56 protein-coding genes and 1 pseudogene (1 of these 57 running past the window's edge) are annotated in these 57,671 nt (G+C 62.1%); 47 read left to right on the top strand and 10 right to left on the bottom strand.

Translation table 11 applies throughout. The annotated features are described in order from the left end of the window. On the bottom strand, positions 1-14 hold the 5' portion of the coding sequence (locus GX444_16155; GenBank protein NLH50112.1) for a hypothetical protein. It extends 421 nt beyond the left edge of the window; the window shows 14 of its 435 coding nt (coding positions 1-14); it begins with the start codon at positions 12-14; the stop codon falls past the left edge of the window. A gap of 135 nt (positions 15-149) precedes the next feature. Between GX444_16155 and GX444_16150 the strand changes: the two genes are divergently transcribed. Then, positions 150-425: a hypothetical protein gene (locus GX444_16150; GenBank protein ID NLH50111.1), complete on the top strand. Its 276-nt coding sequence runs from the start codon at positions 150-152 to the stop codon at positions 423-425. A 79-nt stretch (positions 426-504) separates the two neighbouring features. On the opposite strand, the gene GX444_16145 is transcribed toward GX444_16150, so the two are convergent. Further along, complete coding sequence (locus tag GX444_16145; protein NLH50110.1) at positions 505-672, bottom strand: 4Fe-4S binding protein; 168 nt, start codon at positions 670-672, stop codon at positions 505-507. Positions 673-736: 64 nt separating this feature from the next. Further along, the gene (locus GX444_16140) at positions 737-961 is read right to left on the bottom strand and encodes a NifU family protein (GenBank protein ID NLH50109.1); all 225 of its coding nucleotides are present in this window, start codon (positions 959-961) and stop codon (positions 737-739) included. A gap of 159 nt (positions 962-1,120) precedes the next feature. Between GX444_16140 and GX444_16135 the strand changes: the two genes are divergently transcribed. From GX444_16135 to GX444_16125, 3 genes are read left to right on the top strand one after another with little or no spacing between them, the layout of a single operon-like run. Next, positions 1,121-1,648 carry a hypothetical protein gene (locus GX444_16135; GenBank protein NLH50108.1) on the top strand — a complete coding sequence of 176 codons (528 nt, stop codon included), beginning with the start codon at positions 1,121-1,123 and terminating at the stop codon, positions 1,646-1,648. Further along, the gene (locus GX444_16130) at positions 1,645-2,124 is read left to right on the top strand and encodes a DoxX family membrane protein (protein ID NLH50107.1); all 480 of its coding nucleotides are present in this window, start codon (positions 1,645-1,647) and stop codon (positions 2,122-2,124) included. The genes GX444_16135 and GX444_16130 overlap by 4 nt, the downstream gene beginning before the upstream one ends. Beyond that, a complete protein-coding gene (locus tag GX444_16125; GenBank protein ID NLH50106.1) occupies positions 2,121-2,513 on the top strand; it encodes a hypothetical protein in 393 nt (130 codons plus the stop codon). Before GX444_16130 ends, GX444_16125 begins: the two co-directional genes overlap by 4 nt. A 1-nt stretch (position 2,514) precedes the next feature. On the opposite strand, the gene GX444_16120 is transcribed toward GX444_16125, so the two are convergent. Next, positions 2,515-4,023, bottom strand: a complete 1,509-nt coding sequence (locus GX444_16120; GenBank protein NLH50105.1) for a hypothetical protein — start codon at positions 4,021-4,023, stop codon at positions 2,515-2,517. Continuing rightward, positions 4,020-5,006 carry a flippase-like domain-containing protein gene (locus GX444_16115; protein NLH50104.1) on the bottom strand — a complete coding sequence of 329 codons (987 nt, stop codon included), beginning with the start codon at positions 5,004-5,006 and terminating at the stop codon, positions 4,020-4,022. Before GX444_16115 ends, GX444_16120 begins: the two co-directional genes overlap by 4 nt. A 202-nt stretch (positions 5,007-5,208) precedes the next feature. On the opposite strand from GX444_16115, the gene GX444_16110 reads away from it, so the two are divergent. The 25 genes and pseudogenes from GX444_16110 to GX444_15990 all read left to right on the top strand — a co-directional run bounded on the left by GX444_16110 (position 5,209) and on the right by GX444_15990 (position 31,164). Further along, positions 5,209-5,799, top strand: a complete 591-nt coding sequence (locus tag GX444_16110; GenBank protein ID NLH50103.1) for a hypothetical protein — start codon at positions 5,209-5,211, stop codon at positions 5,797-5,799. 55 nt (positions 5,800-5,854) lie between these two features. Then, positions 5,855-7,373, top strand: a pseudogene (gene tldD, locus GX444_16105) (metalloprotease TldD). Between the two features lie 166 nt (positions 7,374-7,539). Beyond that, positions 7,540-8,157 carry a hypothetical protein gene (locus GX444_16100; protein ID NLH50102.1) on the top strand — a complete coding sequence of 206 codons (618 nt, stop codon included), beginning with the start codon at positions 7,540-7,542 and terminating at the stop codon, positions 8,155-8,157. Then, complete coding sequence (locus GX444_16095) at positions 8,070-8,888, top strand: TldD/PmbA family protein (protein ID NLH50101.1); 819 nt, start codon at positions 8,070-8,072, stop codon at positions 8,886-8,888. Before GX444_16100 ends, GX444_16095 begins: the two co-directional genes overlap by 88 nt. Positions 8,889-9,084: 196 nt before the next feature. Next, on the top strand, positions 9,085-9,444 hold the full coding sequence (locus GX444_16090; protein NLH50100.1) for a hypothetical protein: 360 nt from the start codon (positions 9,085-9,087) through the stop codon (positions 9,442-9,444). Between the two features lie 70 nt (positions 9,445-9,514). Beyond that, on the top strand, positions 9,515-9,877 hold the full coding sequence (locus GX444_16085; GenBank protein NLH50099.1) for a hypothetical protein: 363 nt from the start codon (positions 9,515-9,517) through the stop codon (positions 9,875-9,877). 53 nt (positions 9,878-9,930) lie between these two features. Continuing rightward, complete coding sequence (locus GX444_16080; GenBank protein NLH50098.1) at positions 9,931-10,428, top strand: hypothetical protein; 498 nt, start codon at positions 9,931-9,933, stop codon at positions 10,426-10,428. A 375-nt stretch (positions 10,429-10,803) separates the two neighbouring features. After that, positions 10,804-13,785: a phosphoribosylformylglycinamidine synthase gene (locus tag GX444_16075; protein NLH50097.1), complete on the top strand. Its 2,982-nt coding sequence runs from the start codon at positions 10,804-10,806 to the stop codon at positions 13,783-13,785. Between the two features lie 15 nt (positions 13,786-13,800). Next, positions 13,801-14,619 (top strand): phosphoribosylformylglycinamidine synthase subunit PurQ, encoded by an 819-nt coding sequence (locus GX444_16070; GenBank protein ID NLH50096.1) that lies wholly within the window; start codon positions 13,801-13,803, stop codon positions 14,617-14,619. 9 nt (positions 14,620-14,628) lie between these two features. Beyond that, complete coding sequence (locus GX444_16065; protein ID NLH50095.1) at positions 14,629-15,483, top strand: peptidoglycan-binding protein; 855 nt, start codon at positions 14,629-14,631, stop codon at positions 15,481-15,483. A 287-nt stretch (positions 15,484-15,770) separates the two neighbouring features. Further along, the gene (locus GX444_16060; protein NLH50094.1) at positions 15,771-17,651 is read left to right on the top strand and encodes a 30S ribosomal protein S1; all 1,881 of its coding nucleotides are present in this window, start codon (positions 15,771-15,773) and stop codon (positions 17,649-17,651) included. Between the two features lie 93 nt (positions 17,652-17,744). Then, the gene (gene sppA, locus GX444_16055) at positions 17,745-18,653 is read left to right on the top strand and encodes a signal peptide peptidase SppA (protein ID NLH50093.1); all 909 of its coding nucleotides are present in this window, start codon (positions 17,745-17,747) and stop codon (positions 18,651-18,653) included. Between the two features lie 15 nt (positions 18,654-18,668). After that, positions 18,669-18,956: an integration host factor subunit beta gene (locus GX444_16050; GenBank protein NLH50092.1), complete on the top strand. Its 288-nt coding sequence runs from the start codon at positions 18,669-18,671 to the stop codon at positions 18,954-18,956. Beyond that, on the top strand, positions 18,953-19,486 hold the full coding sequence (locus GX444_16045) for a YfcE family phosphodiesterase (GenBank protein NLH50091.1): 534 nt from the start codon (positions 18,953-18,955) through the stop codon (positions 19,484-19,486). Before GX444_16050 ends, GX444_16045 begins: the two co-directional genes overlap by 4 nt. A gap of 4 nt (positions 19,487-19,490) precedes the next feature. Continuing rightward, entirely contained in the window at positions 19,491-19,988 is a 498-nt protein-coding gene (locus tag GX444_16040) for an HIT domain-containing protein (protein NLH50090.1), read from the top strand. Positions 19,989-19,997: 9 nt separating this feature from the next. Next, the gene (locus GX444_16035) at positions 19,998-20,360 is read left to right on the top strand and encodes a LapA family protein (protein NLH50089.1); all 363 of its coding nucleotides are present in this window, start codon (positions 19,998-20,000) and stop codon (positions 20,358-20,360) included. A 65-nt stretch (positions 20,361-20,425) separates the two neighbouring features. Continuing rightward, positions 20,426-21,451: a tetratricopeptide repeat protein gene (locus GX444_16030; GenBank protein NLH50088.1), complete on the top strand. Its 1,026-nt coding sequence runs from the start codon at positions 20,426-20,428 to the stop codon at positions 21,449-21,451. Positions 21,452-21,480: 29 nt separating this feature from the next. Continuing rightward, positions 21,481-22,476 carry a glutamate formimidoyltransferase gene (ftcD, locus tag GX444_16025; GenBank protein ID NLH50087.1) on the top strand — a complete coding sequence of 332 codons (996 nt, stop codon included), beginning with the start codon at positions 21,481-21,483 and terminating at the stop codon, positions 22,474-22,476. A gap of 14 nt (positions 22,477-22,490) precedes the next feature. Beyond that, a complete protein-coding gene (locus GX444_16020) occupies positions 22,491-23,132 on the top strand; it encodes a cyclodeaminase/cyclohydrolase family protein (GenBank protein ID NLH50086.1) in 642 nt (213 codons plus the stop codon). 35 nt (positions 23,133-23,167) lie between these two features. After that, a complete protein-coding gene (locus GX444_16015) occupies positions 23,168-24,610 on the top strand; it encodes a HAMP domain-containing histidine kinase (GenBank protein NLH50085.1) in 1,443 nt (480 codons plus the stop codon). Between the two features lie 5 nt (positions 24,611-24,615). Continuing rightward, positions 24,616-26,967: a DEAD/DEAH box helicase gene (locus tag GX444_16010; GenBank protein ID NLH50084.1), complete on the top strand. Its 2,352-nt coding sequence runs from the start codon at positions 24,616-24,618 to the stop codon at positions 26,965-26,967. After that, positions 26,964-28,280: a ribonuclease H-like domain-containing protein gene (locus GX444_16005; GenBank protein ID NLH50083.1), complete on the top strand. Its 1,317-nt coding sequence runs from the start codon at positions 26,964-26,966 to the stop codon at positions 28,278-28,280. Before GX444_16010 ends, GX444_16005 begins: the two co-directional genes overlap by 4 nt. A 67-nt stretch (positions 28,281-28,347) precedes the next feature. Then, entirely contained in the window at positions 28,348-28,704 is a 357-nt protein-coding gene (locus GX444_16000; protein ID NLH50082.1) for a PilZ domain-containing protein, read from the top strand. A gap of 80 nt (positions 28,705-28,784) precedes the next feature. Then, positions 28,785-30,074 carry a serine--tRNA ligase gene (gene serS / locus GX444_15995; protein ID NLH50081.1) on the top strand — a complete coding sequence of 430 codons (1,290 nt, stop codon included), beginning with the start codon at positions 28,785-28,787 and terminating at the stop codon, positions 30,072-30,074. A 22-nt stretch (positions 30,075-30,096) separates the two neighbouring features. After that, on the top strand, positions 30,097-31,164 hold the full coding sequence (locus tag GX444_15990; protein NLH50080.1) for a hypothetical protein: 1,068 nt from the start codon (positions 30,097-30,099) through the stop codon (positions 31,162-31,164). Here the strand turns inward: GX444_15990 and GX444_15985 are convergent. Both GX444_15985 and lepB read right to left on the bottom strand, forming a co-directional pair. Next, a complete protein-coding gene (locus tag GX444_15985) occupies positions 31,161-33,068 on the bottom strand; it encodes a hypothetical protein (GenBank protein ID NLH50079.1) in 1,908 nt (635 codons plus the stop codon). The two genes, GX444_15990 and GX444_15985, sit on opposite strands and share 4 nt — an antisense overlap. Further along, on the bottom strand, positions 33,065-33,724 hold the full coding sequence (gene lepB / locus GX444_15980; GenBank protein NLH50078.1) for a signal peptidase I: 660 nt from the start codon (positions 33,722-33,724) through the stop codon (positions 33,065-33,067). The genes GX444_15985 and lepB overlap by 4 nt, the downstream gene beginning before the upstream one ends. Positions 33,725-34,157: 433 nt before the next feature. Here lepB and GX444_15975 point away from each other — a divergent pair, with 433 nt between their 5' ends. The 5 genes from GX444_15975 (at position 34,158) to GX444_15955 (ending at position 40,690) form a co-directional block, all read left to right on the top strand. Further along, positions 34,158-36,185 (top strand): HAMP domain-containing protein, encoded by a 2,028-nt coding sequence (locus GX444_15975; GenBank protein ID NLH50077.1) that lies wholly within the window; start codon positions 34,158-34,160, stop codon positions 36,183-36,185. Beyond that, positions 36,185-36,553, top strand: coding sequence for a response regulator (locus GX444_15970; protein ID NLH50076.1), 369 nt, complete (start codon positions 36,185-36,187; stop codon positions 36,551-36,553). The genes GX444_15975 and GX444_15970 overlap by 1 nt, the downstream gene beginning before the upstream one ends. Then, entirely contained in the window at positions 36,550-37,476 is a 927-nt protein-coding gene (locus GX444_15965) for a diguanylate cyclase (protein ID NLH50075.1), read from the top strand. The genes GX444_15970 and GX444_15965 overlap by 4 nt, the downstream gene beginning before the upstream one ends. Positions 37,477-37,495: 19 nt before the next feature. Then, on the top strand, positions 37,496-38,782 hold the full coding sequence (locus GX444_15960) for a response regulator (GenBank protein NLH50074.1): 1,287 nt from the start codon (positions 37,496-37,498) through the stop codon (positions 38,780-38,782). A 165-nt stretch (positions 38,783-38,947) separates the two neighbouring features. Beyond that, a complete protein-coding gene (locus GX444_15955; protein ID NLH50073.1) occupies positions 38,948-40,690 on the top strand; it encodes a long-chain fatty acid--CoA ligase in 1,743 nt (580 codons plus the stop codon). A gap of 368 nt (positions 40,691-41,058) precedes the next feature. Here GX444_15955 and GX444_15950 read toward each other — a convergent pair whose 3' ends face one another. From GX444_15950 to GX444_15940, 3 genes are read right to left on the bottom strand one after another with little or no spacing between them, the layout of a single operon-like run. Next, the gene (locus GX444_15950; protein ID NLH50072.1) at positions 41,059-41,841 is read right to left on the bottom strand and encodes a crotonase/enoyl-CoA hydratase family protein; all 783 of its coding nucleotides are present in this window, start codon (positions 41,839-41,841) and stop codon (positions 41,059-41,061) included. 42 nt (positions 41,842-41,883) lie between these two features. Then, positions 41,884-43,764, bottom strand: a complete 1,881-nt coding sequence (locus tag GX444_15945; protein ID NLH50071.1) for a hypothetical protein — start codon at positions 43,762-43,764, stop codon at positions 41,884-41,886. Further along, the gene (locus tag GX444_15940) at positions 43,761-46,646 is read right to left on the bottom strand and encodes a hypothetical protein (GenBank protein ID NLH50070.1); all 2,886 of its coding nucleotides are present in this window, start codon (positions 46,644-46,646) and stop codon (positions 43,761-43,763) included. The genes GX444_15945 and GX444_15940 overlap by 4 nt, the downstream gene beginning before the upstream one ends. Positions 46,647-46,994: 348 nt before the next feature. On the opposite strand from GX444_15940, the gene GX444_15935 reads away from it, so the two are divergent. The 13 genes from GX444_15935 to flhA form a co-directional block, all read left to right on the top strand. Further along, on the top strand, positions 46,995-48,056 hold the full coding sequence (locus GX444_15935) for an HDOD domain-containing protein (protein NLH50069.1): 1,062 nt from the start codon (positions 46,995-46,997) through the stop codon (positions 48,054-48,056). A gap of 21 nt (positions 48,057-48,077) precedes the next feature. Beyond that, positions 48,078-49,058 (top strand): hypothetical protein, encoded by a 981-nt coding sequence (locus GX444_15930; protein ID NLH50068.1) that lies wholly within the window; start codon positions 48,078-48,080, stop codon positions 49,056-49,058. A gap of 11 nt (positions 49,059-49,069) precedes the next feature. Further along, positions 49,070-50,068, top strand: coding sequence for a hypothetical protein (locus tag GX444_15925; GenBank protein NLH50067.1), 999 nt, complete (start codon positions 49,070-49,072; stop codon positions 50,066-50,068). A gap of 369 nt (positions 50,069-50,437) precedes the next feature. Then, positions 50,438-50,614: a hypothetical protein gene (locus GX444_15920; protein ID NLH50066.1), complete on the top strand. Its 177-nt coding sequence runs from the start codon at positions 50,438-50,440 to the stop codon at positions 50,612-50,614. Between the two features lie 5 nt (positions 50,615-50,619). Next, positions 50,620-51,147 carry a flagellar basal body-associated FliL family protein gene (locus GX444_15915; GenBank protein NLH50065.1) on the top strand — a complete coding sequence of 176 codons (528 nt, stop codon included), beginning with the start codon at positions 50,620-50,622 and terminating at the stop codon, positions 51,145-51,147. Between the two features lie 12 nt (positions 51,148-51,159). Further along, a complete protein-coding gene (fliM, locus tag GX444_15910) occupies positions 51,160-52,155 on the top strand; it encodes a flagellar motor switch protein FliM (GenBank protein NLH50064.1) in 996 nt (331 codons plus the stop codon). A gap of 68 nt (positions 52,156-52,223) precedes the next feature. Then, positions 52,224-52,697: a flagellar motor switch protein FliN gene (fliN, locus tag GX444_15905; GenBank protein NLH50063.1), complete on the top strand. Its 474-nt coding sequence runs from the start codon at positions 52,224-52,226 to the stop codon at positions 52,695-52,697. A gap of 11 nt (positions 52,698-52,708) precedes the next feature. After that, a complete protein-coding gene (locus GX444_15900) occupies positions 52,709-53,851 on the top strand; it encodes a flagellar biosynthetic protein FliO (GenBank protein ID NLH50062.1) in 1,143 nt (380 codons plus the stop codon). 24 nt (positions 53,852-53,875) lie between these two features. Beyond that, complete coding sequence (gene fliP, locus GX444_15895; GenBank protein NLH50061.1) at positions 53,876-54,643, top strand: flagellar type III secretion system pore protein FliP; 768 nt, start codon at positions 53,876-53,878, stop codon at positions 54,641-54,643. Positions 54,644-54,653: 10 nt separating this feature from the next. Further along, positions 54,654-54,923, top strand: coding sequence for a hypothetical protein (locus GX444_15890; protein NLH50060.1), 270 nt, complete (start codon positions 54,654-54,656; stop codon positions 54,921-54,923). Beyond that, on the top strand, positions 54,923-55,705 hold the full coding sequence (locus GX444_15885) for a flagellar biosynthetic protein FliR (protein ID NLH50059.1): 783 nt from the start codon (positions 54,923-54,925) through the stop codon (positions 55,703-55,705). Before GX444_15890 ends, GX444_15885 begins: the two co-directional genes overlap by 1 nt. 12 nt (positions 55,706-55,717) lie before the next feature. After that, positions 55,718-56,800, top strand: coding sequence for a flagellar biosynthesis protein FlhB (gene flhB, locus GX444_15880; protein ID NLH50058.1), 1,083 nt, complete (start codon positions 55,718-55,720; stop codon positions 56,798-56,800). Beyond that, on the top strand, positions 56,793-57,671 hold an 879-nt coding region (gene flhA / locus GX444_15875; protein ID NLH50057.1), incomplete at its 3' end, for an EscV/YscV/HrcV family type III secretion system export apparatus protein. The genes flhB and flhA, both read left to right, overlap by 8 nt.

The following is a 57,671-nucleotide window of genomic DNA, read 5'->3' as shown; positions in this document are numbered from 1 at the left end:
GATCGGGTGCGCATGAAATTCCCTCCTGTTTCCGGGTTGTCACGATACGATAAGGCGCCGGTCGAGGCAAGATGCCGCCGCGCGATTGTTTTGTCCGCGGGCCTATGTTAGTTCGATTCTTGAAACCGAAACGAGTTGGAGGAATACCGATGGAAAGCAAGACCTTGCGGACGCTCTTGGTCGTGATGATCGCGCTGTTGTGCGCCAATCTGGTTTTCATGGCGATGGACCGGTTGGCGCCGCCGCGTGAAGCCCGGGCCGATATCGTCGCCGGGAAAAACTTCTTCAGCACGTCCAGTCCGGACGGTCGGGTCGTCTATCTGTGGCAGTATTGGACTTCCTCGGAGGTCGGCGTGTCGGCCAGCGCGCAGATCAAATACTACGGAATGATTTCCGCCGGCGGTCCGTGGGAGCCGGCGCGGTAGTCATTAAATGAAAAGCGGCGGTACGGGTTGGCCGCGCCGCCGCGTCATTCATCTGCCAAGCGGTATTTCGTACCGCGGCTCACGCCGGGGAGATGGCTTCCACCGGGCAAACCTCGGCGCAAGCGCCGCAATCGGTGCATTTGGCCGGGTCGATTTTATAGGGCTCGCCCTCGGTGATGGCGTCGACCGGGCATTCGGCGGCGCAGGAGCCGCAGGAAATGCATTCGTCGGAAATCTTGTGAGGCATGCAAATCTCCTTCGTTTCGTTTAGCGTGTAATCGTCGGATCGTTCGACCCGTCGCGGGTCAGCGTTACACGGTGATGACTTGGATCTGGTCGTCGACTTCCTCGCGCAACGTCCGCTCGACGCCGAGTTTCAGCGTCATCTGTGCGCCAGGGCAACCGTGGCAAGCGCCCTGGAGGCGCACTTTGGCCACTTTATCCGTCGGATTGAAATCAACCAACTCAATGTCGCCGCCGTCGCGTTGCAGGTAGGGGCGAATCTTGTTGATGGTGGCTTCGACTTTTTCTTTCATTCCCGTATCCTCGCAATAGGTTATCCGGTCACGGCGAAAGGTTATTACCGACCGCCGTCCGCCTGTCAAGGCCGCTTATTCTGGCGGTTCACCGCCGCGCTTGTCAACCTTGTTTTACCCCGCCGGCTGGTTATACTTTTTCGCAACAAGGATGGCGAAATGAGTCCGTTGCCGGCCGATCACAAGCTGCTTCGTTTGCTCTACACCGCCGCGATCATCGTCGCGGTGTCGGCCGCGTTCGCCTTCACCGTCAACGCCCTGCGCGGTTCGAGCCTGCCGCTCATCCGGCCGTCGACCGTTCCCCCCGAGGAGGGCGGCAACGACCCCTGGGCGGTCGGTCTGGCCAAGGCCCGGCAGTTGTACGACCAGGGGGTGCTGTTCATCGACTCGCGCACGCCGGAGGAATACGGGGAAGGTCACATTCTGGGCGCGCGGTTACTCTACTACGATCACGCCGACGCCGAATGGGAAACCGTCCTGCAAGGCGTGGACGACATGGAAACCCCGCTCGTCGTCTACTGCAGCGGCGAGGGTTGCAACAGTTCGCAGCTCGTCGCCGATTTGCTGCGCAAAGTGGGGTACACTCGGGTTTACCTGTTCCATGCCGGCTGGCCCGCCTGGTCGGCGGCCGGTTACCCGATCGAGGGGAAACGGCTGGAGGTCAAATTGTACGAGTTCGGCCAATGAAGCGGTTGTCGGGCTGGATCGCCTCTCCGTGGGTGATGCTGACTTTGCGCCTCTTGCTGGGCGCGCTGTTCCTCGTCGCCGCGACGCCGAAGATCCTCGATCCGGCCGCGTTCGCGCTAGCCGTCGACAATTATCATTTCCTGCCCACACCGCTGGTCAACCTGTGGGCGCTGGTGTTGCCCTGGACGGAATTGTCGGTCGGCCTGCTCCTGGTCATGGGCCTGGGTGGGGCGCGGCCCGTCGATCAACTGACCGAAGCGGCCGCCCTGCTTTCGGCGCTGATGTATCTCTCGTTTCTCATCGCGCTGTCGTGGGCGCTGTGGCAACAACTCGATATCGACTGCGGCTGCTTCAATCCGCGGGGCGCCGATACCATCACCAAAGCGTATCTCCTGCGCGACGGCTCGCTCTTGATCGCCAGCGTCCTGGTGCTGTTGTTCCATCACCGCCTGGAGGAAAGGAAGGTAACTGGATGAAACGTCTGATCCTGTGGGCCCTGTTGGGCGCGGTTTTGTCGTTGGCGCTGGTTTTCATCGCGGCGTGCGCCGGCGACGACGATGACGACGACAACGACGATTTCGATCTCGACGACGACCAGTCGGGCGACGACGACGATGACGACAACGACGCGCCGCCGGGGCCTTGCCGCGATTACGCCAATGCGTTTTTCGGTTCGACCGGCTGTTTTCCCAACGACGCGGTTTACGAAAGCACGCTGGAACTTTGCAAGCAGCTTTTCGCGGACGACAATCCTTACCAGGCCGGTTTTTTCGCCTGTCTGGCCGAGATCGACTGCGCGCAGTACGAGGACATGGTGGCGTTGTGGGAGGCGATCGACGCCTGTCTGGCGCTGTTGCCGGATTGATCTACGGCAGTTTTTCCGGACTCAATCGATAAACGACGATCGTATGCCGTTCGCCGCGCGGCCCGTAGGGACCGCTTTCGCGGGCGACTTCCGGCAGCGCTCGTAGCTCGTCTTCCCACCGGGGGTGTTTGGCCAGTTGTTCGTCCTCCAGGCAGGCGACCAGCCACTTGGCGCCGCGTTTCGCGTATAGCGCCGCGGTGTGTTGATCGATCGCGCCGATGTGCCAGCCGCGCCGATGGGCGGCGTAGATCAACTGATTCTTCCGCGTGACGCCGGGATCGAAGGAGACGATCAAATCCTCCGGTCGACTTAGGCTCTTGACCAGTTCGCCCGCGCGGACCGACGACCAATCCAGGTAAAAAGCCGTGCGCACGTACAGCGCCGACCAGACCAGAAAGCCCGCCAGCAGCAGCGCGATCCAGGCCGGATGGGCGCGTTTCGCCAGCCACCCCAGCCCGATGCCCGCCGTCAGCGCGATCAACGGCAGAAACGGCAGTTGGTAATAATCGTGCATGTAATTGCCGTCGCGGACCACCAACAGGTAGGCCAGCACCGCGACGAGCCAGGCGCCGGCGAGCCGCAGTTGCCGCCGCGATTCGCCGCCGAGCAGCGCGACCAGCGCCAGCGCGGTGGCGAGCGGTGTCGCCAACTGATCGAAAATCCGGCCTTGCAGGCGATTCCAAAAGCCGCCCGACAGCAGCAGGCTCCATTTGCCCCAGAGCCGCGTCGCCGTCAGCCAGCTTTCGTCGGTCGTCACCACGTCGCCGAGCGACCCGACGCGCGCGGCGTAAACGACCCAGGCTACCGGCACGGCGACCGTCACGACGGCGAACGCGACCAGGCGCCAATCGAGCAGCGACCGCCAGCCGCGGCGGGCAAGCTGCAGCAACAGCATTGCCAGGCCGATGTGCAGGGCGAACGGTTTGAGCAGCCCGGCCAGCAGGGTGGCCAGCGCCGCCTCGCACAGGTGACGGCCGCGCGAATCCTCGAGCCAAAGCGCGAATCGTTCGAGCCCGAGGACGATCATCGCCAGCATCCAGACGTCGGACATGACCGTCCGGCTGAAAAACCAGCCGAAGGGCGCGAACAGGAAGATGGCGGCGGCGAACCAGGCGGCCGCCCCGTCGGCTTCGCGGCGCGCCAGGCGGAACAGGAAGAGGGCCGTCAGCAGTGAAGCGGCGATGTTCAGCAGCCGGCCGGTCGCTTCGGCGTGGCCCCAGATTTTCGCGAGCAACGCGACGGCGACGTGGTAAAGCGGCGCTTCCTGCTGCTCGATCCGCGGGCCGGTGCGGTCGCCGATCAGCACGTCCCACTGGGTGCGCCAGGGGTCGATGCCGTCCTCGACGAAATGGCGGATCACCGTCGCCGCGCTGACCTGATTCCAGGACTGGCGATCGGCGAGCGGCGCGTTGAGGTGATACAGCCGCGCCAGCGCCGCGAGGATCAGCAACGCCGCGAAGGCGCGCCTTAAAAACGCCGGATCGTCGCGCAGGCGGGTTGTCCAATTCATGACGGCGTTTCCTTCGCCGCGCCCGCCGCCTCGCCGGGCAGGGGCGCCGGGCGATCGCGCACGGTCAGCGCCGCGCCCACCATTTCCATGCCGGTCCATTGCAGGCGGGACAACGCGGCGGCGACGGCCGAAAGGCCCAGCGGAACGTTCCACAGGGCCAGCATGCCGGTGAGAATCGCCTCGCGTACGCCGATGCCTCCCGGCGTAACGAACGAAAGAAACCCGATGACCCAGGCGAGGAGGAAAACGCCCGCCACGCCGACGGCGTTGCCCGGCTCGGCGAACCCGAGGGAAAGCATCAGCAGCCAGCAGGAACCGGCGTAGACGATCCAACCGGCGATGTAGGCGAGCCACAAGAGCAGCAGGCGCGAATAGGGCAGACGAAACGCCACCGGCTCTTTTTTCAACAACCGCAAGCCCAGGTTGATGACCCCCGAAAGCAACCGCGGATGGATGGCGATCAGCATGGCCGGTAAAGTCAACAAAATCAGGTAACGCAAGGCGACCGCCCCGCCGGACCACCGCAACTTGCCGGCCAACAACCGCCAGGCGTCGTCGCTCCAGCCGAAGGTCGAAAGCAGGAAAACGGCGATCGCGCTGCCGGTCATCAGGGCCAGTTCGAGGTAGATCGAGACCGTGGTGCGGCCGATGTCGATGCCCCGCCGCCGGCACAGGCTGAAGCGGATCAGCGGCAGCATCACCTTGCCGGGGACGTACTTGGCCACCTGGCTGGCGAACCAGACGGCCATGGCTTCGCGAGCGGGGACGGGTTTGGCGATCGCGCCCAGGAGCAGCCCCCAGCAGTTCGATTGCTGGGCGTAGAGAACGAGCACCAGCACGGTGGAAATCAGGAACGGCAGCGGCCGAAAGGCGAACGGCGTCCTGCTCAGCTCGGACCAGTTGCGGTACACGTACAAGCCGAGAAAAAAGAGGATCGCGCCCACGACCGCGGCGCGCAACAATCGCAGTAAAAGCCGTTTCATGTGGCTTTTCGCTTATCATGAACGGGGGGAAAAAGCAAAAGTTCGCGCGGGCGGCGTGAAGGGCCGGCGACGTCACAAGCCGCGCGGATATTGAAGAATCGCCCGCCGCCCGGCGAGAAAAGAGGTTTGACGGCGGAAATTATGGTTGAATCGCCGCCGTAAACCATCTACACTTAGTTAATTCAATACCGTGGGGGGTTGCATGCTTCCGCAGGTGAAACTCGGCGAATTGTTGATGCAACGCGGCTTGATTACCGCCGAACAATTGCATACCGGTTTGGCGAAACAGGAGAAACTCGGCTGTCGCATCGGGTCGATCCTGGTCAAACTGGGTTACATCAACGAGGAAACCCTCCTACATTTTTTAAGCATGTATTACGACGTGCCCCAGGTCGACCTGCGTTACACCGAAATCCATCCGAACGCCGTGCGGATGCTCGACGCCGAAATCGCCCAATTTTACATGGTGTTGCCCATCCGCTTCATGGAACGGCCACCCGATGAGCCGGTGCTGATCGTCGCCACCCCCGATCCGACCAACGTCGACGCGATCGACAAGGTCCGCCAGGTGACCGGCTGCATGGTCGAACCGTACGTCTGCAGCTTCGGCATGTTCGAAGTGTATTTTGAAGAAGCCTATCGGGACTACGTGAATCCGCAAAACCTGGCGAACCTGATCGCCGTCACCGACCCGGAAATCCTGATCAAGGCGCTGACCGCGATCCTGGTCGGTAAAAAAGTCATCACCTGCACCGATCTGAAAGGCGCGATCGCCGAAATCGAAAAAGAATAACCCGACTCTCAACCGCTTATGAAAGTGAAACGACCATGACAGACAGCCATGCTGCATGGGCCCTCAGCCGTCGCGAATTTCTGCAAACCCTCGCCGTTACCGGCCTCGCGGCCGGGCTGGCGCCGGGCGCCACGCTCCAGGCCTTGGCCGCCGCCGAAACGCCGTTCGGCGGCCTGCCGCTCGACGCGGCGCTGATCGGCAAATTGTTGTCGGTCGCCATGTCGCGCGGCGGCGAGTTCGCCGAGGTTTACGTGGAAGACACGCTGGGCGCCGACGCGGCCCTCGACGAGGACAAGATTCGCAGCGCGACGGTCGGCGCCTCCCGCGGCGTCGGCATCCGCGTGCTCAAGGGGATCAAAATCGGCTACGCCTATTCCGACGACTTCGCCCCCGAAGCCCTGTTGCGCACCGCCGAAACGGCGGCGTTGATCGCCGGCGGGCAGGGCTCCTGGCGGCCCGTCCCGCTGCAACCGGAAATGGCGCGGCCGCTGTCGCCGATCGTGCTGAACCTCAACGACACCCCGTTTGAAAAACGGGCCGCGGCCCTTTTGGCCATGAACGCGGCGGCCCGCGGGTTCGACCGGCGCGTGATCCAGGTGATGGGCCGGCTGGCCCACGCCGCCACCTACCGGCTGGTCGCCAACACCGACGGCCTGCTGCGCGAGGATCGCGACGTGATGGCCCGCCTGTCGGCCATGGTCGTGTCCAGCGACGGCAAGGACCGGCGGACCGGTTTCTACGGCGCGGGCGGGCGGATCGGCAGTGAATTTTACGACCGCGTCACCCCGGAGTTCATCGGGCGCTACGCCGCCGAATCCGCCGTGGCGACGCTGGGCGCCATCGACGTCAAGGCCGGCGAACAAACCGTCGTGCTCAGCAACGGCTGGAGCGGCGTACTGTTGCACGAGGCGATCGGCCACGGCCTGGAAGCGGATTTCAACCGCAAGGGCACCAGCCTCTACAGCGGCCGCCTCGGCCAGAAGGTCGCCAGCGAACTGTGCACCGTCATCGACGACGCCACGCTGCCCAACCGGCGCGGCAGTTACAACATGGACGACGAGGGCAACGAGCCGCAGCGCAAGGTGCTGATCGAAAAAGGCGTGCTGCGGGGCTATCTCTTCGACCGGCTTAACGCTCAATTGATGGGCGCCGATTTCGCGTCGACCGGCAACGGCCGGCGGGAAAGTTTCCGCCACATTCCGATTCCCCGCATGTCCAACACGTTCCTGGCGCCCGGCGCGCCCACGAAGGAAGACGTCATCGCCTCGGTGAAACAGGGTTTGTACTGCAAGATGTTCGCCGGCGGGCAGGTGGATATCGCCAACGGCCAGTTCGTGTTCGAGGTGTCCGAGGCTTACCTCATCGAAAACGGCAAGATTACCGCGCCGGTCAAAGGGGCGATGCTGGTCGGCATCGGTCCGAAGGCGCTGGAAAACGTGACGCTGGTGGCGAACGACGCCGAACTGGACCCGGGCATCGGCACCTGCGGCAAGGACGGGCAGAGCGTGCCGGTCGGCGTCGGCCTGCCGCACGTTCGCCTGGACAACATGACCGTCGGCGCGGCGAAAGCGTAGCCGGGTGTTGAAAAACACCCGGCGTGCGATCCATGGATGGATCGCCATTTTCGGCGACTTCCGAAGTTGACGAAAATGAAGCGAAATAAAAACCACGCTTTTTAGTGAGCGTGGTTGAAAAAGGCCAGGACGGTCTTTTTCAACAGCCTGATAGGGAGTGGCAGCGATGGACAAGCACGATCTCGAACGGCTTCACCGGTTGGTGGAAACGACCGTCCGCGGCGGCGCCGAGCAGGCGGACGCCTATTACGAATGGGGCCGGGAAACCGAAATCACCGCCCGCGAGGGCGCGGTCGAAAAATTGAAACAGGCCGTGAGCAAAGGCGTCGGCTTGCGCGTTTTCAAAGGCGGCCGGCTGGGCTTTGGTTACACTTCCGACCTGTCCGAGCGCGGCCTGACCACGCTGCGCGAACAGGTGCTGGCCGTGGCCGCGGCGACCGCGGTCGATCCGCATAACGGACTGCCGGCGCGCGAATGGTTCGCGCCGATCGACCAGCGGGCGCAAATCTTCGATCCGCAGATCGAAACGCTGTCGAGCGACAAGCTGGCTGATTGGGCGATCGCCCTGGAAAAAGTCGCGCTAGCCGTCGATCCGCGCATTAAGACGGTGCAGGAAGCGGGCAGCGGCAGCTACGTCCAGCGCGTCGCCCTGGTCAATAGCGCCGGTTTTTCCGGTGTCTTCGAAAAAACCTACGCCTGGCTGGGCGTCGAGGTCGTCGCCGAGAGAAGGGCGACAAGCAGTCGGAATGGTATTTCGATCAGACGACCTTTTTACAGGAATTGAGCGACGCCGAAGCGGTGGCGCGCGAGGCGGCGCGGCGGGCGCTGCGAATGCTCGGCGCCCGGAAGATCGATTCCGGGATCATGCCGGTGATTCTGACGCCGGAGATGACCAAAAGCTTCATCCGCGGGCTGCTCGGCGCCCTCAACGGCGACATGATCTATAAAAAAAGCAGTTTCCTGCTCGACCAGCTCGGCGAGAAAATCGCGGCGCCCCGGTTTACGCTCATCGACGACGGGACGCTGGACCGGCGGTCCGGCAGCCGGCCGTTCGACGGCGAAGGGCTGAAGACCCGGCGGCAGGCGCTGATCGAGGACGGCGTTCTCAAGCAATACTTGTACGACACTTACACCGCGAACAAGGCCGGCGCCAAACCGACCGGCACGGCGTCGCGCGGTTACAATTCGTTACCGGGTATCGGTACGACCAACCTGTATCTGGAGCCGGGCCAGGCGACGCCCGCGGATCTCTATCGCGGGGTCGAACGCGGCTTGCTGGTGACCGGGATGATGGGATCGGGCGTCAATACGGTCAACGGTGAATATTCGCGCGGCGCTCGCGGCCTCCTGATCGAGCACGGCGAACCGACCGCCCCGGTGCAGGAAATCACCGTCGCCGGCAATCTGCTCGACATGTTGAAAGACATCGATCTGATCGCCGACGATCTGGATTGGCGAGGCGGCACCGGCGCGCCGTCGATTCGCTTTGCCAAGCTGACCGTCGCCGGAAAATAGGCCGTGGCTGGCGTCGGCCGCAAGAGCCGATTCTTATTGATATTGAAGGTTTTTTTGATCTGTCCGCCGCCGGGAAATTTTTTTCGGGCTCCGGCGAATGAGACTTGTTTGGTTTAAAAAACGGATTACAATTCAACAACCCTGCTGAGGGCTGAGAACCAAAAAAAAGAAATCGAGAAAGTGGAGGAATCCGAGAATGAAGTTGAACAAATTGTTCCTGTTGATGATTGCGGCGATTCTGAGCATCGGCCTGGTCGCGATCGCTTGCGGCGACGATGACGACGATGACGACAACGACGACAACGACGATGCCACCGGCGACGACGACGACAACGGCTCGGGCGACCCGGTGACCGAATGCCAGAATTGGTACGATGATTGCGGTATCGATGATGCCGGTTATTGCGACGGCCTGAACGGCCTCGACCTGACCGACTCTTGCATCTCCGATGCGATCACCAACCTGTTCGATTGCCTCAGCGGCACCGATTGCGATGCTGTTGGCGTTTCCGACTGCCTCATCACCTACGGCACGGAAATTCAGAACTGCTACTGATTTTGTTCCAGCGGTCAAAGCGCGGCGCGGTCGATTGCGCCGCGCTTTTTTTTTGTGGTAGATAAAGAGCATGAAGACAAAAACATCGCTGGTTATCTTGATCGGTTTGCTGGTGTTGTCGCTTGGCGTCGCCTGTGAAAACGAGTCCAACAAGGCCACCAAGTACACCCAGGTGGATGCCACCGAATATGCCCAGGTCTGCCGGACGTTTCTCACCGATTGCCTGGGTTTTCCGGCGGCCGACGCCAAGGATTCCTGCTCCTGGATCGACGACGCCACCGAGGTGCCCGAGTGTGGCCGTAACGCCATCAAGCACCTGTTCGACTGCTTCGCGGCGGACGTGTCTTGCGACGGCGAGTACACGACCGAGGATCAGGACCTGCTGAACGCCTGCCAGGACGCGTACGAGATCGAAATCGACGATTGTCTGTAAATGAGCGAACCCCCGGGCCGCGCGGCTGGTCGCCGGGGAGGGAGGATGTCGAGATGTTGCGCCAGGTTTCCCTTTGGTGGTGGGTGGCGATTTTGTGCGGTGTCATGCTGGCCTATGGCCTGGCCTGCGGTGACGACGACGATGACGACGATAACGATGACGATCAAACCGTCGACGACGATACCGCCGACGACGATGCTGCCGACGACGACGCGGCCGACGACGACGCGGCCGATGACGACGCGGCCGACGACGACGCGGCCGACGACGACGACACCGTGCCGCCTTACACGGGCGACGACGACTTCGCCTCGCAGTGTCGCGCCTACTACCGCGACTGCTGGGGGGCTTCGCCGGCCCAGCAGAATTCGCTCTGCGGTTGGCTCGACGGCCAGCAGGACGATTTCAACGATTGCCTCAAATGGGCGATGGCGCATTGGTTCCAGTGCCTGGACACGAACGTCACCTGCGGCGATGGAACAGCGGAGAATCAAGCCCGCTTCAACGCCTGCCAAAAGGCGTATATTGCGGAGCGCGACGCCTGCTTCTAATGGAGCCCGCACATACGCGACGATGAAATATTAAAAGCCGATTTTGGTCCCGGCGGGTACGTTGGGACACAAAATTGGTTTTTTCGCGAGATGTGTCAAGCCCCCTTTTTATACGTTATGTATTTAATGCATAACTGAATATTCTCTTCCTTATTATCTCTCAACTGATTGATAATAAACGGTTATAACAATACCCGATTCTCTGGTATACGCTTTGTTGTAATGTTATGTAATTTTTTCATTGACCTACCGGCAACTTTTGCTATAGTACCGCGAACTTAGAGATGGATTTACGTGTCGGCATATTCGGAAGAAAAAGTCAACCCCTTTCGGTGATCGGTTGGCATTCGGGTAGGACCTAGAAGGAAGAGGTGAATGGCCCATCGCATAGAGATCCGGTTGAAATCGTCCATCAAGGACGCCATCGGCGTTAAGGTGGCGGGAAAGATCCGGAACGATCTCGGGCTGGAAGTCGCGGCAGTACGCGTCATCGACGTTTACACCCTCGATAAGCGGTTGACCGCGCCCGTTTTAAAGAAAATCGCCCAGAACGTTTTCACCGATCCGATCATCCAGGAATACACCATCAATGCGCCCGCGGCGGCGGCTTACGATTGGGACTGGCTCGTCGAGGTCGGTTTCCGGCCCGGCGTCACCGACAACGTCGGCCGGACGGCGCGGGAAGCCATCGCCCTGGCCACCGGCCTGCCGTTCAAAAACCAGGAAAACGTTTATACCAGCCGGCAGTATTTGGTGTCCGGCAAGCTCGACGCGGCGCAGATCGAACAGATCGCCCGCGATTTGCTGGCCAACGAGCTCATTCAGCGCTGGACCATTCTTCCGGCCAAGAAATTCAATAAAAAACGCGGCTTGCCCGCCTTCGTGCCCAAGGTCGTCATCGAATCCGAACCCGAGGTGAAGACCGTCAACCTGGCCGTCGGCGACGAGCGCCTGACGCGCATCAGCCGCAGCCGCACCCTGGCCCTGACCCTGGAAGAAATGAAGGTCATTCAGGGCTATTACCAAGACGCGGAAGTGCGCAAGCTCCGCCGCAAGTACGGGCTGGGCGCGCAGCCGACCGACGTGGAACTCGAAGCCCTGGCGCAGACCTGGTCCGAACATTGCAAACACAAAATCTTCAACGCGAAAATTATTTACAAAGACGGCCAGAAACAGGAAACCATCCAGTCGTTGTTCGACACCTATATTAAAGGAACGACCGAGCGGGTACGCAAAGCCAAGGGAAATAAAGATATCTGCCTCTCGGTCTTCAAGGACAACGCCGGGGTGGTGAAATTCAACGACCGCTTCTCGCTGGTCATGAAGGTCGAGACGCACAACAGCCCCAGTGCGCTGGATCCTTACGGCGGCGCGCTGACCGGCATCGTCGGCGTCAACCGCGACCCGTTCGGCACCGGCGCCGGCGCGAAACTGATCTTCAACACCGACGTTTTCTGCTTCGCCAGCCCCTTCTTTAAAAAGCCTCTCGGCCCGCGGCTGTTGCATCCCAAACGGGTGCTGGAAGGCGTCCGCGAGGGCGTCGAGCACGGCGGCAACAAATCCGGCATTCCGACCATCAACGGCTCGGTGGTCTTCGACGACCGCTACGCCGGCAAACCGCTGGTTTTCTGCGGCACCGCCGGCATTCTGCCCACCAAGGTGTGCGACCGGCCCGGCGAGTTTAAAAAAGCCGAGGTCGGCGACCTGATCGTCATGTCCGGCGGCCGTATCGGCAAGGACGGCATCCACGGCGCGACTTTCTCGTCGGAAGGCCTCAGCGAACACAGCCCGGCGACCGCCGTGCAGATCGGCGACCCGATCACCCAAAAGCGGATGACCGATTTCCTGCTCAAAGCCCGCGACCGCTGCTTGTATCGCGCCATCACCGACGACGGCGCCGGCGGCTTGTCCTCGTCGGTCGGCGAAATGGCCCGCGACACCAACGGCTGCGAAATCGAGCTGGCCAAGGCGCCGCTCAAGTACGCCGGCCTCCACCCCTGGGAAATCCTGCTTTCCGAGGCCCAGGAGCGGATGACCCTGGCCGTGCCGCCCGACCGCCTCGACGAATTCCTGGCCTTGTCGGCGAAGATGAGCGTCGAATCGACCGTGCTGGGCCGCTTCACCGACAGCGGCATTTTCCACGTGACCTACGACGGCAAGACCGTGGCCGCCCTCGAAATGTCCTTCTTGCACGACGGCCTGCCGCCGATGAAGCTCGACGCCGTGTGGCGTTCGTTGCGCTATCCCGAGCCGAGGCCGCCGCTGCCGCGCGAAATGGGGCAGGTGATTCTCCGCATGTTGATGCGGCTCAACGTCTGCTCGAAGGAATATTGGGTGCGGCAGTACGATCACGAAGTGCAGGGCGGCAGCGTGGTCAAACCGCTGATCGGCTTGCAAAACGACGGGCCGAGCGACGCGGCGGTGATCCGCCCCGACCTCGCCTCGCTGGAAGGCGTGGTCGCCGCGCACGGCATCTGCCCGAAATTCAGCGATATCGACACCTACGCGATGGCCGCCTGCGCGGTGGACGAGGCGGTGCGCAACGCCGTCGCCGTCGGCGCCGACATCGACCAACTGGCGGGCCTGGACAATTTCTGCTGGCCCGATCCGGTGGAATCGGACAACACGCCCGACGGCAAATACAAGCTGGCGCAACTGGTCCGCGCCTGCAAAGGCGTGTTCGACGTCGCGACGGCCTACGGCATTCCGCTGATTTCCGGCAAGGACTCGATGAAGAACGACTACCAGATCGGCAAGCACAAGATTTCGGTGCCGCCGACGTTGTTGTTCACGGTCGTCGGCCGCATCAACGACGTGCGTAAAAGCGTGACGATGGACGCCAAAAATCCGGGCGACCTGGTTTACCTGCTGGGTTACACCCGCGATGAAATGGGCGCCTCCGAGTATTTCCACGAACTGGGCCTGATCGGCAACAAGGCGCCGCGTCTCGAACCGGAGTACACCATCGAAATGTATCGCCGGTTGCGCGACGCGATGCGCGCCAACATCGTGCGTTCCTGCCATGATCTGTCCGACGGCGGTCTGGCGATCGCCTTGGCCGAAACCGCCTTCGCCGGCGGCTACGGCATCAGCGCTTACCTGTCGCGCGTGCCCTACGAAGGCATGGAGCGCGACGATTACGTGCTGTTCAGCGAAAGCCCGGGCCGATTGCTCGTGACCGTCCGGCCCGAGCACAAGACGGCTTTCGAGGAACGGATGATCGATTCGATGTATGCCGAAATCGGCCTGGTCACAAAGGATCCGGTACTGGAGATCGTCGGCATCAACGGGCGGGTGCTGTGCCGCATTCCGGTGGCCGAGCTCAAGCGCGCCTGGAAAAGCACGCTGAATTTCTAGAGGAGCGGCGGACAAGTGGCGGAGATCAAAGCAATCGTCGTTACCGGCAACGGTACCAATTGCGAAATGGAGATGGCCCATGCCTGCCGGTTGGGCGGCTTCGAGCAAGTGGATATCGTGTTCATTTACGAAATCCTCAGCGGCGAGGTGAACCTCGAGGATTATCATCTGCTGTGCCTGCCCGGCGGCTTCATGGACGGCGACGACCTGGGTTCCGCCAAGGCTTCGGCGGTCATGTGGCGCTTCGGCGTCACCGGCAAAAACAAGAAACTGGCCGATTACCTCAAGCATTTCATCAAGGCCGGGAAACTGATCCTCGGCGTCTGCAACGGGTTCCAACTGCTGGTCAAACTGGGCTTGCTGCCGGCGCTGAACGGCGGCTACTTCAAGCAATCCGTCACCCTCACCCTGAACGATTCCGGCCGCTTCGAAGACCGCTGGGTGCATCTGGCCGTCGGCGCCAAGACCCCGTGCGTCTTTTTGAAGGGGCTGGAGCGGCTGTACCTGCCGGTGCGGCACGGCGAGGGCAAGCTGATTGTCGACGCGAACGACGTGCTGGAAGAAATCCAGAAAAAGAACCTGGCGGCGCTGCGCTACGTCAACGCCCACGGCGAAGCGACACAGAAATACCCGGCGAACCCGAACGGCAGCACCGATGCCATCGCGGGCCTGTGCGATGAAAGCGGCCGGATTTTCGGCCTGATGCCTCACCCCGAGGCGTTCACCCATTACACCAATTTCCCGCACTGGCAGCGCTACAAATCCATGCCCGAGGAGGGCCAGGGGGTCGCGCTGTTCCGCAACGCCTTCCAATATCTGCAAAAGAATTTTTAGAGGCGTTTCATGACCGATGTCACCATCGAGAAGATTTTGGGCCTGGCTCCCGAAGTCCTGGAAGAGGCCTGGACCGACCCCGACAACTGCCACGAGGAAGAAATCCGCGTCCTGCAGCGCTGCCTGGTTTTACTCGGTTTTCCGACCGGCGACCACGGCCAGCCCTGGATCGACGGCATCCTCGGTCCCGCGACGCGCCGCGCGCTGAAGCAGTACCAGGAAGAAAACGGGCTCGAAATAACGGGCCGGTTCGACGACGTCACCCGGTCGAAATTACAGGCGGACGCGGCAGCCTATTTGCTCTCCATCCCTGAAATGATGCGGTTTGCCACCCTGGGGCAACTCAATCGCGTGGCCAATATTTTCCCGAACACGCCCGCCGCGGCGGTTCAATATTACTATCGCGAGGCGGAAAAGCGCGTTCCCGCGGAGTTGATTCCGGCTTTTCTGGCGCTGTTTTGCTGGGCCAATGACGGCATCGCCGCGCCGGCCCTGGATCTGCCGTCCTACCTGGCCGCGTTGCGCGAGGGGCATTCGCCCAGGGAAGCCCGCCGGCGGACTCTGCGGTACGGATTCCTGCAAATGACCCAGGCGCAACTGGCCCAATATCCGGGGCTGGACATCGCTCGCGCGGTCCATCCGGGCGATCTGGAATTTCATTTCGACACCCTCGCGACGGTGCTGCAAAACAATGCCGAGCTGCGGCAGGCAGCCGAATTGAATAACGGCGAAATGCTCAACGCTCTGCTGCCGTGGCTGCAATCCGATTCCACGATCAAGGGCCCCTTGAGCTTGCCCGCGATGCTGGAGGCATTGAAAGCGATCCTGAATCCGCCCGCGGCCGAACCCGCCAAGCGCGAATAACGGCCTTTTTCGCCTTCGCGGCGCGGTTCATTTATTTATTTTCCTCAAATAAAATGACCTCTTGCATCGGTATTTTCTCTGCGCTATTATACGCAACCGTTTTCGCGGCGAGGATTCGTTAAATCCTTGAATTTTGGGGTTTTTTACATTCGGAAGCCTTCCGAAAGTCAGAACGCCGAAACCGGAAGCGAAAAGACGTATCGATTCGCCCCCGCGGGCGAGCGAAATATATTCCGAAAGGGGAACCTGTATCCATGAGTGACACTACTCCGAAAAACAACCCGAACATGGAAGTGCAAAAACCTGCTGGAGCGCCCGAGACCGAAATGGAAGAAATGTCGTTTGCCGAGATGTTGGAGCAGAGCCTTGCTTCGACCGGCCAGGAAGGCGAAGTGGTCATCGGCCGCGTCGTCGGGATCGAAGGCGATCACGTCCTGGTCGACATCGGCTACAAGAGCGAGGGTTTCATCGACCTGCGCGAGTTCCAGGATCTGAACGGCCAGGCCAGCGTGAAGGTCGGCGACAAGGTCGAGGCCTTGATCGAAGCGATCGAGGACGAGCACGGCGTCATCGTCTTGTCGAAGGAAAAGGCCGACAAGATGAAGGTCTGGGACGAAATCTACAAAGCCTACAACGCCGACGGCGTGGTGAAGGGCAAGGTCGTGGCCCGCGTGAAGGGCGGCTTGTCGGTGGATATCGGCGTCCGCGCCTTCCTGCCGGGCAGCCAGGTCGATCTGCGGCCGGTGCGCAACATCGACAAATTCATCGGCCAGGAAATCGAATGCAAGATTCTGAAATTCAACAAGCGCCGCGGCAACATCGTGTTGTCCCGCCGCGCCTTGCTGGAAAAAGAGCGCGAGACGTTGCGCAGCGACACCCTCAAGCGGTTGCAGGAGGGCGTGCAGCTCGAAGGCATCGTCAAGAACATCACCGATTACGGCGCCTTCATCGACCTGGGCGGCATCGACGGCCTGTTGCACATCACCGATATGAGCTGGGGCCGCATCAATCATCCGTCCGAGTTGTTTGAAGTCGGCGACGAAGTCCGCGTCGTGGTGCTCAAGTACGACGAGGAGCGGCAGCGCGTCAGCCTGGGTTACAAGCAGATTCAGCCCGATCCGTGGAACGAAGTGCTGCAGAAATACCACATCGGCGACAAGGTGAAGGGCAAGGTCGTCAGCCTCACCGATTACGGCGCGTTCGTCGAACTGGAAGAGGGCGTCGAGGGCCTGATTCACGTGTCCGAAATGAGCTGGGTCAAGAAGATCAAGCACCCCAGCAAGATCCTCTCGATCGGCGACGTCATCGAAGCCGTGGTGCTCGACATCAACGCCGAGGCGCGCCGCATCAGCCTGGGCCTGAAGCAGACCGCCGACAATCCGTGGGAAAAGATCAAGGAAAAGTACCCGGTCGGCACCCGCATCCTGGGCAAGATCCGCAACATCACCGACTTCGGCGTGTTCGTCGGCATCGACGAGGGCATCGACGGCCTGATTCACATCAGCGACATCTCCTGGACTCAACGAATCAAACATCCTTCCGAAATCTTCAAGAAGGGCCAGGAAGTCGAGGCGGTGGTGCTCAACATCGACTCCGAAAACGAGCGCTTCTCACTGGGCATCAAGCAATTGCTCGAGGATCCGTGGAAGCTGGTTCCCGAACGGTTCCACGTCAGTGACATCGTCGAAGGCGAAGTGATCAACATCACCGAATTCGGCGCCTTCATCGACCTGGGCGACGGGATCGAAGGCCTGATTCACGTGTCCGAGTTGTCCTCGAAAAAAGTGGAAGATCCGACCAAGTTGTTCAACGTGGGCGACAAGATCATGGTCGAGATCATCAAAATCGACGAACGCGAGCGGAAAATCCGCTTGTCCCGCCGGACCATCGAGGAAAACCGGGAAAAGGCCGATATGGCCGCCTTCATGCAGAAGCAGGGTTCCAGCCGGGTGCGGATCGGCGATCTGATCGCCGCCGCGCAAACCCAGCAGCACCCCGAGGACGGCACGGTCGAAGCGGCCGAAGCGCCGGTGGCCGAGCCGGAAGCTCCGGTGGTCGCCGAAGCGGTCGCCGAAGCTCCGGTCGTCGCCGAGGCGGTCGCCGAGACTCCGGTCGCGGTTGAAACCCCGACGGAACAGCCGGACAAAGAGGAATCGGGCGCGGAATAATCGCTCCGCGGCAAAGGCGCGGCGGCGCTATCCGGCGAGTCGCACCCAACGGCAAACCGGCTCGGTCAACCCGGGCCGGTGGCCGGAGATGCCATGAAAAAACACCCGTTTCTGATCGGCTTTGTGATCGTGAGCCTGGCGGCGATGGCTTTCTTTGCCGTCGTCGTGGGGGTGTTCGCCATCGTTGAGCGCAACGACGAGCTGTCCAGCGTTTCTTCGCTCTGGAAAGACAGCGTCGGCGTGATCGAGGTGAACGGCGTGATCGAGTCGGGCGACGTGGTGGTCGAGCAAATCCGGAAATTTGCCGAGGACGACAAGATCCGGGCTCTATTGGTGCGGATCGATTCGCCGGGCGGCGCCGTGGCGCCGACGCAGGAAATCTATAGCGAATTGCGAAAAGTGTCGCAGGCCGGCAAGCCGGTCGTCGCCTCCATGGCGTCGGCCGCGGCCTCGGGCGGTTACTACATCGCCGCGGCTTGCGACACGATCGTCGCCAATCCGGGCACGCTGACCGGTTCCATCGGCGTCGTGATGGAGTTTTTCAGCGCGGAAGGCGCGTTCGACAAACTGGGTTTGAAGAGCGAGGTGGTCAAGGCCGGCAAGTACAAAGACGCCGGCAACCTGGCCCGCGCCCTCACTTCCGACGAACGCCGGATGCTGCAGGCGACGATCGACGACGTGCATGGGCAGTTCATCGCCGCCGTCGCCGAGGGCCGCAAGCTGCCCATCGAGCAGATCGAGGCGATCGCCGACGGGCGGGTGTTTTCCGGGCAGCAGGCCCAGGCCGTCGGGCTGGTCGATCAACTGGGGACGTTCTACGACGCGGTCGACGTCCTGAAAGAGAAATTGCAGGTCGAGGGCAAACTCAATTTGGTTTATCCGCGGAAACCGCAACCGTCGTTTACGGATTTCCTGCTGGATGGGATCTTCAAACGTTTGCCGGGTTTGTTGGGCGAAAGCGGGCAAAAACCCCCAACCACACAGGGATTTTCCATTCGTTGAGGAGGAAAGGCAGCAATGACCAAGAGCGATCTGATTGCCATGGTGGCTGAAAAAATCTCCAGCAAACGAAAAAAAGACGCCGAAGTGATCATCACCACGATTTTCGACCGCATGACGGAAGCCTTGCAGCAAGGGGATCGGATCGAGATCCGCGGCTTCGGCAGTTTTCAATTACGGGAGCGTCGCCCGCGGATGGGCCGCAATCCCAAGACATCGCAAAAAGTGGATGTTCCGGCCAAAAAAGTGCCGTTTTTCAAAGCCGGCAAGGAACTGAAAAAACTCGTTGACGCGAAGCTGCAATGAGTGAAGCGGCGTGGGACGGCAAACCGATCCGCATCGGTGTTCTGGCCGACACGCACTGCAACGGCAACGATGACCCCGAACCGATTCGCCGCCTGCTGACCGGGCCGTTCGCCGGCATTCGCATGATTCTGCATGCCGGCGACCTCGTCGATTACGACTGGTTGACGCAAATCGCCATGCCCGATATCGAGTTGCTGGCTGTCGCCGGCAATTGCGACGAACCCGGGGATCCGCGGCTGCCGGCGAAAAGGATCGTGGAATTCGGCGGTTTTCGCGTCGGTTTGATGCATGGTTGGGGGGCGCCCGCCGGAATTACTCAGCGGTTGGCCGGCGCTTTTGAAGGGGAAGCGGTCGCCGCCGTCGTTTTCGGTCATACCCATCAACCCTTCCTTGCAACCGAGAGCGGAATCACCTACTTTAACCCCGGATCACCGACCGAGCCGCGCCTGGCGACGGCCGGCGTCGGCCTGCTGACCGTGACGCCGGGCCGCCTGCGGTGGCAGCACATTCAACAGAAACCCTGGTGGTGAGACGATGGATCGCCTAAACGCTCCGTGGCGCATCGACTATATCAAGTCCGAAAAGGAAGAGGGCTGCGTTTTCTGCAACGCGCTGCGGGCCGCGGACGATCGCCGGATGCTGATTCTGCATCGCGGGCGCCAAGCCTTCGTCATCATGAACAAGTATCCTTACACCAACGGCCACGTGATGGTCGCGCCCTATGCCCACCTGGGAAGCATCGCCGAGATTACTCCCGAGGTCTGGGCGGAAATCATGAGCCTGGCGCAGCAGGCCGTGCAAGCGATCGAAACGACGAGCAAACCGCACGGTTTCAACCTGGGCATCAATGTCGGCCGGGTCGCCGGCGCGGGGGTGGAAGGCCACCTGCACCTGCACATCGTGCCGCGGTGGAACGGCGACGTGAATTTCATGACGGTGCTGGCGGATTGCCGGGTAATCAATCAACACATCGAGGAAACGTACGCGGCGCTGGCGGAAGCCTGGCCCCGAATGCCATCAAACACGGAATAGAGGGACCCGATGAAGCGAGCGATTTTGTGGGCGTTCTTTTTTGTGGTGCTGGTTTTGTTGGCTACCCAGGCCATCGATTCCAATCGCGCGGAACTGACGCGGCAGTTTGCTTTTCAGCTTTCGTTGCCGTTCGTCGGCACGTTCGAGGCGTCGCACTCCTTGGCCGTGGCCGCCTACTTCGCGATTTGCATTTTGCTGGGCGCGGTCGCCGTGATGGTGCTTTCCCTGGGCGCGGTGATCAAGGCCGCCAGCCAGGCCCGGCAGGCCCGGCGCGAACTGGAGGAATGCCAGCAGGAATTGTCGCGCCTGCGCGGCTGCCCGAGCGGCGACACGAGTTATCAGTCGTCCCTTTCGGCCGGGGACGAAAAGTAACGCTCGTCTTCCCGCCGGAAACTCTCCGGAATTGTCGTGAACGCGGCCGATCATCCGCGGGACGAATGAACAAAACACTCACCATTTCGCTCTTCCTGGTTCTGTGGCTGTTGCCGGCGATCGCCGGCGCCGGACCCGAGGAAGACGCCGCGCGCCTCCGCCGGCTTTACGAACAAGGCCAGGTCGCCGAAGCCGACCCGCAGTTGGCCGAGTTTCTCCAGTCGCACCCCGCCGATGAGATCGCCTGTCCGCTGGAATTGAGCGCCGCCCTGGCCGTGCGTTCGGTCTACGACGCCAAGACGCGCTTGCGCCAGACGGCCGACCATTGCGCAACCCGGCCGGAAGGCGTGCGGGCCTTGGTCGAATTGGCCCGCCTGCTGCAATTGGCCGGTTACGACCGCCCGGCCCTCGCGGTTTGCGAGGAATTCTTCACTCGTTATCCCGACGCGGAAGACGCTCCGGCAATGCTGCTGCTCAAGGGTTCGCTCGAACTGCGCCTGCCCTTGGGCGCCACGGCCGGCGACAGTTTCGCCGCGTTTTTAGCCAAGTATCCCGACCATCCGGCGATCGCCGAGGCCCTGGCCGGACTGGCCGGCCAGAAAATCCGCCAGGGCGACTGGCGCGGCGCCGAGGAAGCCTACCGCCGGGCGTTGGCGACCGATGCCGGCGCGCTCGATCTGCCGCAGGTGTATTTCCACTTGGGGTTGGCCGCCGAAAAACTGGGACAGAAAGACGCGGCGCGCCACTATTACCGCGAGCTGACGCAACGCTGGAGCGACTCGCTCTTCGCCTGGCGGGCGAAGGATCGTCTGGACAGCACCCTGGCCGTCGGCGAACGGCTGACGGTCGGCCCGCCGGAAGCCACGACCGAAAAATATGCCGTCAGCGTCGGGTTGTACGCGACGCTGGCCGAGGCCGAGCAGGCCGCGAAACGGTTCTCCGAGGCCGGCATGCGGATTCATCTGCTGCTGAACGGCCAGCAGTGCGAATTGCTGGTCGGCGAATTCGATTCCGAGCAAACGGCGCTGGTTTTCGCGCAGGAACTCGGTAAACGTTATCAGGTGGCGACCCGGCCCAAACGCTTGCCGTAAAAGCCGCGGCCGGTCGCGGGAGTACAGCCATGGAAAAAATCATCGAGTGTGTGCCCAACATCAGCGAAGGCCGGGATCTGGAAAAAATCAAAACGGTCGTCGAGGCGATCAAACGTGCCGGCGCCAAGGTTCTGTCGTTCGAGCCCGAAGCCACTTACCACCGGACCGTCATCACGCTGGTCGGCGATCCGGACAGCGTTCTGGCCGGGGCGTTTGCCTGCATCCGGTCGGCTTGTCAGGTGATCGACATGCGGCAGCATCACGGCGAGCATCCGCGGATGGGCGCGGCCGACGTGGTGCCGTTCGTGCCGGTGCGCGGCGTCACCATGGCCGAATGCGCCACGCTGGCGCGCAAGCTGGGGCGGCGGGTCGGCGACCAACTCGGTATTCCCGTCTACCTGTACGGCGAAGCGGCGCGGAAACCGGAGTACCAGAATCTGGCCGATGTCCGCAAAGGGGAGTATGAGGGGCTCGCGGAAAAGTTGAAGGATCGCGCCTGGGCGCCGGATTTCGGGCCCGCGAAATTCGTTCCCGAATCGGGCGCGGTGATCGTCGGGGCCCGCCAATTTCTCGTGGCCTACAACGTCAATCTCGCTTCCGATAACGTGGCATTGGCCGGCCGGATCGGTAAGGCCATCCGCACTTCGGGCTATAAAAAGGGCGACCAGCACGTGCCGGGACTGTTTCCGGCGGTCAAGGCCATGGGGTTCGCGCTGGAAACCGGCGGCCGGAAAATCGCCCAGGTCAGCATGAATCTGGTCGACTTCACCCAGACCAACATGCACGTCGTCTACGAAAAAGTGAAGGAAATGGCGGCGGCGGAAGGCGAGACGGTCACCGGTTCAGAAATCGTCGGCCTAGTGCCGCTGGCCGCGCTCGGCGAAGCCGGCCGGTTTTACGGCGGCGCCGGCCTGGACGACCGCGCGGCGGTCGAGGAGGCCGTCCGGCGACTGGGTCTCGGCGACCTGGCGCCTTTCGATCCGGACAAGAAAGTGCTGGAATATGTAATTGCGCAAACCGAATGAACGGGGAACCAGCGATGAGCACCTTGATTGAAATGCCGATTCGTCAATTCCTGTCCTTGCTCGCCTCCGAAGCTCCGGCGCCCGGCGGCGGCAGCGTCGCGGCCCTCGCGGGGGCGCAGGCGGCCGCGCTGATGGCGATGGTCTGCCGGCTGACGATCGGCAAGAAAAAATACCTCGAGGTCGAGGCGGACGCGAAAAACGCCGTAGCGGAACTCGACCGGCTGGCGGCGGAATTGCTGGCCCTGGTGGACGCCGATACCGCCGCCTACAACGCCTTCGGGGCGGCGATGGCCCTGCCCAAGGAGACCGACGAGCAGAAGGCCGCGCGGCGCGCCGCCATGCAGGCGGCCGCCAAGGAAGCGACCCAAGTCCCGGCGCGGACGCTCGAGGCCGCCCTGGCCACCGCCCGGATCATCGCCGGGCTCTACCCGCGCACCAACCGCAATTGCCTTTCGGACGCGGGCACCGGCATGCAGATGGCCGCGGCGGCGGTCAGCGGCGCGGCGTTCAACGTGCTGATCAATTTGCCGGGGACCGGCGACGAGGAATTCAGCCGGCGGCAGGCCGCCCGGGTCGCCGAGGTCCAACGGGAGACGGCGGCGCTGGCGGCGCGGACGCTCGACGAAATCGGGCGGCTACTGACGGCGGCGGGCTGACCGAACGCGCGCTGCGGCGCGGCGGGAGGAGGGCAATGGCGATATTGGATAAAAAATTGTTTTCCGGACTGGTGGCGCGGATCAACCGTTTCGCGACGCTGGGGATGATCGCGTACCGGTTCCTGATCCTCGGTCTGATCGCCTTGCTCTGGAGTTCATCCTGGGGATTTTCCTGCTTCACGCACCACAGCATGCTTTTTGTCGTCGGGCTGATCATCGGCGCCGGCGTTTACCTGTCGCTGCTTTGGTTCACCTACCAGTGGACGCACCCTGTCCGCGTCATCCTGGTTCTGTTCGCCTGGGATCTGCTCAACATCATGGCGCTCATCATTCAGAGCGGCGGCGCCCAGAGCCCGTTCATCTTTCTGTTTCTGTTCCCGGTGCTGTTCGTTTTCGTCTATGCCATTCCCTACCTGACCAATCTGGTGACCGGCGGCACGATGACCGCCATGCTGCTGGTCGCCGCGATCGATCTGGTCTTTCCCCTGCAACCGATCACCGGGCCGGCGCTCGTATTTTCCCGCGCCCTGACGTTCCAGTTCCCGATTCTGTTCGCGTTGCTGCTGTTGGCGCTGTTCGCCAATTACAGCAGCCTGCGCCGGCAGGGCGGACTGCGCACCGTCGTCGCTTCGTTGGAGCGGCAACTGGAGGAAGCCAACGAGGAACTGACGCGCAGCTTCTACGACCTGGAAGCGGCCCTCGAGCGTTCGCATTCGTTCGAGCGGCAGGCGCAGACTTCACGCCAACAATTGATGCGGTCCGACCGGTTCAACGCCGCCGGCAAGCTGGCCGCCGGTATTTTGCACGATCTGACCAATCCGCTGTCGATCATCATCAGCGACGTCGAAATGCAGCTTTTGCGCAACGAGGAACGTCCCGAGCGAAACCGCGAGGTGCTCAAGCGCGTGCTGACCAACGCCCAGCACCTGAGCATGCTGATCGACAACCTGCGCCTGCTGACCAAGCAACGCGGCGATCTGGTCTATCACCCGGTCGATATGCGGCACCTCATCATGCGCTGCCTGTCGGCGCTCGAACCGGAACGCAAGCGGCGCGGCATCGTGGTGGACGCGGCCTTCGACGAGAACGCGCCGAAAATCCTCGGCGTCGAAAGCCAGTTCGAGCAACTGATCGTCAACCTGCTGGTCAACGCCTTCGAGGCGAGCAATCACCCCGGCGGGCGCCTGCTGGTGCGCACCCGTTCGGGCGACGGCATGTTCACCGTGGAAATCGAGGACGACGGCGAGGGCATCGCGCCCGAATACCTCGACAAGGTTTTTGAGCCGTTCTTCACGACGCGCGGCTCGATCAACAGCCTGGGCCTCGGTTTGTACTCGGTCCGGACGATCGTCGAGGAACATAACGGCACCGTGCAAGCGGCCAGCGATCCCGGTGTCTTCACGCGGTTCACGGTGACCCTGCCGATCCGCCCTTTCGGCCGGCCGCCGGCTGCCGGTTTGAACGGCGGTAACGGATAACGCGCATGGCGAAGTTGAAGTTGACGGAAATTCTGGAACGGTGGCGGGGCGAGCGCCGCTTTTTGGAAAACGTTCGCGCGCTCAAGCATCTGCCGGCGGAACCCGGCCGGTTCGCCGCGTACCCGGATTGGGTCCGGCCCGAACTCCGCGAAGTCCTCGCCGCCGGCGGCATCCGGCAGCTTTACAGCCATCAGGCGCAGGCGGTGGAATCGGTCCGGCAGGGGAAGGACGTCGTCCTGGTGACCCCGACGGCCAGCGGCAAGACGCTCTGTTACAACCTGCCCGTGCTGCAACGCATCCTCGAGGAGCCGGAAACCCGCGCGCTCTACCTGTTTCCGACCAAGGCCCTGGCGCAGGACCAGATGCACGAAATCCACGGCCTGATCGGCCGCCTCGGGGCGAACGTCAAAACCTTCACCTACGACGGCGACACGCCCGACGACGCCCGCCAGGCGATCCGCAAGCAGGGCCACGTGGTCGTGACCAATCCCGACATGCTGCACACGGGCATCCTGCCGCACCACACGAAATGGGAAAAGCTGTTCGCCAACCTGCGCTTCGTGGTGATCGACGAACTGCACATTTATCGCGGCATCTTCGGCAGCCACGTGACCAACGTCATCCGGCGCCTAGTGCGCATCTGCCGGTTTTACAATTCCGAGCCGGTCTTCATCTGCTGCAGCGCCACCGTCGCCAACCCGCGCGAACACGCCGAGGCCATCCTCGAGCGGCCGGTCGAACTGATCGCCGAGAGCGGGGCGCCGCGCGCCGCCAAGACGTTCGTGCTGTACAACCCGCCGATCGTCAACCGGGAACTCGGTATCCGCCAGTCGGCGCTGACGCCCGCCCGACACCTGGCCGGCGAATTGATCGACAACGACGTGCAGACCATCGTGTTCACGACCAGCCGGCTGAACGTCGAGGTGCTGACCAAATACCTGAAAGATCAGTTCGCCAAACGCCAGCCGGTCGACAACCAGCTCGTCACCGGCTATCGCGGCGGCTATCTGCCGAACCTGCGGCGGCAGATCGAACAGGGCCTGCGCGAGCGTTCGGTGATGGGCGTGGTCAGCACCAACGCCTTGGAACTGGGCATCGACGTCGGCGCCCTGGAGGCCTGCCTGATGGTCGGCTACCCGGGCTCGATCGCCAGCACCTGGCAGCAGGCGGGACGCGCCGGCCGGCGCACCGGCCACAGCCTGGCGGTGCTGATCGCCCGCAGCAATCCGCTCGATCAGTTCATCGTCGAGCATCCGGATTATTTCTTCGCGCACAGCCCCGAACACTGCCGCGTCAATCCGGACAACCTGCTGATCCTGCTGCACCACCTCAAAAGCGCCGCCTTCGAGCTGCCGTTCGAGGCGGGCGAAAAATTCGGCAAGGAAAACATCGAGGAACTGCTCGATTACCTCGTCGAAAAGGGCGTCCTGCATCGCGTCGGCAGCCGCTGGCACTGGGCCGCCGAGAGCTATCCGGCCGACGAAGTCTCGCTGCGCAGCATCAACCCCGAGAACGTCGTCGTCGTCGACACGACCGACACCGGCGACCACAAGGTGATCGCCGAGGTCGACTGGGACAGCGCCTTCACCACCGTGCACGACGACGCGATCTACATGATCGAATCGCAGCAGTACCACGTCGACCAGCTCGACCTGGAGCGGCAAAAAGCCTACGTGCACAAAGTGAACGTCGACTATTACACCGACGCCATGACCTACACCAACGTCCGGGTGATCGACGAATTCGCCACGCAACGGCGGCCGAACGCGATCGTCGAGCACGGCGAGGTGCAAGTGGTGCGCAAGGTGACGGGCTACAAGAAAATCAAGTTCTACACCAGCGAAAACGTCGGCTACGGCGACGTGAACCTGCCCGAAAAGGATCTGCACACCACCAGTTATTGGTTCACGATACCGAAAAATTTGCTGGACGAGTTGCCCTTCACCCGCGCGGAGCTGATCGACGGCCTTTCCGGCCTGGCCTACAGCCTGCATCACCTCGCCGCCATGATGCTCATGGCCGACGTGCGCGACCTCGACCGCTGCATCAGCGACAAGAGCGGCGCCTGGTTCGTCCGCCACGACCGCCAGGGCCGGACGATCGTCGCCGAGGGGGGCGACGGCGGGCGGATCGACGCCTTCGATCCGACCGTTTTCCTGTACGACGCCTATCCCGGCGGCATCGGTTTTTCCGACCTGCTGTTCACCCGCCACGACGAACTGTTGCGGGCGGTGCGCGGCGGCATCACCGCCTGCCCGTGCGAACACGGCTGCCCGTCCTGCGTCGGACCCACGTTGGAAGTCGGCGTCAAAGCCAAGGAAGTGGCGTTGGCGATCCTGACGCTGCTGCAAAAATGAGCCTGCGCGACCGCCTCGACCGCCTGACCGGCGACCAATCGCCGGCCGCCCCGGCCGCTGAAAAGAAAACGCAAATCGGCGAACTGCGCCGACGCATCGATGAAATCCTCTCCCGCCGCCCGGCGACCGGCGAAGCGCCGGCGCCGCGACCCGCCGAGCCGGAAAGGCAGCCGGTCGAATTGGAATCGGTGGCCAAGGGCGAGGAAATCGTCACGCCGTACGGGCCGGTTTTCGTGGCGACGGACGAACTGGACGCCGGGCTCTTCTGGGGCCGGCGGCGGCTGCGCGAACTGACGGAAATGCACATGCCGACCGCCGCGTTGCTGGCCGACGACGCGCGTCTCGCCGCGCTGGTCCCGACCGATGCCTTGTTTCTCGACACGGAAACCACCGGGTTGGCCGGCGGCACGGGGACGCTGGCGTTTCTCATCGGGCTGGGCTGGTTCGACGGCGAGCGGTTCGTCACCCGGCTGATCTTTTCCCGCGATTTCACCGAGGAACCCGCTGCGCTTCACCAACTGGCGACCTACGCGGCGGACAAGCGCTTTCTGGTCACCTTCAACGGCAAAACGTTCGATGCCGGCCTGCTGGCCGCCCGGTACGTGCTCAACCGCCGGCGCAATCCCATCGCCGATCTGCCGCACCTGGATCTGTTGCATCCGTCGCGCCGGCTGCTCGGGCACCGGCTCGAAAACAGCCGCCTGGTCACGCTGGAGCAGCACGTGCTCGGTTTGCACCGCGACGGCGACATTCCCGGCAGCGAAATTCCCCAGCGCTATTTCGACTACCTGCGCACGCGGGACGCCCGGCTGGTCGCCGATATCTTGCGGCACAACCGGCTCGACGTCGTTTCGATGGCGTCCCTGGCCGTGCATCTGGTCGAATTGGCGCGATCCGGCCACGAAGCCGCCGATGCCTTCCCCGGCGACGTGGTGGCGGCGGCGCGGCTGCACCTGCAATCCGGCGCGCTGGCTTACGCCGAGCAGTTGCTGCGCGGGCTATGGTTGGCGCGCGGTTGGGATGCCGGAGCGGATTGCCTGCGGGAATGGTCGCTGATTTGCAAACGGCAGGAACGTTGGGAGGAAGCGGCGGAGCTTTGGCGGCGGCAATTGCAGGCCGATCCGCTCGACCTGTTCGCCGCCGAGGAAATGGCGAAATGGCTGGAACATCGCCAACATGCCTTTGCCGAGGCGATCGATCTGGTGGAGCGCTTGCTCGCCGCGCCGCACCTGGCCGTGGACGAACAACGCACCGCCTTGCTTCATCGTTTGGAGCGGTTGCGCCGCAAACGGGAGCGCTCCGCCGAATCCTGAACGAGTCTCTTTCCTTCCCGGCCAAAGCGCGGTAAAAATTGAATCAGGCAGGACAGGGGGGAGGGTCATGCGAGCGGAACGTCGGCGACGCAAACGGGTCGAGTACCGGGTGGAAATCCAGTACGCCTTCGAAGGCGACTGGCACCGGGCGAAATCGGTCAACATCAGCATGAGCGGATTGTTGCTCGAGGTCGATCGCGATTTGCGGATCGGCGAATTCGGGAAAATCCGCATCGTCAAGGATTCGACCCGGGAAGACACCCTGGTCGCGGCGAATGTCGAGGTCGTGCGCTCGGAACGCAGCCCGGCCGCCGAGGAAACCCGCGAGGTGGCCTTGCGCTTCACGCGGATGGATTTCGAAAGCTCGGTCAACCTCTTTCAAGTCATCCGCTACAACAGCGACGGCGAGTGGTGGGTGAGCTGAGCGGCGGTCCGTTCCCCTTGCCCGCGGCCACCGGCCCCTGATACATTGCACCCGCAAACCGAAAATCACGAGGGAAGCGCATGCTGGATCTCAATTACGTGTTGGAACACCTGGACGAAGTCAAAACCAATATCGCCAACCGGAACATGAAAGTCGATCTTTCGGCGCTGCCGGAACTGGCTGAAACCCGCTCGCGGTTGATCACCGATGGCGACGAACTGCGCCGCCGCGCCAACGAAATCGCTCAGTCGATGAAGGGCAAAATGGAACCGGACGAGCGCCAGCGGCGCATCGAGGAAGGCCGCGCGCTCAAGGGGCGGATCGCTGAAAACGAAGCCCAGGCCAAGGAAGCCCACGCCCAGCTCGACGCGTTGCTCCGCCAGATTCCCAATCTGACGCACCCCGAGTCGCCCATCGGCCTGACCGAGGAAGACAACAAGGAAATCGCGCGCTGGGGCGAGCCGCGCCGTTTCGACTTTCCGGCCAAAGACCACGTCGTGCTGGGCCAGGAACTGGATCTGGTCGATTTCGCCGCCGGGCAGAAGGTCGCGGGGTCCAATTTTTATTTTCTGAAGAACGATGCGGTGTTGCTGGAACTGGCGATGTGCCGGTTCGCCCTGGACACCCTGATCGCCGAGGGATTCGTGCCCTATACCACGCCCGACCTGGCGCGGCCGGCGATTCTCGACGGCATCGGCTTCAATCCGCGCGGCGACGAGACACAGATTTATTCGATCGAAAAGCAGGATTTGTCGCTGATCGCCACCGCCGAAATCACCCTCGGCGGCATGTTGCAGGACGACATCGTCAACGAGGCCGAGCTGCCCCTGTTGCTGGCCGGCGTCAGCCATTGTTTCCGCACCGAGGCCGGATCCTACGGCCGCACGAGCCGCGGCCTCTATCGGGTCCACCAGTTCACCAAGGTGGAGATGTTCGCCTATTCGACGCCCGAGCAATCCGACGCGATCCATCGCCGCATGCTGGCGATCGAGGAAAAGATCTTCCAGGGTTTCGAAGTGCCGTATCACGTGGTCGATATCTGCACCGGCGACCTGGGCTCGCCGGCCTACCGCAAATTCGACATCGAGGCCTGGATGCCGGGACGCGGCGAGGGCGGCGCCTACGGCGAGGTGACCAGCACCTCCAACTGCACCGATTACCAGGCGCGGCGGCTCAACATCCGCTTTCGGCCGAGCGCCGGCGGCCGCCCGCGCTTCGTGCACACCCTGAATGGCACGGCCGTGGCCATCTCGCGCGCGTTGATCGCGGTCATGGAAAACCACCAGCAGGCCGACGGCTCGATCCGCGTCCCAGCGGCGCTGGTGCCGTACCTGGGCAAGGAAGTGATCCGGGCCAAGGGCAAAAAGTGAGTTTGTTTCTCCGGGGAGGCTCGTGAGGAAGACCAAGCTCGTCATCAGCGATCTGCATGTTCATACCGGCCCGCGCCTGCCGGACGGCCGCCGCAACGTATTCGAGGAATTCAGCGAGGACGATCTGCTGATCGAGTTTCTCGAACATTTTTCCGCGGGCGAATACGCGGCCGACGACCTCGAATTGATCATCAACGGCGATTTTTTCAATCTGTTGGAAATCGTCGGCGACAACCGGGCGACCGAAACAATCACGGCGGAAGTGGCCGTGGCGCACCTGGAACGGATTTTCGCCGGGCACCCGGATTTGTTCGACGCGCTGCACGATTTCGCCCGGCGCGAGCACAAGAGCCTGACGTTCATCGTCGGCAATCACGACGCTGCCCTCTTGTTTCCGGAGGTCCAGCGGGCCCTGCATCAACGCCTGGGCCGGCAGGTCGAAATCAAGAATTACTATTCGTACGGCGGCGTGTTCATCATTCACGGCCACCAGTACGAGTTCATCCACAACTTCGACATGCGCGACTTCACGCATCGCGATCCCGACGGCGTGGAATGTCTGAAATTGCCTTACGGCAGCCTGTTCGTCATCCAATTCCTGCGGCGGATGAAATCGCGCCGGCCGTACATCGACAAGGTCAAACCGTTCGAAAAATACCTGCGGTGGGCGTTCTGGAACGATCACCTGTTCTTCTGGCGGGTCATTTTCGGCATCATCGGCTTCTGGTCGGTCAACCGGTTTTCGCGCGATCCCTATCGCCGGCGCGAATTCGCCCTTTCGCCGATGCGGTTTTTAAACGCGATGACCCACAAATCGCTGCCGCGTACCGCCGAGGACATCTTGCGCCAGACCAATTACAAGCTGGTCGTCATGGGTCACAGCCACAAAATCGATTACCACCTGTTCGGCAATTTCCGCGAATACTTCAACACCGGAACCTGGACCGAGATCATCTCGGTGGACGTGGCGCAACTGGGGCGGTCCTACCTGCGGCCGTATGTCAAAATCGATTTTGAAAAGGATACCCCCCGCGCCAGCCTGCACAACTGGATCGGCAGCCATCGGCTGACCCACGAACTGATCCCCTAAAAACGCAATCGTCCGGCGCGCCACGGCAGGTGCAGCACCAGCCCGTGCGCGAAGAGCGTGCGCGCCCAGCGTGGGTCGGCCGCCAGGGCCAGCCGGTAGGTGTGCGGCCGGCCGTCGGCGTTGACGGGAAGCAGCACGGCGTGCGGTTCGTCATCCTGGTCGGTCCATTCGAAGCGCAACTCGGGGGCCGCGCGCCGGTCCAGCTTTTCGATCGCGAAGGTCAGGACGACCTCGCCGGTGTCGCCGACGTCGATCCGCGCCGCGACGTGATCCGCGCCGGCCGCCAGCAGCGGCAGCGAAACCGGGCCGCGCCGCCACTCCAGCCCCGCGGGGGTGCGGGTCAGGCCGGCGGGCGGTTCCGGGCCGATCGCGAGCGCCAGCGAACCGTTCGGCCGGTCGCCGCGCCGCCGCCACTTTTCGCGCGTCGGCGCCGTCAAATCCTGTGGTGAAACGGCGGTCATCCCCTGCCGGTTGCCCTGCCACCGGATGACGGCGGTGTCGGCGATCCAGGCGGGATCCGACCAGGGCAGCGCCGCGCCTTCCGTCCGGTAAAAACGAGGGCCGACGAGCAGGAAGCGGCGCTCGGCCGACTCGGGATCGGGCAGGAAGAATTGATCGAAGTGATCGTAGAACAGCGGCAACCCGGCGACCTCTTGCGGCAGGTCTTCCACGAGGATGTTGCGCGCCGGGTTTTGCGCGGCGTAGTTGCGGACCAGCCCGGTGATCTGCCCCAGTAGGCGCTCCGCCCGATGGTACGCTTGCAGATTCAACGTCAGCCCGGCGACGCAGTACAAGCACAGGGCGAATTGCAGCAACCGCCGCGCGAGGCGGCGTGGTTTTTTCGACCGCTCGTCCGGCCAGGCGAGCAGCGGGCCCAGCCAGAGCGCCAGGCCGGCCGACGGCAGGTAGAGCATATAACCCGCGTTCAGCGACCGGCCGAGAAAAATGAATCCCGCCAGCGGCAAGGCGGCGATCGCGATCCAGAGCGGCCCCAACCATAACCGCCGCTCGCGCCGCCGAGCGGCGAACAACACGAGCGCCGTGATGCCCAGCGCCAGCCAGCCCAGCCCGATAGACCACGCCGAACCCGCCGTGACCGCCTCCCAGTTGATCGGCGCGAACAGCGCCAGCGGGATGCTGATCAGCAGATTGCCGAGAATCGTCGTCGGCTCCGGGTGCGACAGCGGTTCCGGTCCGCCCAGCCGATGCAGCAGCGCCAGCCGCGCCAGCAGCACCAGCGCCACGGCGATCAAACTGCCGGCGGTCTGCCGCCAGGCCAGGGCGGCTTTTTCCCGGCGCGCGCCGTCGCTTTGCAGCCAGACGGTGACGGCGATCAAACCGGGGGTGATGAAGGCGATTTCCTTCGACAGGCAGGCCAGCAGGGTGAAGATCGCAGCAGCCCAGCGGTTGCGGGCGCGGGTTGCACCTGCGGCGGCGGGAAGGGCGGCGACGACGGCCGCCGTCGCGAACGCGGCGGCGACGAGATCGTAGCGGGCGCTGATCCAGTAAATCGTTCCGGCGTGGATCGGGTGCAACAGGAAGACCGCGGCGGTCCAGTAGGCCGAACGAAGGTCGTACAACCGGCGCGCCAGAACCCAGAGCAGCGTCGTCACCAGGGCGTGCAGGAGCAAGGCGGTCAGGCGATGCGGCCAGGTCGCGTATCCGGCAACGAGGGCGGCTGGAACCAGCGTCAGCTTGGCCACCGGCCGCCAGTAGAGGTCGGCGTGCGGGGCCAGCAAGAGGCCCCATTTTTGCGGCGTATTCGCCTGGGCGGAAAACAACAACGGATTGTCATCGACGAGCGGCCCGTCGGCGATCGTCCAGCCGGCCAGCGCCAGGGTCAGGAGATAAGCGACTCCGAAAACGAGCAGCCAGGCAAAACGCCCGTCGCCCGTCATTTTCATCGGATGATTTTTCCGAAGCGGAGGAGTTGTCCGGGCGGCCAGGAGAAGTAGATCACCATCGCCTCGCCGCGGAGATAACTTTCGGGAACGAAGCCCCAGTAGCGGCTGTCGTTCGAATGGTCGCGGTTGTCGCCCATGCAGAAGTAATGGCCGGACGGCACCTTCTGCACCTGATCGCCGCCGCGCAAGGCGTTTTTGTCGTACAGCACGGGATGCTTCCGCCCGGTCAGATTCTCGATGTACATCTCGCTCGTTTGCGGATAGCCGCGCGGATCCTCGAAGCGGAACGTGCCGTCGCGCGTCTTGGCGGCCAATTCGCCGTTGATGTAGAGATCGTCGCCGCGCACCTCGATGGTGTCGCCGGGCAGACCGACCACGCGCTTGATGTAGTCGATCGACGGATTGTTGGGAAACTTGAAGACCACGATGTCGCCGCGCTCGGGCTTGCTCAGCGGGATTTTCCGGTCGGTGAAGGGGATCGGGATGCCGTAGATGAACTTGTTGACCAGGATGTGGTCGCCGACGCGCAACGTCGGAATCATACTGCCCGACGGGATTTTGAAGGCTTGCACGATGAAGGTGCGGATGAACAGCGCCAGCACCAGGGCGACGACGATGACCTCGACGTATTCGCGCACGAGGCTTTTGCGGTAAATCGGCAGGTGGCGGTCGACGCGGCTTTTCGCTTCTTTCAGGGCCTCGAGGATGTCGTTCGGAACGCGGCGTTCGATGGCGGCTTGCAGGGCGGCGATCGCGGCTTCCACCGCCTGTTTTTCGGCCCCCGGGAATAAAGCCGGGCTTTTGGCCATTTCACGCTTCGCCTGGGCGATGTAACGGTTCGCTTCCTTGGCGAGTTTGCGTACTTTGCGTTCGGTGAACATGTCTTCACTCCCGATCGTCAGGGCGCGTCGTTTTTTCAACCCACTGACACGTCGGCCGGCGAAAAAGTTGTGCCTACTATTGGAAAATCACTCCGGCTTGTCAACCAGACGCGCCGCCCGACCCGGCGCGCCGGCCGGTTTCTGTAATTTGCGTCCGGCGGCAATGAGTGTATGATGCCTTTTTAATGTGAAGCGAAACGGCTGGTGGATGAAAACATTATCGATCTACAACAAATTGATCATCTATTTTTTGCTGGTCAGCCTATTGCCGCTCATCGGGTTGGGTTATCTCTCCTATCATCAGCTCAACGGCGTCATCCGTGAAAATTCGCTGCGCCTGCTGAGCCTGATCGCGGTGGAAACCGCTTACAAAATCGAGGAAATGATCCGCTCCCGGCGCGCCGAAATCCAAGCCTGGTCGCGTCTGCCCATGTTCATCGAAGCCCTGGACAAAAAGGCGGCGGCCAAGCGCCCGGAAATCAACGCCATCTTCGATCAATGGATGGCCTACTACCCGATGTACTCGCTGCTCCTGCTCGTCGATGCGGACCACCGGGTCTTCGCGGTCAACAGCGTCACGGCCCAGGGGCAACCCTTGTCCACGGGCAATCTGATCGGCAACCAGATCAGCGAGGGCCCCTGGTTTTCCGAGGCCGCCCAGACCGGCTTTTATATGTCGGGCTTCCGCCATTCGTCGCTGCTGAGCCATATCATGGGCAACCAGGGCAACAGCATGAGCCTGAGCATGCCGATCCGCGACGCGGCGGATAACATTTGCGGCTACTTCATCGCTTACCTGAATTGGAATTACGTCCAGGATATCCTCGATGTCGCGCAGGCCGCCCACGCCCAGGATCTCGCCGGCCTGCTGTTCATGCTGGACCTGGATTCCAACCGCTTCATCGCCCATCGCAACCCGAAACTGTACGGCGAGCCGTATCCGTTGCGGGTCGACCTGAAGAGCACCGTCGAACGCAACCCGGCCGGCATTCTGAACGTCGATTGGCCGGAGCCCAAGACCATCGGCTACGCGCAGGTCAGCGGCATGCGCGCCGGCGAGAGCCAGCCGTGGGTCGTGGTCGTGGAGGCGCCCGACGAGGTGATCTACCGCCAGGCGAAGTTCCTGCGGGTGTTGTTCATGACCCTGACGATCCTGGCCGTGCTGGCGATCATCATCATCGTCTACTTCATCAGCCGGCGCTTTTCGGACCCGTTGCTGCAGCTGGTCAACGGCGCCCAGGCGATCGCCGCCGGCAACATGAACGTCGAAATGCCCGTGAAGAGCGTCGACGAAATCGGCATTCTCGCCAATACCTTCAATCAAATGTCCGACGCGCTGCGCGAGCGCGACGAAGAGTTGCGGCGCACCAACCAGCAATTGGAGGAAGCCAACCGGCTGAAAAGCGAATTCCTGGCGAACGTCAGCCACGAGTTGCGGACGCCGATGAATTCGATTCTCGGCTTTACGACCCTGGTCTTGCAGCGGACGGGCGACAGCCTGCCCGAGCAGCAGCGCAACAACCTCATCAAGGTGCGGAAAAACACCCTGCAACTGCTCAAGCTGCTCAATTCCATTCTCGACTTGTCCAAAATCGAGGCGGGCAGCATGGACGTCGCCGTCGAGGAATTTTCGCTCGCCAGCCTGATGGACGGCTGCCATCACACCATCCTGCCGCTGTTGGAAGGCCGGCCCATCGAGCTTTCCGCGGCCGCTTCCGATCGGAGTCTCGTCCTTTACACCGACCGCAACAAGTTGCAACAAATCATCATCAATCTGCTCGGCAACGCCGCCAAGTTCACCGAAAAGGGCTATCTCCGCACCGGATACGTGGTCGTCAACGATCCGGGGTTCAGCGGCGCCGAGAAGGGGCCGGGCCCGTGGGTCCGGATTTGGGTCGAGGACAGCGGCATCGGCGTGCACGAAAAAGACCTCGAAAACATTTTCAACGAATTCCGCCAGGTCGACGGCTCCCCCAGCCGCAAGTACGGCGGCACCGGTCTGGGGTTGTCGATCTCGAAAAAGTTGGCAAAGTTGCTCGGAGGTGATATTTTAGTCAAAAGTGAATTGGGTTTCGGCTCCACCTTCACGGTGGTGATCCCGGTGCGGCATGAAATGGCGCAACCGCTCGTGCGCAACGAGTACGAGCATCCGTTGCCGCCCGCGCGGGCGGTGGAAGACAACGGGACGCCGGAACCGGCCGCCGCGGCCAGCGGTTCGGGAGGAGAGTCCGACTGATGCAAAAAAAAATCTTGATCATCGAGGACGTCGAGGACAATCGCGAACTGCTGGTGCAGTTCTTCGAGGGGCAGTATGAGATCCACGAAGCCGTGGACGGGCAGGAAGGCATCGCCCAGGCGCATAAGATCCGGCCGGATCTGATCCTGATGGATCTGTCCCTGCCGGTGCTCGACGGCTGGCAGGCGACGGCGGCCTTGAAAGCCGACGCTCGCACCCGGCATATTCCGATTATCGCCATCAGCGCGCACGCGATGGTGGGCGACGAACGCAAGGCGTTGGCGGTCGGTTGCGACGCTTATCTTTCCAAACCGGTCGATTTTGTCGAGCTGGAACGCGTGGTCAACAAATATTTAGGTGTAGCGTGACGAACGAACGTGCCCTCAGGATCATGGTGGTCGACGACAATCCCGATAACGTCGACCTGTTGACACAGTACCTGACCGGCCTGGGCTACGATGTCTTGCCGGCCTACGACGGCGAGGAGGCGTTGCTCATCGCCAAGCGGGAACCGGTCGACCTGATCTTGCTTGACGTGATGATGCCCCGCATCAGCGGCTTCGAGGTCTGCCGGCAGCTCAAGAGCAGCTACCGGACCAATTTCGTGCCGATCGTGTTGGTCACGGTGCGCGACGACACGCAATCCAAGCTGGAAGGTTTCGCCGCCGGCGCCGACGACTACATCACCAAGCCGTTCGACATCGAGGAACTTTCGGCCCGGGTGAAAAGCCTGTTGCGGATCAAAACGTTGCAGGACGAGCTGCGCGCCGCGAACGAACGCCTGGCGGAGATGTCGGTGACCGACGGGCTGACCGGCCTGTTCAACCACCGCTACCTGGTGGAGCAGTTGCAGGTCGAGGTCAGCCGCGCCCGGCGTTACAACCGGCCGCTGGCGGTCATCATGCTCGACCTCGACCATTTCAAACAGATCAACGACACGTTCGGCCACCTGTTCGGCGATTACGTGCTGCGCAAGGTTTCCGAGGTTTTCCGGCGGTTGGCGCGCGCCGGTGACGTCGTCGCCCGTTACGGCGGCGAGGAATTCGCGATCCTGGTCACCGATACCGAGGGCGCGACGCCGTTGGCCGAACGCATTCGCCAGACGGTGGAAACGACGGACTTTTTCTTCGAGGGCCAGCAAACCCAGGTGCGTGTTTCGGCGGGCGTCTGCCAGGCCGCCGTGGGCGCGGTGGATGACGGCAACGAATTGCTGCGGCTGGCCGACGAAGCGCTGTACCAGGCCAAACAAGCGGGGCGCAATCGGGTCGCCACCATCATTAAGGACAAGTGACAACGGGAACAAGAAAAGAATGTCCACGAACATCAAGCTGCTGTTGATCGAAGACAATCAGGATCTGCGGGAGATCATCGAGGAATTCCTCGAGGCGTACGGATTTATCGTTCTGCCCGCCAAGGACGGCCAGGAAGGCCTCGATCTGTTTGAGCGCGCGGTGCCCAATATCGTGCTGGCCGACGTGCTGCTCCCGAAAGTCAACGGTTTTCAAATCTGCGAAAAAATCAAAAAGGGCCCCCGGCCGGTGCCGGTGGTATTGATGAGCGCGCTGTACAAGACCTACAGCATGCAAACCGAAGCCAAAACGAAATACGGCGCCGACGAATATCTGATCAAACCGCTCAACCTGATGAATCTGGCGCGGTTGCTCTGCCGGCTGCTCGGCATCGAAAAGCCCGTCCGGATCAAGGAAGCCGAACCGGCGGGAGAGCCCGCGCCTGAATCCGCGGCGGTCGCGGCGGACGAGTCGGCCGCCAATCCGGAGGCGGTCGATCCCGCGACCCGGACCGGCTCGCTGTACGTTCTGCCGGACGCGGAAGAGGAAATCGCGATCAGCGACGAGGAAGAGACCGAACTCGACCTCGACCGGCCGACCTTTCCCGAGGCCGGCGACCTGGTCGATTGGCCGTCCCCGGTGCTGATCGGCGAGATTTTCCGCCGCAAACTGACCGGCAAACTGAACGTGACCAACGGCAGCGCGGTACGCACGCTATATCTGCGCGAGGGCGTGCCGGTCTATGCCAACAGCAATGTCGCCGGCGAATCCTTCACCCAGTTGCTGGTCGCCGACGGCAAGGTCACGGCGGAACAGCTCGGCCGCACCGAGCGGCTGGCCAGGGAGCGCGGCTCCACCGTGGGCAAACTGCTGGTGGAAAACGCCCTGATCGACCAGGCCGACCTCGCCGCCTATCTCCTGCGCGAGGTCGATTGCCGGGCCGAGGCCGTGCTGCGCCTGGCGGCCGGCAAATATTCCTTCGCGGAAGACGATTCCTGGCTCGAAAAAATCAAACGGCCGGAAATCAACATTTTCGATCTGACCTATCAGGTCGTCGCCAAGCAGAACAGCGAGGCGGATTTGGCCGAACGGTACGACGGCCGGGTCAACCAGGTGGTGTTCAAGAATGAGGAAAACCTGCTGCTCGCCGGCCGGATCCAATGGCGCGAGGAGCACCTGGACGCCTTCATCCTGATCGACGGCAAGCGAACGGTGGCGGAAGTCGCCGCCGAATCCGGCCAGTCGCTGCCGGTCATTCATCAGTTGCTGTATGTGCTGGAATTGTTCGATATGATCCGATTTCGGTAGTGGGAAGCGGTCGGCAACCTTGAATTTTCGATCGCCTTTGATTTGATAGACGCGTTTTCCCAATTCGTTTGCGGCGATGATCCGCTTCGTCGAAGTTAGGGCTGTGCGCTCGCGACGGACGGCCATCGCCTTCTGCAACCACTTATTCATCAAGGAGTTTTGACGATGAACAACCCTTATTATGTTGATGAATCGCGGCCTTGGTTTACGGCGGAGGCCGGGTGGCCGGAAGAAGTGCCGAAGAATTGGGATTTCGAGCGCGTTACGCTCGGTGAGATGTTCGAGCGGACCGTCAAGGAATTTCCCGACCTGAACGCGATCTGGTTCCTGGATACCTGGATGAAGTACCGGGAACTGAACGAGAAGGTCAACGCCTTCGCGACGGCGATTCATCAATTGGGGTTGCGCAAGGGCGATGTGATGGCGCTGATGCTGCCCAACAGCTTCCAATACGTCATCAGCTATTACGCTTGCGCCAAGCTCGGCGTCATCGTCACCGGCGTCAATCCGACCTATAAGCCGGGCGAGGTGAAGCACCAGCTCAAGCTGACCGGCGCCAAGGGCATCGTGGTTCTCGACGTGCTGTACGGCGAGACCATCGCGCCGATCGTCAAGGACACCGCGATCCAGCACGTCATCGTCACCAACGTGACCGACCTGGCGGCGCTGTCGCCGCTCAAGCGCTGGCTCGGGAAAAAGCTGAAGAAGATCCCCTTCGCGGAAGCGCCCGCGGGCAGCCTGCAATTCAAGCAACTGCTGAAAACGCCTCCCGCGCTGCCGAAGATCGAACTGAGCGCCGACGACGTCGCGACCTACATCATGACCGGCGGCACGACCGGCGTACCCAAGGCGGCCATCCTCTCGCACCTGAATTGCGTTTCCAACGCCAAGCAGGCCCAGCTCTGGATGTACAAGATCAAGCCGGGCACCGCCGCGATCGGCGTCCTGCCGCTGTTCCACAGCTTCGCCATGACCTGCGTGATGAACATCTCCCTGTCCTACGGCGGCACGATGATCCTGTTCCCGCGGCCGCCCGCCGTGAAGGAACTGGTCGAAACGATCCTGCGCGTCAGCCCGCCGCTCGGCAGCATCTACGTGGGCGCGGAAGTGCTTTTCCAGCGCATGGCCGAATGGCCGGAAATCGTCAATTACAACCTGTCCGGCAAAATCACCCTGTGCGTTTCCGGCGCCGGGCCGCTCCATCGCCCGGTGCAGGAAAAGTTCGAGCAGGTCACCGGCGCGCGCCTGGTCGAGGGCTACGGCCTGAGCGAATCCTCGCCGGTCGTCTCGGCGGGCCCGTTCTGGGGCAACCGCAAGATCGGCACCATCGGGCTGCCGTTCCCGGGCACCGAATGGAAGATCGTCGACGCGGGCGATCCGAACAAGGAACTGCCGCAGGGCGACGCCGGGGAAATCGCCGTGGCCGGCCCGCAAGTCATGGTCGGCTATCTTCATCACGAAACGGAAACGGCCGAGACGATCGTCACGTTGGCCGACGGCAAGCGCTGGCTGCTGACGGGCGACATCGGCCGCATGGATCCGCAAGGCCGCATCACGATCGAGGACCGCAAGAAGCAGCTCATTAAAGTGCGCGGCTACAGCGTGTTCCCGACCGAGATCGAGACGATGCTGCTGGGCCACGAGTCGATCCTCGAGGCGGCGGTGGCGGGTCTGCCCGACAAGGAAGCCGGCGAGATCATCAAGGCCTGGGTGGTGATCCGGGCGGAATACAAGGGCAAGATCAAGCCGGAAGATCTGCTGAAATGGGCCAAGGACAATTTCACGCACTACAAGGTGCCGCGCTACATCGACTTCATCGACGAACTGCCGAAATCGCTCGTCGGCAAGGTGCAGCGCCGCCAGTTGCAGGAAGGCGACCCGATTTTCAAGGAATATCACAAAAAATAGCGGATCCACGACGATTCGGAAACGGCGGAGTCCTCGGAACTCCGCCGTTCTTTTTAATATCTCCCGAGCCAAAGAGCCAAGAGGCCGACCCCGATCATGAGGCAAAAGAGCCCCCAGCCTTCCGATCCGGATTGAATGCCGCAGCCGCATTCCCAGGCCGTCGGACTGGAATTCGCGGCGGAAGGATCAAATGCTGACGGATTGATCGGGTTGTTCGACGGCGGAAACGATTTCCCCCGAGGGGGCATCGGCGCAGGGGATATCGGCCAGGACAGACGAGGCAAAGCCCAGCAACAGACAAATCACCATCCTTGTCTTCATCTTTACCTCCAAGAAGTAAATGAGAATTCAAAGGATCGGAAATTGCGCTACTTGCCCTTGAAATTCGCCTCGCGGCGCTCGATGAACGACATCATCCCTTCCACCGCGTCCTCGGTGCGCATCAGAAAACGGGCCTGGTCGAGCAGCCGGGCCAGGGCGGCGGGGCGGCCTTCCTCGAGCGCGATTTGCGCCGCTTTGCGGGCCTCGTAAACGGCCAGCGGCGCCTGTTTCGCCACCGTTTCGGCGATGGCGAGGGCGCGTTCGAATTGTTGGCCGGGCGCGGTCACTTCCTGCACGAGGCCGATCCGCAAGGCTTCGGCCGCGTCGAACCGCTCGCCGGTCAGCAGGTAGCGCATGGCGTTACCCCAACCGGTCAGCGCCGGCAGGCGCAACGTCGCGCCGCCGAAGGGCATGATGCCGCGGCACACTTCCATCTGCGCGAAAATCGTTGAGGTTGCGGCGATGCGGATGTCCGCCGCGAGGCAAAGCTCGACGCCGATGGTGAAGCAGTAGCCCTGCATCGCCATGACCACCGGTTTGACGCGGCGCGGCGGCATCAGGTCGAGCGGGTCGATGCCGTTTTCGGGAAACAGCGGCGCGCCTTGCGCGACGGCCGGGCCGACCTCGGCGAGATCCAGGCCGGCGGTGAAGTGTTCGCCGTCGGCATACAGCACGGCGCACCGCAGTTCGGGATCGTTTTCCAGCCGCGAATAGGCGGCCGACAATTCGCGCAGCATCTGCAGATTGAACGCATTGCGTTTGGCCGCGCGGTGCAAGCCGATCAATAAAACGTGCCCGCGCGCTTCGGTGACAATCCCACGTTCGTCCATCGGTCCTCCCGTCGCCGGATGGGTATCCGGCGAAAACGTCTATTACTTGCCGGCGGCGCCGGCCCCCGCTTGTTCCAGAATTTTCGCCGTGACCAGCAAGCCGGAAATGTTGTGCTGGTTGTAGTCGATGCGGATGGCGTTGGCCACCGGCGAATGGCGGAACGCGCCCAGGGCCCGTTGCGGATTGGGGTACAGGTGCGCGAATTCGGGGCGGATGATCCGTTCGATCTGGAAGCGCGCGGCGCGGGCCAGGAGCGCGCGGATGTCGCGATTGTCGCGGCCGACCCGTTCCATGGCCTGATAGCAGGCCGAGATGCCTTCCATCCGGGCGCCGGCGGGCGTCACGTAGGGCGGATACGGATAGTAGCCGCCGTCGTAGTCGGGATAGAAAATTTCCCAAGCGCGATCCATCTGGTCGTTCAGCATCGAATCGGTCAGCGTTTCGCAATAGTCGGCATAGATTTTCTTGGGGCTGATCGCGTGCAATTCGTTGAGCGTCAGCATCAGCCAGGCGTCGGGCGGCACCGACAACCGCATGCCCAGCAGCTTGAAGCGTTCGTTGGTGAAGTAGTCCGCCGCGGCCTCCACGGCCTCGAGATACCGCGGCTGAGGATCGAGTTGGTAGAGCCGCACCAGGCCGAGCATGGCCTCGCCCGGGTAATAGATCGAACGGATGCGTTTGGCCGGTTGTTCCTTGTAAGGCCAGTAGCTGTCGAACGAACCGTCCTTGTTCTGGCTGCGCAAAATGTGATTGGCCAACTGATGGGCGAGTTCGAGATCCTCCGCGCTCCGATTGATTTTCATCCGTTCGCCGAGGGCGATCAGCGCCAGGCCGGTGCCGCCGAGTTTGACCGAATAGACCGTTTTCTTCTTGCCCTTGATCGTCTTGGTGTGCTTTTCCAGCATGAACGCGCAGGTCGCGCCGCCGGCGTCGGGCTCGCGCTCGATCTGCTCCAGCACCCACTGCCAGCCGCGATCCGCCGCTTCCTTGTAGCGTTCGACGCCGGTCGCCTCGAAGAGCTGGTAGAGCGAATAAACGGCGCCGGCATGCCGCAATTGGTTGTACGAGGACTTGTAGCGGTCGAAGCCCAGGTCGCCTTCGTACAGCCACTTGTTGTTGGGTTGCAGGATTTTCACCAGGTAGTCGCCGCCCAGTTTGCAGGCTTCGACGATTTCTTGCGGCGTCGGCGGCGGAAGAATGGTTGAGGCGCGATACAGCGCCACGGGCTTGCCCTGGTATTCGGTGTAGGACTCGGTGGGAATGATGAATTCGCCCTGGTCGGGCGCCTTGCCGAGCACCGGCACGCCGTTCTTTTTCTTTCGCAGGTGATCGAGCGCCTTTTCCAGCCCGGCGTTGAGCACGTGCATTTGCGTGTCGGGCATCATCCGGGCGCCGTCGCCGTCCGCCACCAATACCGAATAGAGGCCGCGGCTGTATCCCCAGCCCTTTTCGCGAAACCACAACGGCGCGGCGGAGCGCAATTCGCGCAGCAGGTGGATGGAAACCTTGTCGGTGTCGGCCAACCCGAAATCGGGCGCGACGTCATGGACGATCCGCCCGCCGCAGGCGATCGCCTGCGCCGCGTCCTCGCCGAAACAGGCGGCGCCGGCGCGCGGACCCTGGTCGCCGTAAATCATCACCACCGCCCCGATGACGCCCGAAACCGGCGCGCCCGCCTCGATCGGTTGGCCTTGAACCGCCAGGCGGGCGACCGTGATCAACCGGTCCGCCGTCGCCTCGTCGATCAGCCGCGGCAGCCCGGGCTGGCCGAACGCGTCGAAAAAGGTCGGGTAGATCGCGTAGGCGGCGGCGACGAAAATCAGCAGCGGCCAGAAGGCGAGGCTCGCGAAGCGCCAGATCTTGCGCCAACGCGTCGGCCGGGCCGGCGTAACACTTTTCTTGGGTTTGTACTTCTTCTTCATGGGATCAAACCGCCGAACGTAAAGAACCAGTGAAAACCGCCCGTGTCCTGACGATCACGGAAACCATAAGCCACCGATGTCTGAATGCGCGCCGCAAAAGCATAAGCGAGCAACCAATCAAAATAAAGATCGAATCCCGCGGACGGGTAGAGATCCTCGTCGGTCAACGGCTCGTCACGGTCCAGCGCGAAGCCGGCGTCGGCGAAGGTGCGGCCGCCGATATCCCGGAAATAGATGGGCCAGGTCGAAATGCCGCGCTCGATTTCGAACAGCGGGAAGGTGAACGCCGCCGTGCCCGTGGCGACGCGGTCGCCGTTTTGAAAGCTGCCGTCGTAGCCGGGCAGGGCGAACCGATCACTGAGAAAACTCAGAAACAGCGGATTGCTTTGCGTATAACCGCCGAGTCGGAAATCCCGCTCGCGCAATTGCTCGCCGAAACTGATGCCGCCCAGCGCGGTCAGGCTGAGGCTGCCTTCCCGAAACGGCAGCGGCACGTAGACGCCCAATTGACCGCCGAGCAGTTGCTGCGAAATGACCCCGCCGAGCGCCTCGTCGTAGATCGTCGCCCCGAAGCCCGACGGAAACGTGATTGGCCGGTTGGCGGCGAGGCCCTGGTCGAAGGTCCAACCGAAACGAGCTCCCGACCAGTAGCCGACGAATTCTTGCTTGGGCTTGAACTTGTCGGGATCGTCCAGGCCGCGTCGATCCTGCCCGAGGTAACCGGCGAACAGCAGGTGGCGATAAAAAACGGGATAGGTGACCAGCGCCTGCCCGGTGATGCGCCGTTCGTAGTAATCGACCCATTCCAGGTCGCGGTTGTAGACGATTTTGCCGAGGTTGACCGCTTCCTGCGCGGCCAACAGTTGCAGGTTCGGCGTGAACCGGGAGTAGGTATAGTTGACGTAGGCGTCGAGAAAACGGCGCTCGAAGGCCCAAAGCGCCTCGGCACTCCAGGCGTGGTAACCCGCGACGTCGAATCCGGCCGTTTGCGCGCCCAGCCACAGGTCGTCGTCGGAGAGGGAAAACGCCGGCAACCAGTAATGCGGCCAGGCCGTGCGATAGGCCTGATAGTTGTCGGTCGGCGGATCGATCTCCCGGGCGCGCCGGTTGATGTCCCGGGTGATCGGGCCGACCACCAGGGCGTCGGGCTCCGGCGATTCGCGCGCCACTTCCGTCCACCGTTCCGGCGCGAAGTCGGTCGCGTAGACGTCGAAGCCGCCGCCGTTGTAGCCGACGAAAGCCAGCCGTTTGCCCGTCGGATCGACCGCCGGATTGAACGCGCCGCCCAACACGTTGGTCACCCGGTAGAGCTTGCCGGTTTCCAGGTCCAGCGCGTAGATGTTGTAGACGCCCGTGCGGCTGGAGGAAAAGAGCAGGTGGCGCCCGGTCGGGTCGAAAGCCGGGGCGAGATCCAATTCGGGATCGGCCGTCAGGCGGCTGAAGGCGCGCGTTTCGAGATCAAAGCGAAAGAGGTCGCGGTTGCCGTCGTCGTGCCAGACGCTGACCGCCAGCCAACGGCCGCTCGGGTGTACCGCCGGCTGGGCGTATTGAAAATAGGCGCCCGAGTCGTCAGGTTCGGTGAGATGGCGCAGCTCGCCGGTTTCCAGGTCGATCTCGGTCAGCCGGGTCAGGCCGCCTTCCTGGGTCGTGCCGATGACGCGGGACGTGCCGGGGACCGCGGCCGGGTCGGCGAATCGCGCCAGCGTCGTGATCCGTCGGGGGCAGGACGCGCCGGACGGGAGCCGCCACAGATCGAATTCCGCGTGCCAGCGGTCGTGCGGCTTCAGATCGGCGTAAACGATCGCCCCGGTGTCGGTGACGTCCAGACCGCGCACGTCCTCCACGGAGACCAACCGCCGGTCTTTCGGCCTGGCCTCGGCCAGATTGATGACGCGCAGGTTGGGTGTGCGATCGGGATCGTCCTCGAAGAACAGCAGGCGGTCGGCGTCCAGCCAGCGCGGGCTGTCGTGCTGGAAACCGTTGGTGGTCAGTCGGGTCGCCGGCGTCAGGCCGATCGTGGTCAGGCGATCGCGGTCGGCCGCGAAGCGGGCTTTTTCGTTTTTCGTCCAGGCTTCGTACAAATCGGACATGTGGGTGCCGAAAACGACCCGCGCGTCGTGATTGAACAGAAACGGCCAGATTTGTCCGGCGTGCTTGCGATAATAGGCCGCCACTTTTTCCATACCGAAACGTTCGACCAGGTATTGATGAAACAGGCCGCCCCAGATGTAGGGCGCGGCGCCCGACGGCCATTCGCGCGGAAACACCGCGATCTGATCCAGCGTCGGCCAACGGTCGTCCAGGGCGGCCATGCGCAGCATCATCAGCGAATGCGCGCTGCGGTTGCGGCCCTTGGTCGTCAGGTCGGTCTCTTGGAATACGGCGTTGCCCTCGATGAATCCCTGCGGCTGGAAATGGCCGAGCGGCGTCAACCGGCCGAAGGTGTAGCGCAGCGCCGTGTTGAGCTTGAACACCATGTCGGTTTCGACGGCGTGCGTCAATTCGTGCGTGATCAGCAGGCGCAGCCAATCGTCGTAATAGTCCAGGCGATCGGTCGGATGGGGCGGGGCGAGCAGCAGGCGCGTCACCTGCACCGGCGTGATGCTGGACGAACCGTTGCTGAGGTCGGTGCGGTCGGTCATCACCACATCGAAGGGCGTGTGCGGCGTCCACCCGTAGCGGGCGGTCAGCACGGCGAACTGTTCCTCGGCGATGACCGCGGCGCGCAAGGCGGCGAAGCGATAAGGATCGTGATAAGTGATGCGAAAATGCTCGGTATGCAGGGTGCGAAAATCATCGGCCGGCCGAAACGGATAGGCAAAGGCGCCGGCGCTCCAGAGCAAAGCGAAAATGAATCCTAGCGTGAATATCCGGAAGCGCATGCCACATCCTACAAAAAGGAACTTAAAAGGTAGCAAAAAGCATCGCCTGAAACAACGTTCATTGCCGCCGGTTGCCGAATTGCCGATTATTTTAGCAATTTTGGTCGGCGGGCGTTTTTTTCCCGGGCGCCTAGCCCCCGGCAAGAATTGCCGTCAAGAGTTTGACAGGACAACCCGGAAAGCCGGTTGCCGCATCCGGGGAGGGTGGCATAAAATTGACCGAAATGATAATAATTCAACAAGTTAGACGATCTTTTGAACACTGGCACAAGGTTTGCTTTACAGGACGTGGAGGAAAAGTCCGGCAAAGGGACCGGTTTCAGGCTGCGTCCGGATGAAAGGGACACAATGGCGGAACAACCGCGACTCAAATTCAAGGTCCGGTGCCCTCACTGCAACCAGATGTTTATCGTCAACGCCACAATGGAAGAAGCGATAAAAACGGAACCGGTCGTCCCGCCGCGACCGGCGGCGTCGCCGCCTTCGCCTCCGTCCCCGCCGCCGCTTTCCGCCGCACCGCCGCGGCCCGCGCCGGAACCGATCGAGGAAGAGCGGGAACTGACGCCGGAGGAGGAGGATTTCCGCGATCGGATCGTCAAGGCGATCCTGGCCCGCGATTTCGAACTGCCGATGCTGCCGCACGTGGCGTTGAAGGTCATCCGCTTGTCCAGCGACCCCGACGCCAGCATGCAGGATCTGGCCAAGGTGATTCTGACCGACCAGACGATCGCCGCGAAAATTCTGCAAATCGCCAACAGTCCCGTTTATGCGGCGATCACGGAAATCAGCAACATCAACCAGGCGCTGGTGCGCCTCGGCCAGGCCGAGGTAAAGAACCTGATGCTGGCCATCAGCCTGGGAACGAAAATTTTCAAAAGCCGGCTGTACGGCCGGCTGGCCAAAACGCTGTGGGAAAAAGCCGTCGGGGTAGCCTTCGCCGCGCGCGTTCTGGCCACGAAACTCAACGCCGATCGCGACGAATCGTTTCTCTGCGGCTTGATGCACAACATCGGCCGGATGATCGCGCTGAGCATCCTGGAAAAGGCGCAACACGAGGTCGGCTCCGATTTCCGGCCGCCGGAAAGCATGGCGATCGGCATTCTCGATCAATACCATCGCGACATCGGTGAACTGACGGTGGCCAAGTGGGCGCTGCCGCCAGTCGTCGGCACGGTCATCGCGCACTTCGAGACGCCGCAAAATCAGACCACTCCCCAGCGGGTGGTTTCGGTCATTTCGTTGGCCGACGTGTTTTGCCGTCAGGCCGGAATCGGCTTGGCCGCCCCCGAGGAAATCGACCTGGCGAGTCATCCAGCGACGCGCCTGCTGCGGCTGGAGCCGGCGCTGGGCAAGGAAATGTTCGATCGGTTCGTGCAGATATTCGCGAGCGCGAAAAACGAATTTCTCTAAACCGTAAAACGGATGGACGGCATGCGACGGTTTCTTACTTTTCTCGTCTTGGGCGTTCTGGCGGCCTGGTTGGCCGGCTGCACCAGTCAGATTGTCCGCGTCCCGTTGGCTCCCTATGTGGCGGGCGACTTGAAAAACTCGCCGGTGCGCCGCGTGGCCGTGCTGCCGGTGGTCGTGCCCGACTACCTGATGGACAAGGGCGGGGAGGCAGTGAGTGTCGAACTGACCAATCAGTTTATGACCGAATTGGCGGCGAAACGGCTGTTCGACCTCGTGGGCGGCGATCAGGTGACTGAGGCCATGACCGCTTCCTACGGCAACCTGCGCGAATGGGTCTATCAGGGAAACCTGTCCAGCGCGGTGAAAATCGCCCGCGAACTGAAAACAGAAGGCGTCATCTTCGGGCAGGTCAAGCGTTTCGTGCAATCGCATTTGGATCAGGCGGAATTCGAAGTGCAGTTCGAAATGGTGGAAATCGGCTCGCTCGAAACGCTCTGGTCCGTGCGCGAACTGATGATCGGCAAGGGTGGTTCGCCCGCCCTCAATGAGCCGGTCACCGCGCCGCCGACGAGCGTTTTGTCCGAACGCGGCGTTCAGGGCGCCGCCGAGCGGATCGGCCAGATTTACGAAACCGGCGGCCGCATCGAGGTTTCGCAAACCTCGCCGCGAATGATCTGGGGCTACAGCCTGCTGTCCGCCGGGGCGGTCACGACCGTCGCCGCGGTGTATTACCTGACGATGTCGAGCCAGGCCTATCGCAAATACGGTTCGGCCGACAGCGCGGCGGATCTTTCGCGCTATCAGGACGACACCAAAGAATACGATCAGATGTGGGAGATCCTCGGCCCGATCGGGCTGGGATTGATCGGCGGGGGCACGTATCTGCTCCTGACCGATCCGGCCCGCCAGTACGCGGAGCGCGAAACGGCTCCGGTGCGTTTCGCTTTGATGCCGGTGGTGACGCCGACCCGTTACGGGGTCGGTTGTTACACGCGCTTCTAGGGAGCTAGGCCATGAAACGATGGTTGTTGATCTTGTCGGTGGCGGCCCTCGCCGGGTACCTGGTCCTGTCGGGTTGCGGCCGGGATTTCAATCGTTTCCCCTCCGGCAGCGCCTCGTCGCTGACCCTGACGAAGGTCGAGCCGACCGCCGGCTCGAACGATGCGGACATCGCCATCGTGCTGTCGGGCACGAATTTCAGCGGCACGCCGCGCGTCCTGGTCGGCGCCGTCGAATGCACCTCGGTGGCCGTGGTGACCAGCAGCCTGCTTTCCGCCGTCATCCCCGCCGGGACGGCCGCCGGATTGTACGACATCACCGTCATCACCGAGAAGTTGGATCAAGCCAGCCTCGCCGATGCGTTCACCGTCATCAACCCGAACAATCTAACCGTCACCGCCATCGATCCCAATCAGGGATTGGACAATGTCCCGGTGGCCGTCACCATCACGGGAACGAACTTCGTCGCCGGCGCCACTGTCAGTATCGGCGCCACCAGCGTGGAATCGGTGTCCGTGGTCAGCGGGACGACCATCACCGGCACGGTCCCGCTCGGCATCACTCCGGGCACCTACGACGTGGAAGTGACCAACAGCGGCGGCGGCACGGCGAAGTTGATCGCCGGTTATACGGTGCTCAATTCGAAAGAACTGCAAATCACCAGCATCGACCCGAATCATGGGCCGACCGATCTGGATACGGCGGTCACCATCTATGGCGCCAATTTCGATGATTCCATGACGGTCATCGTCGGCCCCAACCTGCTGGAAGACGTGACCACCGTGGCCAGCGATATCCTGACCGCCACCGTCCCGGCCGGCATCACGCCGGGGGTTTATTCGGTGCGGGTGATCAACGCCGACGACGAATACGCCGAACTGTCGGAAGGCTATACGGTGGACTCGGCCTCGGACGACGACGACGATGACGACGATGACGACGACAACGACACTTCCGACGACGACAACGACACCGGCACGGATGACGACGACGACAACGACACCGCGAAGTAAACGCCGGCCTGAAGAAAAACGACTGAATTCGAAATAGTCGAGCAACGGACTCTCCCCGTCATTTCGAGACGGTGACATTGCCTTTTCCACCGATCCCATCGCTGTTTATCCTCTTTGCGCTGAGGGTCGTCAAAGTTCCGACGCTTTTCGCCCGCTTTTGACGAGCGAGCCGGCCCCTGTTTTTGTTGCTTGCAGTTATTGAGAAAGCGATTTATAAAGTTAAAGCATTGGAATTACGGAGAAAAATATAAATTTAACGGCTGTCGGTAATTCGACGCCGCAATGAGGAAATCAGGCGATCCGGTTGGCATAGCGCTTGCTCATTCATCTCATGGAACGAGAAACCCGAGTGGTAAAGGAGCCCGCAAAGTGGAAATGATCCTGTGCTGCTGCTTCCTGCCGGTGCTCGGGTTTTTCGCGTTTGAGCAAGCCATGTCGGATGCCGCCCATCTCCTCGTTCCGGCTTGCCGGCCGGCGGCCTGGTTGCAAATGCGGCCCGGTTGCGAGATGAAAAAAGGGATGTGGCAACTTTCACACAGGAGATAAGGCACATGGCGGAGCAAGAAGAGCTCGAGAAGGGCGAACAAGAGCAGAAAAAGGGCGGCGGCAAAAAGAAGTTGATCTTCATCGCCGTGGGCGCGGTGGTGTTGATCGGCGCGGTGGTCGGAGCTTTGTTCGGATTCGGCGTCATCGGGGGCAAGCATCATGCCGCGACCGAAAACAATCCGGCTTCGGCCGACCCGGGCGAGGCCGCGAAGCCCGTCGATCCGACCGTGGTGCTGCCGTCGGTCGAACTGGAATCCTTCGTGGTCAATCTCGCCGACACCGATCAAAACCGTTTCCTCAAGGTGACCATGGTGGTCGAGCTGACCAAGGAAGAACTCAAGAAGGAAATCGAATCGCGCAAACCGAAGGTCAAGGACGCGATCATCACCTTGCTGTCCGGAAAAACCTCCGCCCAGGTGCGCGACAGCAAGGGCAAGCTGAAATTGCGTCAGGAAATCACGCTGCGGTTGAACGAAATCCTCGGGACCAACGCGGTCAACGAGATTCTGTTCACCGAGTTCATCATCTCCTAAGGAAGAGCAGGCATGGGTCAGGTCCTCAGCCAAGACGAAGTTGACGCCCTACTGGCGGCGGTGACCGACGGCTCGATCGAATCGGAGACGCCGGTTGCGCCCGAGGAGGCCAAGGCGCCGGCGGCGCCGGCCTACGCGCCGCATGAGGTGCGGCCGTACGACATCACCAGCCAGGACCGCATCTTCCGCGGCAAGATGCCCATGCTCGAAGTGATTCACGAAAAATTCTGCCGCGACTTCCGCACCTCGCTCTCGATCGAGTTGCGCCGCGTCGTCGACGTGGAAGTGGGCGACATCCGCCTGGTGAAATTCGGCGAATTTCTCAACAGTCTGCCGCTGCCCACTTCGATCAACCTCTTCAAAATGGAGCCGCTGCGCGGCATGGGGGCGATGATCGTCGAGAGCAGCTTCGCTTTCGTGCTGGTTAATATTTTTCTCGGCGGCATGGGCAAGACCCGCTTCCGTGTGGAAGGCCGCGATTTCACCGCGATCGAATTGAACATCGTTCGCAAGGTCGTCAACGGCGCGCTGACCGAGTTGCAGCACGCCTGGGAGCCGATCGAACCGGTGCGCATCGAATTTCAGCGGACCGAGATCAACCCGCAGTTCGTCTCGATCGCCCACCCGACGGAAATCGTGCTGGTGATCGAAAGCAGCGTCGACGTCGAGGGCAATTCGGGCTTGATTCAAATCGTCATCCCTTACGCCATGGTCGAGCCGCTGCGCGAGAAACTCTCGTCCGGCTTCCTGGGCGAGGGCGCCGCCTACGACGATTCCGCCTGGCGGACCGTGCTGACCGACGCGGTCAAGGAATCCGAAGTGGAAATGAAGGTGCAGTTGGGCCGGGTGAAAATCAGCCTCGAACAACTGATCAAGCTGCAGGACGGCCAGGTGCTGCAACTGGATAAATTTTCCGACGAAGCGGTCGATATCTTGATCGAAAACATCGCGAAGTTCCGCGCGGTGGTGGGCACCGAGCGCGGCTATAAAGCCGTCCGGATTATTTGAGAGGGGACTGATCCATGACGGAAAAAGACGTTCTGAACCAGGACGACATCGACAGCCTGCTGACGCAGATGCAGCAGGAAAGCCGGACGAGCAAGCCCGCCGCGAAAGAAGCCGCCGGCGATCCGAATCTCGATCCGGCCGCGTGGGGTTTGACCGAGGACGATCTCAAAGCGGAAGGGGAGAAAAAGGCGCCGCCGAAGGAAACGCCGCCCCCCGCGGCGCCCGTCACCCAGAAAATGCCGATGCAAACCTTCGAAAAAGCCCCGGCGCCCGCCGGCACCCAGCGCGATCTCGATTTCGTGCTGGATATTCCGCTCGTGCTGACCGTCGAGGTCGGCCGCTCCCGGCTGACGATCGGCGAATTGCTGACCCTGGGGCCGGGCAGTATCGTGGAACTGCAAAAGCTGGCCGGCGAGCCGTTGGAGGTTTTCATCAACGACAAGCTGGTGGCCCGCGGCGAAGCCGTGATCATCAACGAAAAATTCGGCATCCGTTTGACCGACGTCATCAGCAAGGCCGAGCGGATCGAGTCCTTGAAGTAAGGAGGGCGGCCATGTTCCGCAGCGGCAAATGGGTTTCGGCCTTGGCGGCAGTGCTGCTGCTGGCCGGTCTGGCCTGGGCCGAACCGGTGCAGTTGCAGAAGATGAACCTCGTCGAAAAAATGCAGGTTCCCGCCGGCGCCGCCTGCGCCATCGATCTGGCGATCAAGGATCGCGCCGGGTTCGCCGACGCGACCATCGGCATCAAGGGCAAGGAAGTCAGCCTCGTTCTGCCGCGCACCTACACCCATCCGCCCGTTTTGCAGTTCAACAAACTCGACAGCAAATGTTTCGAAAAAGCCGTGGTGGCGCAGATCGACAATCAGACCGTGCGCGCCGTGCTGTTCCTCAAGGAAGGTTACAACGGCGACACCACGCCTTCGTTCGCGATCGGCGAAAACCTGATTCACATCGCCTTGGGCGCCAAGCCGCTGCCGGCGGCCGAACCGATCGTTCTGCCGACCATGGCGACGCCGGAACCGGCGGCCGAAAACGTGCCGCCCGAGGCCAAGATCGACTGGGCCGCCATTCTCGCCGCGCCGCCCACGGCGACGCCGACACCCGCCGCCGAACCGGCGGCGACGCCGGCGCCGGAAAAACCCGCCCCCGCGGCCGCCGCTGCCGCGGCCACGGCGACGCCGGCTCCGGACGAAATCGGCTGGTCGAAAGCCGTCATTAAAATGATCGCGGCGCTGGCCGGCGGCCTGGCGGCGATTCTGATCCTGGCCGGCCTGGCCAAGCGGTTCAAATTGCCGGCGCGCTTGACGGGCGGCCGTTCGGGCCTGATTCGCGTCGTGCAGACCGGCATGCTCGACATGAAGCGGCGCGTCGCGGTGGTGGACGTGGCCGGTGAATTGCTGGTGGTCGCACTGGCCAACAATCAAGTCACCATGCTGGCCAAGATCGAAAACGAAACGGCCCGCCGGCGACTGCTGGGCGACGAAGCGGCGCCCCGCGACAACGCCACGGCGGATTTGACCGAACCGGCGTTTTTCGAAGCCGGTCCGGAAATCGTGAAAACCATGGGGACGGCCGCTAACGACTTCAGCGCCAAACTGCGCGCCTACACCCGGCACGCGCCGCAGGAAAGCGCGGTGGCGGGTCATGACACGCTCAATTCCATCGTGGAGAAGGTCAAGAAGCTGAAGCGCCTGTAAACAAAACGCGGATCGAGGGGTGGCATGAGGGTTATTGGAACCATCGTGACGGGACTGGTCTTGCTGCTCGCCCTGGCGGGACCGGCCCTGGCGCAAGCGACGCCGGCGGCGCCGGCGCTGACCTTGCCGATGGTCGCCGTCAGCGGCGCGTCCCAACCCGAGCAGATTTCCACCGCCGTCAAACTGCTGCTCTTGATCACCGTGTTGGCGGTGGCGCCGTCGCTGCTGATCCTGGTGACCAGTTTCACCCGCATCGTCGTGGTGCTGTCTTTTTTGCGGCAGGCGCTGGGCACCAACCAGACGCCGACCAATCAGATCATCCTGGGCCTGTCGATGTTCCTCACCTTTTACATCATGTATCCGGTCTGGCAGCAGATCAACGAACACGCGGTCCAGCCCTACATGGCGCAGCAGATCGGCTACGAGGAAGCGTTCACCCAAACGCTCAAACCGTTGCGCTCGTTTATGTTGCATCAGACGCGGGAAAAGGACCTGGCGCTGTTCATTAAAATCAGCCGGCTGCCCAAGCCGCAGAACGCCGAGGAAGTCCCGACTTTGACGATCATCCCGGCCTTTATCGTTTCCGAATTGAAGACGGCCTTCATCATCGGCTTCCTGATCTGGCTGCCCTTTCTCATCGTCGACATGGTGATCGCCTCGGTACTGATGAGCATGGGCATGCTGATGCTGCCGCCGATCATGATCTCGTTGCCGTTTAAATTGATGATCTTCGTGCTGGCCGACGGGTGGTATCTGCTGATCGGCAGCCTCGTCAACAGTTTCACGATGTAGGAGGGCTCGCATGAATCTGGAAATGTTGGCCGGGATTTCCAAGGACGCCTTGATGACGGCCTGGGAGGTGTCGTACCCGGTGCTGGTCTCCGGCCTGTTGATCGGCCTGCTGATCAGCATCTTTCAGGCGGTGACCCAGATCCACGAGATGACCCTGACGTTCATCCCCAAGATTCTCGTGGCCGTCCTCACCGTGGCTTTGATGTACGACAAAATGGTGCAGGTCATGATCGGTTTCACCAAACGCATGTTCACCGACTGGGGAGGCTTTCTGCACTAATGCCGCTGGTGACCCTGCCGCTGCCGCTGATCGAATTGTTCGCGCTGGTCTACCTGCGCCTGATGGGTTTCATCCTGACGGCGCCCGTGTTCAGTTCCACCGAGATCCCGACCAAGATCCAGGCCGGACTGGGCTTCGGCCTGGCCCTGATTCTGACCATGGCGGTCAGCCAGGATCCGCAATCGTTGCCGGAGTTGGGGCTGTCGTTTTTCTTCGCCCTGGTGCGGGAATTTCTCTTGGGCATTATTTCGGGCTTTTTGATTTCCTGGGTGGTGGAAGGCGTCGTGATCGGCATGCAGATGGTCGGCTTCCAGATGGGTTTTTCCATCGTCAATACCATCGATCCGACGACCGGTTCGTCGATCAGCATCCTGGCCAGCTTCCAGGTGCGTCTGGCGTTGTTGGTTTTTCTGGTCGGCGGCATGTATCGCCATTTTCTGGAAGCGGTAGCCGCCAGTTACCGGATCGTTCCGATCGGCGCGGCGGTTTTCTCCCCGGGGCAGGGGCAGTCGATCATCGATACGGTCGGCCTGGCGCTGCGGATTTCGATCGTGTTGGCCGCGACGCCGATCGTTTCCCTGATGCTCGTCAAGATCGGGCTGGGCATCCTGGCGCGCACGGTGCCGCAGATGAACGTCTTTGTCGTCGGTTTCCCGTTGACGATCGGCGCCGGCTTGTTGGCCACGGCGGTGGTCATACCGCAGTTCATCATCGGCGTGGATCACCTGTTTGGCCAAAGCCTGGACCGGATGATTCTTTTTTGGCGCAGCGCGGCGCCTTGAAGCGGGTAAAAAATGGCGGAAGGCAGCGACCAGGAAAAAACAGAACCCGCAACCGGCCGGAAGCGGGACAAGGCGCGGGACGAGGGCCAGGTGGCGCAGACGCAGGAATTGCCGAGCGCGCTGGTGTTGGCCGCGTCGCTGCTCGTCTTTTCCGCCGGCGCCGGTTGGTTGTGGGAGCATTTTCAGGATTTGTTCCGGTTGCCGTTCACCTGGATCGGCCAGATGGAACTGACGGGGGCCTCGTTCAAGCAAATGGCTGTCATCCTCGGCATCAAGCTGGTGGTCGTGATTGCGCCGGTGCTGGGCACCGTGGTGCTGGCCGGGGTGGGCGCCAGCGTGGCGCAAACGGGCATTTTGATCGCCAAGGAGGCCATGACGCCGAAAATCGAACGGCTGGATCCGTTGCAGGGGTTCAAGCGTTTCGTTTCCATTCGCAGTCTGGTGGACCTGGTGAAAAACATCGCCAAGATTTTTGTCCTGGGTTACGTGGTTTACAGCACGCTCCGGGCGCATGGCGGCGAGATCCTGAATTTGATGAACCAGCCCGGGCCGCAGGTATTTGCCCTGTTGATGGCACTGATTTTCAAGCTCTTCCTGCGGGCCTCGATCGTCCTGGTGGTCTTGGCGGTGCTGGATTACGCGTTTCAACGTTACGAATGGGAGCGCCAACTGAAAATGACCAAACAGGAAGTCATTGATGAAATGAAACAATCGGAAGGCGATCCCAAAATCAAGGCGCGGATCCGTGCGATGCAGCGCGAGGTCGCGATGCGCCGCATGATGCAGCAGGTGCCGAAGGCCGACGTGGTGATCACCAACCCGACGCACGTCGCCGTCGCGCTGCGCTACGAATCCCCCAAGTATCCGGCGCCTCGCGTGGTGGCCAAGGGCAAGGGCTTCGTGGCGCAACGCATCCGCGAAACCGCCCGGAGCCACGGCGTTCCGGTGCTCGAGCGGCCGGAATTGGCGCGGCTGCTGTACGCGACGGTGAAATTGGACCGGATGATCCCCGAGCAACTCTATCAGGCGGTGGCCGAGATTCTGGCCTACGTCTACGCCCTGAAGGGACGACGGAGCGCGGCGAACGATGGCTGAAAACATCATCGGCAATAGTGTCTTCGGGAGAAAAATGGATCTCCTTCTTCCCATCGGGATGGTGTGCATTGTCATCGTGATGGTCATTCCGATCCCGAAATTCCTGATGGACATTTTGCTGACCCTCAGCATTTTCCTCGGGTTGTTGATCCTGCTGGTGAGTTTGTTCACCGAGCGGCCGCTCGATTTTTCCGCCTTTCCGACGGTCCTGTTGATTTCGACCCTGTTCCGCTTGTCGCTGAACGTGGCCACGACCCGCCTCATTCTGCTGCACGGCAACGAGGGCACGGACGCCGCCGGCAAGGTCATTCAAGCCTTCGGCCAGTTCGTGGTCGGGGGCAATTACGTCGTCGGCGTCATCGTGTTCGTCGTGTTGATCATCATCAACTTCGTGGTCATCACCAAGGGCGCGACGCGTATCGCCGAGGTGACGGCCCGGTTCACCTTGGACGCCATGCCCGGCAAGCAGATGTCGATCGACGCCGACCTGAACAGCGGTTTGATCGACGAGCAGGGAGCCCGCGAACGGCGACGGCAAATCGAACAGCAAGCCGACTTCTACGGCGCGATGGACGGCGCGGCCAAATTCGTCCGCGGCGACGCGATCGCCGGCATCATCATCGTGATCGTCAATATCATCGGCGGCTTCATCATCGGCGTCGCCCAAATGGGGATGGACGCGGCGACCGCCGCGCAGAACTACACCCTGCTGACCGTCGGCGACGGCCTGGTCACCCAGATCCCGGCCCTGATTGTCTCCACCGGCGCCGGCATCATCGTCACCCGGGCCAGCGGCAGCGCCGACCTGGCGGGCGACATCGGCGGGCAGTTGATCGGCCGGGCCAAGGTCCTGTTCATCGCCTCGGGCATC

This window comes from Myxococcales bacterium, from assembly GCA_012517325.1.
GTDB lineage: Bacteria > Lernaellota > Lernaellaia > Lernaellales > Lernaellaceae > JAAYVF01.
This window is presented reverse-complemented; position numbering and strand designations above follow the sequence as displayed.

Bases quoted from the DNA above. Each gene is read 5' to 3' on its own strand.
- GX444_16150 (NLH50111.1), top strand. From the start codon at position 150: ATGGAAAGCAAGACCTTGCGGACGCTCTTGGTCGTGATGATCGCGCTG.
- GX444_16145 (NLH50110.1), bottom strand. From the start codon at position 672: ATGCCTCACAAGATTTCCGACGAATGCATTTCCTGCGGCTCCTGCGCC.
- GX444_16140 (NLH50109.1), bottom strand. From the start codon at position 961: ATGAAAGAAAAAGTCGAAGCCACCATCAACAAGATTCGCCCCTACCTG.
- GX444_16135 (NLH50108.1), top strand. From the start codon at position 1,121: ATGAGTCCGTTGCCGGCCGATCACAAGCTGCTTCGTTTGCTCTACACC.
- GX444_16130 (NLH50107.1), top strand. From the start codon at position 1,645: ATGAAGCGGTTGTCGGGCTGGATCGCCTCTCCGTGGGTGATGCTGACT.
- GX444_16125 (NLH50106.1), top strand. From the start codon at position 2,121: ATGAAACGTCTGATCCTGTGGGCCCTGTTGGGCGCGGTTTTGTCGTTG.
- GX444_16120 (NLH50105.1), bottom strand. From the start codon at position 4,023: ATGAATTGGACAACCCGCCTGCGCGACGATCCGGCGTTTTTAAGGCGC.
- GX444_16115 (NLH50104.1), bottom strand. From the start codon at position 5,006: ATGAAACGGCTTTTACTGCGATTGTTGCGCGCCGCGGTCGTGGGCGCG.
- GX444_16110 (NLH50103.1), top strand. From the start codon at position 5,209: ATGCTTCCGCAGGTGAAACTCGGCGAATTGTTGATGCAACGCGGCTTG.
- GX444_16100 (NLH50102.1), top strand. From the start codon at position 7,540: ATGGACAAGCACGATCTCGAACGGCTTCACCGGTTGGTGGAAACGACC.
- GX444_16090 (NLH50100.1), top strand. From the start codon at position 9,085: ATGAAGTTGAACAAATTGTTCCTGTTGATGATTGCGGCGATTCTGAGC.
- GX444_16085 (NLH50099.1), top strand. From the start codon at position 9,515: ATGAAGACAAAAACATCGCTGGTTATCTTGATCGGTTTGCTGGTGTTG.
- GX444_16080 (NLH50098.1), top strand. From the start codon at position 9,931: ATGTTGCGCCAGGTTTCCCTTTGGTGGTGGGTGGCGATTTTGTGCGGT.
- GX444_16075 (NLH50097.1), top strand. From the start codon at position 10,804: ATGGCCCATCGCATAGAGATCCGGTTGAAATCGTCCATCAAGGACGCC.
- GX444_16065 (NLH50095.1), top strand. From the start codon at position 14,629: ATGACCGATGTCACCATCGAGAAGATTTTGGGCCTGGCTCCCGAAGTC.
- GX444_16060 (NLH50094.1), top strand. From the start codon at position 15,771: ATGGAAGTGCAAAAACCTGCTGGAGCGCCCGAGACCGAAATGGAAGAA.
- sppA (NLH50093.1), top strand. From the start codon at position 17,745: ATGAAAAAACACCCGTTTCTGATCGGCTTTGTGATCGTGAGCCTGGCG.
- GX444_16050 (NLH50092.1), top strand. From the start codon at position 18,669: ATGACCAAGAGCGATCTGATTGCCATGGTGGCTGAAAAAATCTCCAGC.
- GX444_16045 (NLH50091.1), top strand. From the start codon at position 18,953: ATGAGTGAAGCGGCGTGGGACGGCAAACCGATCCGCATCGGTGTTCTG.
- GX444_16040 (NLH50090.1), top strand. From the start codon at position 19,491: ATGGATCGCCTAAACGCTCCGTGGCGCATCGACTATATCAAGTCCGAA.
- GX444_16035 (NLH50089.1), top strand. From the start codon at position 19,998: ATGAAGCGAGCGATTTTGTGGGCGTTCTTTTTTGTGGTGCTGGTTTTG.
- GX444_16030 (NLH50088.1), top strand. From the start codon at position 20,426: ATGAACAAAACACTCACCATTTCGCTCTTCCTGGTTCTGTGGCTGTTG.
- ftcD (NLH50087.1), top strand. From the start codon at position 21,481: ATGGAAAAAATCATCGAGTGTGTGCCCAACATCAGCGAAGGCCGGGAT.
- GX444_16020 (NLH50086.1), top strand. From the start codon at position 22,491: ATGAGCACCTTGATTGAAATGCCGATTCGTCAATTCCTGTCCTTGCTC.
- GX444_16015 (NLH50085.1), top strand. From the start codon at position 23,168: ATGGCGATATTGGATAAAAAATTGTTTTCCGGACTGGTGGCGCGGATC.
- GX444_16010 (NLH50084.1), top strand. From the start codon at position 24,616: ATGGCGAAGTTGAAGTTGACGGAAATTCTGGAACGGTGGCGGGGCGAG.
- GX444_16005 (NLH50083.1), top strand. From the start codon at position 26,964: ATGAGCCTGCGCGACCGCCTCGACCGCCTGACCGGCGACCAATCGCCG.
- GX444_16000 (NLH50082.1), top strand. From the start codon at position 28,348: ATGCGAGCGGAACGTCGGCGACGCAAACGGGTCGAGTACCGGGTGGAA.
- serS (NLH50081.1), top strand. From the start codon at position 28,785: ATGCTGGATCTCAATTACGTGTTGGAACACCTGGACGAAGTCAAAACC.
- GX444_15985 (NLH50079.1), bottom strand. From the start codon at position 33,068: ATGAAAATGACGGGCGACGGGCGTTTTGCCTGGCTGCTCGTTTTCGGA.
- GX444_15975 (NLH50077.1), top strand. From the start codon at position 34,158: ATGAAAACATTATCGATCTACAACAAATTGATCATCTATTTTTTGCTG.
- GX444_15970 (NLH50076.1), top strand. From the start codon at position 36,185: ATGCAAAAAAAAATCTTGATCATCGAGGACGTCGAGGACAATCGCGAA.
- GX444_15960 (NLH50074.1), top strand. From the start codon at position 37,496: ATGTCCACGAACATCAAGCTGCTGTTGATCGAAGACAATCAGGATCTG.
- GX444_15955 (NLH50073.1), top strand. From the start codon at position 38,948: ATGAACAACCCTTATTATGTTGATGAATCGCGGCCTTGGTTTACGGCG.
- GX444_15950 (NLH50072.1), bottom strand. From the start codon at position 41,841: ATGGACGAACGTGGGATTGTCACCGAAGCGCGCGGGCACGTTTTATTG.
- GX444_15945 (NLH50071.1), bottom strand. From the start codon at position 43,764: ATGAAGAAGAAGTACAAACCCAAGAAAAGTGTTACGCCGGCCCGGCCG.
- GX444_15940 (NLH50070.1), bottom strand. From the start codon at position 46,646: ATGCGCTTCCGGATATTCACGCTAGGATTCATTTTCGCTTTGCTCTGG.
- GX444_15935 (NLH50069.1), top strand. From the start codon at position 46,995: ATGGCGGAACAACCGCGACTCAAATTCAAGGTCCGGTGCCCTCACTGC.
- GX444_15930 (NLH50068.1), top strand. From the start codon at position 48,078: ATGCGACGGTTTCTTACTTTTCTCGTCTTGGGCGTTCTGGCGGCCTGG.
- GX444_15925 (NLH50067.1), top strand. From the start codon at position 49,070: ATGAAACGATGGTTGTTGATCTTGTCGGTGGCGGCCCTCGCCGGGTAC.
- GX444_15915 (NLH50065.1), top strand. From the start codon at position 50,620: ATGGCGGAGCAAGAAGAGCTCGAGAAGGGCGAACAAGAGCAGAAAAAG.
- fliM (NLH50064.1), top strand. From the start codon at position 51,160: ATGGGTCAGGTCCTCAGCCAAGACGAAGTTGACGCCCTACTGGCGGCG.
- fliN (NLH50063.1), top strand. From the start codon at position 52,224: ATGCAGCAGGAAAGCCGGACGAGCAAGCCCGCCGCGAAAGAAGCCGCC.
- GX444_15900 (NLH50062.1), top strand. From the start codon at position 52,709: ATGTTCCGCAGCGGCAAATGGGTTTCGGCCTTGGCGGCAGTGCTGCTG.
- fliP (NLH50061.1), top strand. From the start codon at position 53,876: ATGAGGGTTATTGGAACCATCGTGACGGGACTGGTCTTGCTGCTCGCC.
- GX444_15890 (NLH50060.1), top strand. From the start codon at position 54,654: ATGAATCTGGAAATGTTGGCCGGGATTTCCAAGGACGCCTTGATGACG.
- GX444_15885 (NLH50059.1), top strand. From the start codon at position 54,923: ATGCCGCTGGTGACCCTGCCGCTGCCGCTGATCGAATTGTTCGCGCTG.
- flhB (NLH50058.1), top strand. From the start codon at position 55,718: ATGGCGGAAGGCAGCGACCAGGAAAAAACAGAACCCGCAACCGGCCGG.